The 57,671-nt window shown below is 45.1% G+C and carries 42 protein-coding genes and 8 tRNA genes (2 of these 50 only partly in view); 45 read left to right on the top strand and 5 right to left on the bottom strand.

Features of this window, described 5'->3' with window-relative positions:
• The 9 genes from G633_RS18035 to G633_RS0109925 all read left to right on the top strand — a co-directional run.
• Window positions 1–2,621: the 3' portion of a translation factor GTPase family protein gene (locus G633_RS18035; protein ID WP_035771038.1), read on the top strand. 82 nt of this gene lie to the left of the window's left edge; the window shows 2,621 of its 2,703 coding nt (coding positions 83–2,703); its start codon lies beyond the left edge, outside the window; its stop codon occupies window positions 2,619–2,621.
• Window positions 2,622–2,716: 95 nt separating this feature from the next.
• Window positions 2,717–4,483 (top strand): methyl-accepting chemotaxis protein, encoded by a 1,767-nt coding sequence (locus G633_RS0109960; protein WP_026519812.1) that lies wholly within the window; start codon window positions 2,717–2,719, stop codon window positions 4,481–4,483.
• A gap of 112 nt (window positions 4,484–4,595) precedes the next feature.
• Entirely contained in the window at window positions 4,596–6,119 is a 1,524-nt protein-coding gene (locus tag G633_RS0109955) for a response regulator transcription factor (protein ID WP_022769689.1), read from the top strand.
• Between the two features lie 107 nt (window positions 6,120–6,226).
• Window positions 6,227–7,126 carry a carbohydrate ABC transporter permease gene (locus G633_RS0109950; protein WP_022769688.1) on the top strand — a complete coding sequence of 300 codons (900 nt, stop codon included), beginning with the start codon at window positions 6,227–6,229 and terminating at the stop codon, window positions 7,124–7,126.
• Window positions 7,126–7,971, top strand: coding sequence for a carbohydrate ABC transporter permease (locus G633_RS0109945; RefSeq protein WP_026519811.1), 846 nt, complete (start codon window positions 7,126–7,128; stop codon window positions 7,969–7,971). Before G633_RS0109950 ends, G633_RS0109945 begins: the two co-directional genes overlap by 1 nt.
• An 84-nt stretch (window positions 7,972–8,055) precedes the next feature.
• Window positions 8,056–9,831, top strand: coding sequence for a cache domain-containing sensor histidine kinase (locus G633_RS0109940; protein WP_051200096.1), 1,776 nt, complete (start codon window positions 8,056–8,058; stop codon window positions 9,829–9,831).
• A 106-nt stretch (window positions 9,832–9,937) separates the two neighbouring features.
• Entirely contained in the window at window positions 9,938–11,233 is a 1,296-nt protein-coding gene (locus G633_RS0109935; protein ID WP_026519809.1) for an ABC transporter substrate-binding protein, read from the top strand.
• 124 nt (window positions 11,234–11,357) lie between these two features.
• On the top strand, window positions 11,358–13,304 hold the full coding sequence (locus G633_RS0109930) for a glycoside hydrolase family 127 protein (protein WP_026519808.1): 1,947 nt from the start codon (window positions 11,358–11,360) through the stop codon (window positions 13,302–13,304).
• A 6-nt stretch (window positions 13,305–13,310) separates the two neighbouring features.
• Window positions 13,311–15,296, top strand: a complete 1,986-nt coding sequence (locus G633_RS0109925; RefSeq protein WP_026519807.1) for a glycoside hydrolase family 31 protein — start codon at window positions 13,311–13,313, stop codon at window positions 15,294–15,296.
• Here G633_RS0109925 and G633_RS0109920 read toward each other — a convergent pair.
• A complete protein-coding gene (locus G633_RS0109920; protein ID WP_026519806.1) occupies window positions 15,286–16,431 on the bottom strand; it encodes a glycoside hydrolase family 88/105 protein in 1,146 nt (381 codons plus the stop codon). The two genes, G633_RS0109925 and G633_RS0109920, sit on opposite strands and share 11 nt — an antisense overlap.
• Window positions 16,432–16,548: 117 nt before the next feature.
• Between G633_RS0109920 and G633_RS0109915 the strand changes: the two genes are divergently transcribed.
• The 35 genes from G633_RS0109915 to G633_RS0109745 all read left to right on the top strand — a co-directional run bounded on the left by G633_RS0109915 (window position 16,549) and on the right by G633_RS0109745 (window position 52,010).
• Window positions 16,549–17,823 carry a M18 family aminopeptidase gene (locus G633_RS0109915; RefSeq protein WP_026519805.1) on the top strand — a complete coding sequence of 425 codons (1,275 nt, stop codon included), beginning with the start codon at window positions 16,549–16,551 and terminating at the stop codon, window positions 17,821–17,823.
• Window positions 17,824–17,839: 16 nt separating this feature from the next.
• Window positions 17,840–19,129, top strand: coding sequence for an SseB family protein (locus G633_RS0109910; RefSeq protein ID WP_026519804.1), 1,290 nt, complete (start codon window positions 17,840–17,842; stop codon window positions 19,127–19,129).
• Between the two features lie 94 nt (window positions 19,130–19,223).
• Complete coding sequence (locus G633_RS0109905; protein WP_026519803.1) at window positions 19,224–20,111, top strand: chemotaxis protein CheX; 888 nt, start codon at window positions 19,224–19,226, stop codon at window positions 20,109–20,111.
• Window positions 20,112–20,129: 18 nt separating this feature from the next.
• Complete coding sequence (locus G633_RS0109900) at window positions 20,130–20,489, top strand: response regulator (RefSeq protein ID WP_026519802.1); 360 nt, start codon at window positions 20,130–20,132, stop codon at window positions 20,487–20,489.
• A gap of 71 nt (window positions 20,490–20,560) precedes the next feature.
• Entirely contained in the window at window positions 20,561–21,283 is a 723-nt protein-coding gene (gene ymfI, locus G633_RS0109895) for an elongation factor P 5-aminopentanone reductase (RefSeq protein ID WP_026519801.1), read from the top strand.
• A gap of 103 nt (window positions 21,284–21,386) precedes the next feature.
• Entirely contained in the window at window positions 21,387–22,325 is a 939-nt protein-coding gene (gene trxB / locus G633_RS0109890) for a thioredoxin-disulfide reductase (protein WP_026519800.1), read from the top strand.
• Between the two features lie 80 nt (window positions 22,326–22,405).
• The gene (locus tag G633_RS0109885) at window positions 22,406–23,734 is read left to right on the top strand and encodes a C40 family peptidase (protein ID WP_026519799.1); all 1,329 of its coding nucleotides are present in this window, start codon (window positions 22,406–22,408) and stop codon (window positions 23,732–23,734) included.
• Between the two features lie 371 nt (window positions 23,735–24,105).
• A complete protein-coding gene (hpf, locus tag G633_RS0109880; RefSeq protein WP_022769661.1) occupies window positions 24,106–24,636 on the top strand; it encodes a ribosome hibernation-promoting factor, HPF/YfiA family in 531 nt (176 codons plus the stop codon).
• A gap of 218 nt (window positions 24,637–24,854) precedes the next feature.
• Entirely contained in the window at window positions 24,855–26,048 is a 1,194-nt protein-coding gene (locus G633_RS0109875) for an acetyl-CoA C-acetyltransferase (protein WP_022769658.1), read from the top strand.
• Between the two features lie 79 nt (window positions 26,049–26,127).
• Window positions 26,128–26,922 carry an enoyl-CoA hydratase-related protein gene (locus tag G633_RS0109870; protein WP_022769657.1) on the top strand — a complete coding sequence of 265 codons (795 nt, stop codon included), beginning with the start codon at window positions 26,128–26,130 and terminating at the stop codon, window positions 26,920–26,922.
• Window positions 26,923–26,963: 41 nt separating this feature from the next.
• Complete coding sequence (locus G633_RS0109865) at window positions 26,964–27,836, top strand: 3-hydroxyacyl-CoA dehydrogenase NAD-binding domain-containing protein (protein WP_022769656.1); 873 nt, start codon at window positions 26,964–26,966, stop codon at window positions 27,834–27,836.
• A 34-nt stretch (window positions 27,837–27,870) separates the two neighbouring features.
• Window positions 27,871–29,031 carry an acyl-CoA dehydrogenase gene (locus G633_RS0109860; RefSeq protein ID WP_026519798.1) on the top strand — a complete coding sequence of 387 codons (1,161 nt, stop codon included), beginning with the start codon at window positions 27,871–27,873 and terminating at the stop codon, window positions 29,029–29,031.
• 35 nt (window positions 29,032–29,066) lie between these two features.
• A complete protein-coding gene (locus tag G633_RS0109855; protein ID WP_022769653.1) occupies window positions 29,067–29,861 on the top strand; it encodes an electron transfer flavoprotein subunit beta/FixA family protein in 795 nt (264 codons plus the stop codon).
• A gap of 25 nt (window positions 29,862–29,886) precedes the next feature.
• Window positions 29,887–30,936 carry an electron transfer flavoprotein subunit alpha/FixB family protein gene (locus G633_RS0109850; RefSeq protein ID WP_026519797.1) on the top strand — a complete coding sequence of 350 codons (1,050 nt, stop codon included), beginning with the start codon at window positions 29,887–29,889 and terminating at the stop codon, window positions 30,934–30,936.
• A 470-nt stretch (window positions 30,937–31,406) separates the two neighbouring features.
• Entirely contained in the window at window positions 31,407–32,192 is a 786-nt protein-coding gene (locus G633_RS19310; RefSeq protein WP_155834938.1) for a hypothetical protein, read from the top strand.
• A 46-nt stretch (window positions 32,193–32,238) separates the two neighbouring features.
• On the top strand, window positions 32,239–33,351 hold the full coding sequence (gene mtnA, locus G633_RS0109840; protein WP_026519796.1) for an S-methyl-5-thioribose-1-phosphate isomerase: 1,113 nt from the start codon (window positions 32,239–32,241) through the stop codon (window positions 33,349–33,351).
• 18 nt (window positions 33,352–33,369) lie between these two features.
• On the top strand, window positions 33,370–33,699 hold the full coding sequence (locus tag G633_RS0109835) for a DUF7021 domain-containing protein (protein WP_026519795.1): 330 nt from the start codon (window positions 33,370–33,372) through the stop codon (window positions 33,697–33,699).
• Between the two features lie 102 nt (window positions 33,700–33,801).
• Window positions 33,802–34,818, top strand: coding sequence for an energy-coupling factor ABC transporter permease (locus G633_RS0109830; protein ID WP_026519794.1), 1,017 nt, complete (start codon window positions 33,802–33,804; stop codon window positions 34,816–34,818).
• A gap of 45 nt (window positions 34,819–34,863) precedes the next feature.
• The gene (gene cbiQ, locus G633_RS0109825; protein WP_242838856.1) at window positions 34,864–35,610 is read left to right on the top strand and encodes a cobalt ECF transporter T component CbiQ; all 747 of its coding nucleotides are present in this window, start codon (window positions 34,864–34,866) and stop codon (window positions 35,608–35,610) included.
• A 17-nt stretch (window positions 35,611–35,627) separates the two neighbouring features.
• Window positions 35,628–36,374 (top strand): energy-coupling factor ABC transporter ATP-binding protein, encoded by a 747-nt coding sequence (locus G633_RS0109820; protein ID WP_035771034.1) that lies wholly within the window; start codon window positions 35,628–35,630, stop codon window positions 36,372–36,374.
• A 161-nt stretch (window positions 36,375–36,535) separates the two neighbouring features.
• Window positions 36,536–37,717: an acetyl-CoA C-acetyltransferase gene (locus tag G633_RS0109815; RefSeq protein WP_022769641.1), complete on the top strand. Its 1,182-nt coding sequence runs from the start codon at window positions 36,536–36,538 to the stop codon at window positions 37,715–37,717.
• 10 nt (window positions 37,718–37,727) lie between these two features.
• Window positions 37,728–38,849: an HD domain-containing phosphohydrolase gene (locus tag G633_RS0109810; RefSeq protein ID WP_026519792.1), complete on the top strand. Its 1,122-nt coding sequence runs from the start codon at window positions 37,728–37,730 to the stop codon at window positions 38,847–38,849.
• Between the two features lie 60 nt (window positions 38,850–38,909).
• Window positions 38,910–38,983 (top strand) — tRNA-Arg (locus G633_RS0109805).
• 336 nt (window positions 38,984–39,319) lie between these two features.
• Entirely contained in the window at window positions 39,320–47,770 is an 8,451-nt protein-coding gene (locus G633_RS19305) for a pectinesterase family protein (protein ID WP_051200094.1), read from the top strand.
• A gap of 111 nt (window positions 47,771–47,881) precedes the next feature.
• Window positions 47,882–49,036 (top strand): THUMP domain-containing class I SAM-dependent RNA methyltransferase, encoded by a 1,155-nt coding sequence (locus G633_RS0109795; RefSeq protein ID WP_022769637.1) that lies wholly within the window; start codon window positions 47,882–47,884, stop codon window positions 49,034–49,036.
• Window positions 49,033–50,031 carry an N-acetylmuramoyl-L-alanine amidase gene (locus G633_RS0109790; protein ID WP_026519791.1) on the top strand — a complete coding sequence of 333 codons (999 nt, stop codon included), beginning with the start codon at window positions 49,033–49,035 and terminating at the stop codon, window positions 50,029–50,031. The genes G633_RS0109795 and G633_RS0109790 overlap by 4 nt, the downstream gene beginning before the upstream one ends.
• Window positions 50,028–50,651: an RdgB/HAM1 family non-canonical purine NTP pyrophosphatase gene (gene rdgB, locus G633_RS0109785; RefSeq protein ID WP_026519790.1), complete on the top strand. Its 624-nt coding sequence runs from the start codon at window positions 50,028–50,030 to the stop codon at window positions 50,649–50,651. The genes G633_RS0109790 and rdgB overlap by 4 nt, the downstream gene beginning before the upstream one ends.
• A 16-nt stretch (window positions 50,652–50,667) precedes the next feature.
• Window positions 50,668–51,150, top strand: a complete 483-nt coding sequence (locus G633_RS0109780) for a metallophosphoesterase (protein ID WP_026519789.1) — start codon at window positions 50,668–50,670, stop codon at window positions 51,148–51,150.
• 82 nt (window positions 51,151–51,232) lie between these two features.
• Window positions 51,233–51,307: transfer RNA gene (locus G633_RS0109775), tRNA-Pro, on the top strand.
• A 120-nt stretch (window positions 51,308–51,427) separates the two neighbouring features.
• Window positions 51,428–51,498, top strand: a tRNA-Gly gene (locus tag G633_RS0109770).
• A 23-nt stretch (window positions 51,499–51,521) separates the two neighbouring features.
• A tRNA-Arg gene (locus tag G633_RS0109765) sits at window positions 51,522–51,595 on the top strand.
• A 10-nt stretch (window positions 51,596–51,605) separates the two neighbouring features.
• Window positions 51,606–51,679 (top strand) — tRNA-His (locus G633_RS0109760).
• A 28-nt stretch (window positions 51,680–51,707) separates the two neighbouring features.
• Window positions 51,708–51,779 (top strand) — tRNA-Gln (locus G633_RS0109755).
• A gap of 36 nt (window positions 51,780–51,815) precedes the next feature.
• A tRNA-Lys gene (locus tag G633_RS0109750) sits at window positions 51,816–51,888 on the top strand.
• Between the two features lie 42 nt (window positions 51,889–51,930).
• Window positions 51,931–52,010: transfer RNA gene (locus tag G633_RS0109745), tRNA-Leu, on the top strand.
• A 57-nt stretch (window positions 52,011–52,067) separates the two neighbouring features.
• Here the strand turns inward: G633_RS0109745 and G633_RS0109740 are convergent.
• From G633_RS0109740 to G633_RS0109730, 3 genes are read right to left on the bottom strand one after another with little or no spacing between them, the layout of a single operon-like run.
• Window positions 52,068–52,895, bottom strand: a complete 828-nt coding sequence (locus tag G633_RS0109740; RefSeq protein WP_026519788.1) for an energy-coupling factor transporter transmembrane component T family protein — start codon at window positions 52,893–52,895, stop codon at window positions 52,068–52,070.
• Window positions 52,888–54,606 carry an ABC transporter ATP-binding protein gene (locus G633_RS0109735; protein ID WP_026519787.1) on the bottom strand — a complete coding sequence of 573 codons (1,719 nt, stop codon included), beginning with the start codon at window positions 54,604–54,606 and terminating at the stop codon, window positions 52,888–52,890. Before G633_RS0109735 ends, G633_RS0109740 begins: the two co-directional genes overlap by 8 nt.
• Window positions 54,603–55,154, bottom strand: a complete 552-nt coding sequence (locus G633_RS0109730; RefSeq protein ID WP_022769628.1) for an ECF-type riboflavin transporter substrate-binding protein — start codon at window positions 55,152–55,154, stop codon at window positions 54,603–54,605. Before G633_RS0109730 ends, G633_RS0109735 begins: the two co-directional genes overlap by 4 nt.
• A 112-nt stretch (window positions 55,155–55,266) precedes the next feature.
• Between G633_RS0109730 and G633_RS0109725 the strand changes: the two genes are divergently transcribed.
• The gene (locus G633_RS0109725; RefSeq protein WP_035771032.1) at window positions 55,267–56,625 is read left to right on the top strand and encodes an MATE family efflux transporter; all 1,359 of its coding nucleotides are present in this window, start codon (window positions 55,267–55,269) and stop codon (window positions 56,623–56,625) included.
• Between the two features lie 192 nt (window positions 56,626–56,817).
• On the opposite strand, the gene G633_RS18015 is transcribed toward G633_RS0109725, so the two are convergent.
• Window positions 56,818–57,671, bottom strand: partial view of a transglycosylase domain-containing protein gene (locus G633_RS18015; RefSeq protein WP_022769625.1) — the 3' end only. The gene runs 1,873 nt beyond the window's last position; 854 of the gene's 2,727 nt are visible here — the last part of the coding sequence; its start codon lies off the right edge, out of view — the gene reads right to left on this strand; the stop codon is at window positions 56,818–56,820.

Raw genomic sequence — 57,671 nt, 5'->3', positions numbered from 1 at the left:
GCGGAGCTATCAGAAACATGGGAAGAGTGGACCACAGGGACACCTTCCTTGATACCTACGAACTTGAAAGAAGCCGCGGGATTACTATATTTTCCAAGCAGGCTATCTTTGAATATGAAGGAATAAATTTCACACTTCTTGATACGCCGGGCCATGCGGATTTTTCTCCTGAGATGGAGAGAACTCTGCAGGTTCTTGACGTGGCGGTTCTTATCATCAGCGCCCCGGACAAGGTCACAAGTCAGGGCAAGGTGCTTTTTAAGCTTCTTTCTCACTATAACGTTCCAACGATCATATTTGTAAATAAGATGGACCAGGCAGATGCCCAGGGAATCAGCCGGCAGGACATAATGTCGGCGCTAAAGACTGACCTTGGCAGCCATGTCGTTGACTTCACAAATCCCATGACCGATGCAGAAACTCAGGAAGAGATCGCAGTATGTGATGACGAGCTTTTAGAAGGTTTCCTTGAAGGCAGAGCAGTAGATAAGAGCGACATCGCCCGTCTTATCAGAACCCGTAAGTGTTTCCCCTGCAGGTTTGGCTCAGCCCTTAAGATGGAAGGGGTAAAAGAGCTTTTGGACCTGGTGGCAGATTATCTTCAGGAATCAGGAGAAGGCTCTTTAAAAGACCTGTCAGATAAAGCCTTTGGTGCGCGTGTATTCAAGATAAGCCGCGATGAAAACAACAACAGACTCACTCATATGAAGATAATGAGCGGAAGTCTTAAGGTAAGAGATCAGATCGGCAATGACAAGATAGACCAGATAAGGCTTTATTCAGGTGATAAGTTTACTGCAGTAGCCGAGGCAGAAGCAGGAATGATCTGTGCCGTGACGGGCTTGTCGGAAACAAGAGCCGGTGAAGGTCTTGGAACTTTGGAAGGAGAGACGGTATCAGAGGTTCTTCAGCCCATTCTTTCATCAACCCTTATTCTTCCCGAGGAGGCTGATGCCATACAGGTTTACGGCAAACTAAAAGCCCTGGAAGAAGAGGAACCCATGCTTCTTCTTAATTATGTTGAAGCGACAAAGAGCATCGTGGTTCAGACCATGGGCGAAGTCCAGAAGGAAATTTTAAAGCATCTGATAAAGAGCCGCTTTGGCCTTGATGTTGGCTTTGGCCCCGGACACATAGTATATAAGGAAACAATCGCAGGACCTGTTGAAGGTGTAGGACACTACGAACCCCTAAGACATTATGCGGAGGTCCACCTTCTGCTTGAACCCGGAGAGCCCGGAAGCGGAATTGCAATTGACAGCGTATGCAGTACCGATGACCTTGCCCTTAACTGGCAGAGGCTCATTCAGACACATATCTTAGAGAAAAAACATCTCGGAGTCCTTACAGGGTCTGAGGTCACAGATATAAAGATAACCCTGCTTGCAGGAAGAGCCCATGAAAAGCACACCGAGGGCGGAGACTTCAGGCAAGCCACTTATCGTGCAATAAGACAGGGACTTATGCAGGCAAACAGCATCCTTCTTGAGCCGGTGTTTGACTATCGCATTGAACTTCCGCAGGAGTTTGTGGGAAGGGCACTCAGTGATATGCAGCGCATGAACGGTACGGTATCTTCCCCGGACATCGAGGGAGGGAAATCAGTCCTTACAGGAACTGTTCCGGCAGCATGCCTGGGGGATTACAGCACCACGCTTTCCTCCTACACAAGAGGCGAGGGCAGGATATTTACTACCTTAAGTGGTTATGCCCCTTGCCATAATACAGAAGAAGTCCTTGAGCAGCTAGGTTACGATCCGGAACTTGATATCGACAACTCCGCTGACTCAGTTTTCTGCATGCACGGAGCCGGAACTGTTATACCCTGGAGTGAAGTCAGAAATTACATGCATGTGGACTCGGGCTGGAGCCCTGACGGCAGTATTAAGAAGACCGATCTGTCTGACAGCATAGATATGGAAGCCCTTGAAAAGCTTCAGGCTCGTCTTAGAAAACAGGATAATGCCCCAAGGTCTTTTGACGAAATAGAAGAGCAGCTCCGCATGGAAGACAAGGAGTTAAAGGCAATATTCGAGCGGACCTACGGGTCTGTAAAGCCCAGATACGTAGAGACTAAGACCGAAGTCACTGCACTGACAGCCGAAGAAAAAGAAGCCAGAAGAGACCTTGAAGTCGAGAGACAAAAGCGTGAGAAATATGAAAATGTAAAGGGTGAAAACCTCGATGAATACAAGGAATATCTCCTGGTTGACGGATACAATATTATTTATGCATCGCCTGAAATGGCTTCTCTTGCCAGGGATGACCTGAAGGCTGCAAGAGATACCCTCATCGACACGTTGGTGAATTTCCAGGGCTTCAGGAGAGAGAAAGTGCTGCTTGTTTTCGACGCATACAAGGTTCCCGGCGGAAGGGAACATGTGGAAGAAAAGAGCGGACTGATGATTATTTATACAAAAGAAGCTGAGACTGCAGATCAATATATAGAAAAAGCTGCACATGAAATTGGGAAAAAATATAAGGTTACCGTCGCTACTTCCGATGCCATAGAACAGGTTATTGTCATGAGTGCAGGCGCCATAAGACTGTCTGCCAGGAACTTCCTTGAGGAGATAGAAAGGACCGAAAAGCTTATAAGAGAGAAACTCGATAACATATAAAATTATTATTAAATATCGAATATTTATAAGTATTTCCTTCCGGAAAGATATACAATGATTCTGTAGATTCGATTAATTATTCAGGAGGTAATCAGATGAAGCAGAAGAACGGTTCAGAATTTAAGGCGCCGCTGGGGCTCATGCTCATTGGCATTTCAGCAGTGCTTGTTCTTACAATGGTAATCAGCATATTTATTAACAGTTCGAAGATGACTTCGATTCAGGAAGATGATGAGAAGATTTACTATGACATGCTGTATACCATCAGTTCAACTCTGATCAATGCCGACAGAGATCTGTATCAGGCTATGCTTGCTGCAACTCAGAAACTGGCATACGATCAGTACATTGATGATGCTGCCAAGCAGGGATATATAGATGACTTTAACTCTAATGCCAAGCAGGCTCTTGATGGAGTAACTGAAGCAGCTTCTCTTGCAAGGAATGATGACTATCTCTTTAATCAGTTAAGGAATGACGACAACGATTCCTTTTCAGATATGAGTAATAATTTTACTGCTCAGTATAACAAGTGGCTTGCTTCTTATGATATATCAACCGGATCAGGTGATGTTGAGCAGTTTGTTAATGAGTTTAATGCAACAAGAGACTATATCAGCGATATGTCCGATATTGTTGAAGACTGGGCTAACCATGAGAAGGAAGAGAACAGGGAAGCAGTTCAGAGAGGCATCCTGATAAATGCCATTATCTTTATTATTATTGCTATAATTCTTCTCCTTGTAACCGTATTCATCATCATGGCTATTCTTAAGGCTCTTAAGAGAATGAGCAAGGACGTTGAGAGAATTTCAGGTGGTGACTTCGTAACAAAGATAAAAGCAGACAGTATGATCATCGAATTCCAGAACATCATGGATGGTCTGGAGTCCATGAGACATGAGCTCAGAAATGCTCTTGTTAAAGTCATTGACCATGCTGATACCGTTAATTCCAAGGCAGAACTAGCCAAGGACAGTATCACAAGTTCACAGAAGACAACTACAGACATCAGCTCTGCAGTTAACGATCTGGCTACAGGTGCAACAGCTATGGCAGAGGATGTTCAGAGCACATCTTCTATCACAGTTAACATGGGATCTTCCGTAGACAACGTTCTTGATTCCGCTAATTCCAACATGGAAAGAGGCCGTCAGGTTTACGAAGAATCCACCAAGGTTAAGGAGCAGCTCGAGCAGATCAAAGAGCAGGATCAGAAGAACGACGAGATGGCTACTCAGGTTGCAGACTCTGTAAACGAGACAGCAAACGTAGTTGCTCAGATCACACAGGCTGCTGAGTCCATTATCTCTATTGCAAGCCAGACAAACCTCCTTGCTCTCAATGCTTCAATTGAGGCTGCAAGAGCAGGCGAAGCAGGTAAGGGATTTGCGGTAGTTGCAGATAACATCAAGGATCTGGCAGGTGATACCAACAACCTTGCAGGTGAGATCACCAACATGCTTTCAACAATTACAGATTATTCTGCTAAGAATAAAGAGCTCACAGAGGCTATCAAGGGTGCCATCACCAATGAGACTGCAGCTCTTGAAGAGATGAGTGAATCCTTCAATCAGATGCTTGAACTCCTTCAGGAAACAGAGGAAGGCAACAAGCAGATCGTAGAGCTGGTTAACGCAATGAACTCCGACAAGGAGAACATCCTGAATTCCGTTGAGTCTCTTTCAAGTATTTCAGAGGAGAACGCAGCATCAACCCAGGAGACAAGCGCATCCCTTATGCAGCTTGATACCAACATGGAATCTGTTGTTGAGCAGGCACGTGACCTTCAGAAGATTGCAGAGGAGCTTACAGCTAACGTTAAGTACTTCAAGGTTGAGCTTCCTTCTGACGAGGCATAAAACTTTAAAACTGACGCAGGGGCAGACATTTAAATGTCTGCTCCTTTTTTATTGCAGTCATGTTAATATAAAAAAGATGGCTGCATTTTATGCAGCATGTGGGGGAGAAGCAATGAGGATAGTTATAGTAGAGGACGAAGTCCGCATCAGGGAGGGATTTTTTAAACTCCTTGGAAAACTTGGAGACGAATATGAAATAGTGGGAGAAGCTGAAAACGGAAGGGCAGGGCTTGAGATCTGTAGGGCCAAAAAGCCCGACCTTGTCATTACCGACGTGCAGATGCCGGAGATGGACGGCCTTCAAATGCTACAGGCCATCAGTGATGAGGGCCTTGACATTAAAGCCATCGTACTCAGCGCCTACTCGGAATTTGAATACGCAAGAACTGCAATGAAACTGGGGGTTACGGAGTATCTTTTAAAACCCCTTAATATATCTGACTTTTCAACAGCCCTCGAGAACATCAGACATCAGATGGAAGAGGATAAGAGAAAAAAGCCTGCTACGGTCGGAACGCTCGATCAGGTTATGCGCGATATAATCGGAGGGCGAATGTCCGCTGACGATGAGGCTTTTAACTATCTAAAGAAAAATTACGGAATAACCGCAGATCAGAAGTTCATAATCCTGTGTGACTACCTTGGGAATCAGTATGAAAACAGTGCAAAGAGAGAGCAAAAAGAGCTCTCGAATTCTCTTTCATTTTATGAGGGCATTAAGTACCTGATCCTTGACGTTGAATACAGGAAATCCCTGATTGTAATAGTCTATAAATATGAAAGCGCCGCTGATTTTGAGAGATGGATCCAGTACCAGCTGCTGCACAAGTTAGAGGGAAGCTCTGCCATGGGCTTTACCGAATGCACCTCCATTGGTGGCATCAGCCAGGGGATAAACGATCTATACCCATACATGGACTGGAATATCTCTTTTGAAAAAGACGTTCTGATATCCTACCCCAAGATAACCCAGGTGCAGACATCACTGTGCGTCTATCCGCAGGACCTTGAAGCAAGGATGAAGACAGCAATATGCGCATCGGATTTTCCTCAGCAGAAAAAGCTCATGGATGAATTCGAAGAAGGCTTCCATGACGGAAAGGTTTATGACCCGAGAGAGATCAAGGAGTGCTTTGTAAGATTTATCTGGTCTGTCATTGAGATTGCCAAGGACATCGGAAACAAAAAAGTAGCCGATCTTCAGCAGCAAAAGCTCCTGGACGGTATCATGAACGCCAAGCTCCGATCCGAACTTTCATCTGTATGCGCGGGTATTTTGAATATGCTGAAAGACAGTGAGGAGGCTTCCGATACGGAGACGCTTACTGTGCGTCGTGCTAAGAGCATGATCCATGAGTTCTACCACACAGGAATCACGCTTGATGAAATTGCTGACAGGCTCGGTATAACTCCGGAGTACTTAGGAACCCAGTTCCACAAGGAAACGGGCGAGACCTTCAGCACCTACATCAGAAACTATAGGATCAGCAAGGCAAAAGAGCTTTTGGTGGGCACTTCAATGAAGCTCAAGGAGATATCGGAAAGAGTCGGCTACTCCGATCCCAAGTACTTCAGCAAGGTCTTCAGAGACGTTACGGGCAAGCTCCCTGCCGAGTACAGAAAGTCCCTTAAGTGATAATAAAACCACATTAGAATATTCCACCTTTTTCAGATTTATCGTGTTTTGATATTTCTTTTGCCAAGGTATTATTTAGAAAAAGAGATATTGAAAAGGGGAAGAAGATGAAAAAAGTAAAGGAATTTTTCAGATATGAAAATGCAGGATTGTTGTTCATTCTTCCTGCATTTTTATATATGTTGATCTTTGTTGGGTATCCGATACTGAGTAACCTCGTTCTTAGTTTTCAGGACGTATCGGTAAAAAACCTTGTGCACGGCCAGAAGCATTTTGTGGGCTTTGCCAATTACCTTCAGATATTCGGGGATGAAGTATTCAGAAAGGCAATGGGGAACACCTTAAAGTTCACCATTTACTGCCTTATCTTCCAGTTCCTTATAGGATTCTTACTGGCTCTTTTGTTCAATAAGAACTTCACATTCGCAAAGACAGTCAGAGGACTCACCATGATACCCTGGATGATGCCAATGACGGTAACTGCGCTGATGTTCAAGTTCATGTTCTCCACAGACGTTGGAATCATCAACTATATCTTAAAATGCCTTCACCTGATACAGAACAATGTAGAGTGGCTGACAACTCCAAGGACAGCAATGATCGCGGTTGTTGCTGCAAATGTATGGATAGGTATTCCTTTTAACACAATCCTCCTTGCGACGGGTCTTACCACGATTCCTCAGGAGCTGTACGAGAGCGCCTCGGTTGACGGCGCAAACAGCTGGCAGCAGCTGATAAAGATAACTCTGCCGCTCCTTCGCCCAACCATTGAGTCGGTGCTGGTTCTTGGATTTATCTACACCTTCAAGGTATATGATCTTGTATACGTAATGACAGAAGGAGGACCGGTCAATTCGACACACCTTCTTTCCACCTATTCCTACAAGCTTTCCTTTGATCTGTTCCAGTACAGCAAAGGATCAACGGTTGCAAATGTATTGTTCCTGATACTGTTTCTTGTGGGACTCTTATATCTGAAGATCACTATGCAGGGGGAGGAAGACTGATGGACGAGAAGAAAATAACAGGAAAAAACAATGTGGTCTTATGTATCGTATCCGTTGTGATACTGGTGCTGCTTCTTTTCCCATTGTTCTGGACACTGATAACATCATTTAAGACAGAAAAAGAGATATTCATGATACCGCCAACATGGTATCCGCATGAGCTCAACACCAAGTCCTACGCAGCTCAGATTGAGAATGGCGACTTCAACATGTTCAAGTCATTCTTTAACAGTTTTGTTATTTCAACAGGCGCGATGTTGATAGCTGTAGTCCTTGCAGTTCCGGCATCCTATGCCATCGCAAGATATAAGTTTGTCGGAAGGAAAGCTATGCTCCTGGGCTTTTTGGTAACACAGATGCTGCCGGTATCAGTTCTTTTAACTCCTATGTTCATAATGTTTAGGAATATGAAGATCTACAATACCTGGTGGGCACCTGTCCTGGCAGATGCAACCATCGGAATCCCTTTCTCCGTCTTGATACTTAAAAACTATTTTGCATCGATACCAAAGGCCCTGGAGGAAGCTGCTTACATCGATGGCTGCACCAGGATGATGGCGTTTATGAAGATACTTGTTCCGGTTGCTAAGCCAGGTGTTATCGTGTGCGCGATATTCTCATTCCTTTACGCCTGGGGAGATCTGGCATACGGAATGACATTCATACTGGATCAGGAGAAAAGACCTATCACCGCCGGTATCTTTAATTTCATGGGCCAGTACGGAACCAAGTGGAGTTATCTGACTGCCTTTGCGATCGTGGCCATCATACCGGTCACGCTGATCTTTATCTTCATGCAGAACTATATAATAAGCGGAATGACAAACGGTGCCGTTAAGGGATAATTCTTGAAAGGTTAGCCCGCGGAATATATGATAATCAGAGGAGATATTATCCTCTGATTTTTCATTTTTGGGGTGGAGAAGAGTATGAAAAAAACGAGCCTGCGCAACAGACTGATCAGGGTCTTTATCTTGACGAGCATGCTCCCTATCATCATTCTGGGAGTCTTTTCCTATATAAGCATGTCGGTGACTCTTTCACGGAACACCGAGATGATGTCCAAGAGCAGCTTAAAGCAGCTGGATAACAATCTTAATATTTCCCTTGAAGCCTATGAGGATGTGCTCTACCAGCTCTACACCGATGACAACATGGTCAAGTGGGTGTTCGAGATTGACGAGGGTACCAATGAAGCTGTGGCGGTAAAACAGATGCGCCGTTTTATGAGTTCGCTCCTTTACACCAAGGACTACATCAGGGCGGTTTCGGTGATAACTCCCGGAGGAGAGCTGGTTACCTACGAGCAGATGACGCCTGCCACCTATAAAAGTTCCTGGCTTGATAATTTCAGCAAGACTCAGGAGGAACTCTATAAGGATATTGAACAGGACAACGGAGTTCACTTATATCCCACGGAGTTTGGAACCAACTTTGCCAAAAAAGATTACTACCTGTTTCACATGGCTCACAGGATCATTGATTACAAGTCCCTGACCAAGGACTGCGGAGTCGTTATCGTAAGTGTGGATGAGGATTTCCTTAAGGATATCTGCCTTAATTCCAGCGATGATACCAGGATATTTAACTTTATCGTTGATGATAAGGGACAGATTGTCACCTTCGGAGATGAGTCGGAAATTATTGGAAAGTCTGTGACGGACATGTCCGGGTCTGAGGAACAAAGAGTCTCCGACTACGATCTCTTTTTAAAGAAGAATTACCCTCAGCTGGCAAGAGAAGCGGCGGTGTTTGTGATGCATGATGAGAAGCTCTCCTGGGACGTTGTGAATGTAACAAGCCTCTCTGAGCTCACCCGTCTTCAGAGAAGGCAGCTGGTTTTGGTTGCTATCATCGGAGTTCTGGCGATGACTCTGGTTGTGCTTATGTCCACAGGTCTTTCTGCTAATCTTGTTAAGTCCGTCAACTACGTGACAGGAAGAATGAAGCAGGCAAGAAACGGAGATCTTTCGGTCCGTGCGGAAAAAGACAAAGCGATGCCGGCGGAGATTGAGACCATAGCAGATGCCTTTAACGACATGATGAAAAAACTGAACGTGGCTCTTACAAAACAGCAGGAAGCTCAAATTGCAGCGCTGGAAGCCCAGATAAATCCGCACTTTCTTTATAACACCCTGGATACCATTAACTGGATGGCTATCGATAAGGATGAGTATGACATAAGTAATGCTATAAGTGCGCTGGCCAATATTCTGCGATACGCCATTGTGAACAGCAACGGGGAAGTTACCATAAGAGATGAGATGGAATGGCTAAGGAAATACATTTATCTTCAGCAGTACAGGGTTAAGAACAGTTTTTCCTACAACGCTTTTGTGGAGCCTGATGCCCAGACGGCCATTGTGCACAAGCTCCTTTTGCAGCCCTTTATCGAGAATGCGATCAAGCATGGTTTTACTCCGGATCAGGAAGATGCAAGGCTTGGCGTCTATGTGGGCTGCAAAGATAATTTCCTTCAGATAACCATTGAGGATAACGGAAAAGGAATGGCTCCGGATATCATAGAGAAGATAAACAGCCGCGACTTTGAGACTCTGAAGGGCAATACAAACATCGGCATTAGTAACGTGGTTACAAGGCTTGAGATGTACTACGGCAATGAGGGGAAGATGAGAGCAGAGCCCGGCAGGGAAAAAGGAAGCCTTATTATTATCGAAATTCCCCTTAAGAAAAAAACAGATTAGAAAATTCATCCTTTTTAAGTTTTGTTGAGTTTTTTACTCCTTATTTATGGGAGATAATTCCATTGTAAGCAAAACTTATAATGTACCAAACAATAAGGAGGGACACATGAAAAAGAAGTTATTGGCTACAGTACTTAGCGCCGTAATGGTTATTTCCATGATGGCAGGCTGCGGAGCAGCACAGGCAGAGCAGTCGGGAGTTCAGGGAGCATCCAGAGAAACAGAGACCAAGACAGAAACAACAGCAAAAGAAGCAGATCCAATACCTGCATCCGATGAAGCTTCAGGTGATGTAACAATATGGTATTACTGGGAGACAGCAGGACATCAGGAAGCTCTTGATCACATCATTCAGGAGTTCAACAACCAGCAGTCAAACATCAAGGTTCAGGCTAAATACGTACCTTTTGCAGATTTCAAGAAACAGCTCTCCATCGGAGCTTCAGCAGGAGAACTTCCTGATATCGTAATCCTTGATAATCCGGATCACGCATCCTACGCTGCAATGGGAATCTTTGCAGATATCACAGACAGATTTGATGTAAGCAGCTACTATCCGGGACCTGTTAATTCCTGCACACTTGACGGAAAACTCTACGGTGTTCCATTCGGAAGTAACGACCTTGTTCTTTTCTACAACGAAGATATGCTTAAGGACGCAGGATGTGAAGTTCCAAAGACCTGGGATGAGCTCCTTGACGTAGCTAAGAAGACAACAAAGGGCAACGTTTACGGATTTGCACACTGCGCACTTCAGAACGAAGAGGGAACCTTCAACTTCCTTCCTTGGGTATGGTCAACAGGCCAGACATCTTATGAGATCAATTCCGAGGGCGGAATCAAGGCACTTGAGTTCGAAAAGAGTCTTGTTGAATCCGGAGCATTCCCTAAGGAAGCAATCAACTGGACACAGGGCGATACCATGAACCAGTTCATTTCAGGAAACCTTGCTATGATGATCAACGGAACATGGCAGATCCCTACAATGCGTCAGGAAGTGCCTGACCTTAACTGGAACGTTGCACCTATTCCTCAGGATAAGCAGCAGGCATCAGGACTTGGCGGTGAGAACTACGCAGTAATTGCAGGCGGCAACGAAGAAGCAGCTATCGCATTCCTTCAGTATGCAACCAGCGGAGATACATGTCTTTACATGATGGATCACATGGGATACATCTCATCAGATTCCAAGATCGCAGAGACACAGTTCAAGGGCGATGCAGTTTATCAGGTATTTGTAGATGAGATGAAGTATGCCAATGCAAGAGGACCTCTTCCTGAGTGGCCTGACATTTCAGATGCTATATCCCTTGCATTCAATAAGGTCATCACAGGTGAGAGTGCACCTGATGCTGCAGCAGCAGAAGCACAAGCAACCATTGATGGAATTCTGGGCAACTAAACCTATCCAAACCGTAATTTAAATGGATGAAAATGCTATATTTTATGCGGGCAGAGAGCTATCTCTGCCCGTACTTAATATAGTACAATTAAACAAAACGCTTCATACGAAGGGGGAAGAATGAATGAAGACCGTTGTAAACGATACATTCTGGAACAGGTATAAAGAGCTTGTAAGGACCGGAATGATACCGTATCAGTGGAAGGTATTAAACGACGATATTGATATCAAAATCGAGAAGGAAAGAAACGATGCATCGATCCCGAGTGAGAAGAGCCATGCCATCGAGAACTTTAAGATAGCTGCCGGAAGAACGAAGGGAGAGCACTATGGCTGGGTCTTCCAAGACAGCGACGTATATAAATGGCTCGAGGCAGCAGCCTACACACTTAAGAATCACTGGGATGATGATCTTAAAAAGATAACCGATGAAGTGGTGGACCTTATTGCAGATGCCCAGGAAAAGAGCGGATATCTGAACACCTACTTTACCATCATGGAGCCGGACCACAAGTACAAGCGTCTTGGAGAGAGCCATGAGCTCTACTGTGCAGGACATTTTATCGAGGCAGCAGTAGCTTACAATCAGGCAACGGGCAGTAAGAAGGCACTGGATATTGCAATTAAGCTCGCCGATCACATAGACGCATCCTTCGGACCTGAAGAAGGCAAGATCCATGGATGTGACGGACATGAGGAAGTTGAGATCGGACTCATGAGGCTATATCATCTCACCGGGGAAAAGAGATATTTGAAGCTCTCAGAGTACTTCCTGCTTCAAAGGGGACAGGACCCTGACTTTTTCAAAAGACAGTTCAGAGAAGATACAGGTAAGCCTGCAATCGGAGGTCTTTATAATGCACCTCTGACATACTTCCAGATTCACGCACCAATCCTTGAACAGGACAGCGCCGAGGGACATGCTGTAAGACTTGTCTATATGTGTACTGCTCTTGCAGATGTTGCTGCATCAACAGGCAATAAAGACCTTGAAGCAGTCTGCAGAAAGATCTGGAGAAATATAGTAGATAAAAGAATGTTTATCACGGGAGGAATCGGCTCTACGGTAAACGGGGAGTCTTTTACCCTGGACTATGACCTTCCCAACGATACCATGTACTGCGAAACCTGCGCATCAATAGGACTCATCTTCTTTGCAAGACAGATGCTGAGGCTCAGTGCAGACGGTGAGTTTGGTGATGTGATGGAAAGAGCTCTTTATAACACAGCTCTTGCAGGAATGGCATTGGATGGAAAACATTTCTTCTATGTTAATCCTCTGGAGGTTGTTCCGGAGAAGTCGGAAAAAGACCCGACAAAGAGCCATGTGAAAGTGGTGCGCCCCGACTGGCTTGGATGTGCATGCTGTCCGCCAAACCTTGCAAGACTCATCGCATCGGTTGAGGACTACATCTATTCAGACAAAGGAGACTCAGTCCTTATAAATCTGTTCATCAGATCAGAAATGGAGAAGGAATATGAAGGCGGGAAGCTGACAATTGATATTGATGCCGATTACCCGAGGGACGGAAAAATCTCTTTTGCCATAAATAATACAGGAAATAAGGCCATGAGAGTCGGCATAAGGATTCCGGGATGGTCTAAGGAAAACAGCGGCGAAGTTAACGGAGCAAAGGCTGATATAATTTCCGATAACGGCTACTGGTACATCGAGGCCGGAAGTGGAGAAACGCACGTAACACTTGAACTCGACATGACACCGAAGAGATGGTATGCAAACCCTCTTGTTTCCGAGGATGTTGATAAGGTAAGTATCGCAAGAGGACCTCAGGTGTTCTGTGCAGAAGGAGTAGATAACGGAGATAATCTGCACCTTCTCATGCTTCCTAAATCCGCTGCGCTTAAGTGCAGCTGGCAGGATGAACTTCTTGAGGGGGTAGAAGTTATAGAAGCTGACGGCCTTAGAACTGTAGCTGCAAGAGAAGGCGGACTTTATAGAACAACCAAGGCTGAAACGTCTGAGCCTGCAAAGATAAAGATGATACCGTATTACGCCTGGGCAAACAGGGGTCGCAACGAAATGCGTGTTTGGCTAAACGAGAAGGAGTAAGAGTATATGCTGAGGGTAGATGGCAACAGACTTATATATCACTATGATGCAGAGGAACTGTGGATCGAGAGCTGGGGGGAGAATGCTGTCAGAGTCCGTGCAACCAAGTATAAAGAGATGCCTGATAGCGACTGGGCTCTTTCGATACCACAAAAGGAATGCGGAGAAATAAAGCTGCTTGAGAACGGAGCGTCGCTTAAAAACGGAGCGCTTCATCTCACAATTTCAAACGGCGGCAAAATAGTCATCTGCAAGGAAGATGGCACCAGAGTCTTTGAGGAATACTGGAGAAACAGAAGAGATATAACGGATCCGAAGTGCAGCTCCATTGAGGTTGAGGGCAGAGAGTTTCAGCCTAATGTGGCGGGGGACTACCATGTGACAATGCGCTTTGAATCCCTTGACCCGGGGGAAAAGATCTACGGAATGGGGCAGTATCAGCAAAGAGAAATGGAGCTCAAGGGGTGTGACCTTGAGCTTGCTCACAGAAATTCTCAGGCAAGTGTTCCCTTTGCACTTTCATCATTGGGCTACGGAATATTGTGGAATAACCCTGCTGTGGGCAGGGCTGTCTTTGGCAAGAACATCATGAGCTTTGAGGCTTATGCTACCAAGTATATAGATTACTGGTTTGTAGTTGGAGATACCCCTGCCGAGATCGTAAATGCTTATGCGAAGGTTACGGGGACTGTGCCTGTTATGCCTGAGTACGGACTTGGTTTTTGGCAGTGCAAGTTAAGGTATCAGACTCAGGAAGAGCTTCTTGGTGTGGCGAGAAAGTATCACGAACTTGGAATTCCTCTTGATATGATCGTGTGTGATTTCTTCCATTGGCCAAAGCAGGGTGAGTGGAAGTTTGACAAGACCTACTGGCCGGAGCCTGAGGCCATGGTAAAAGAGCTAAAGGACATGGGCACAGAGCTCATGGTCTCCATATGGCCTACAGTGGACAGGGAGAGTGAGAACTTCGATGAAATGCTGGAGAAGGGATACCTGATCCGTACCGAGAGAGGCTTCAGGACAGGTCTCAATTTCATGGGTGCTACCATTCATTATGATGCAACCAATCCCGAGGCCAGGAAATATCTTTGGGATAAGGTAAAAAAGAACTATTACGACCTCGGAATAAAGACCTTCTGGCTTGATGAAGCCGAGCCTGAATACACGGTCTATGACTTCGATAACTACAGATACTTTTTGGGAACGGACCTGGAAGTAGGAAATATCTATCCTGTGGAATACGCAAGAACTTTCTACGAGGGAATGGAGAAAGAAGGCCAGGAGAATATCGTTAACCTGCTTCGCTGTGCCTGGGCAGGAAGCCAGAAATACGGTGCTTTAGTATGGTCAGGAGATATCGCTTCAAGCTTTGATACCATGAGAAACCAGCTCTCAGCAGGTCTTAACATGGGAATCGCAGGAATACCCTGGTGGACAACAGACATAGGAGGCTTCCATGGAGGAAATCCTGATGATCCTGAGTTCAGAGAGCTCTTTGCAAGATGGTTTGAGTGGGGAGCATTTCTTCCCGTTATGCGACTTCATGGTGACAGAGAACCCCGCCAGCCTCAGTATGGGCAGACGGGCGGAGCAGCATGCAGATCCGGGGCTCCCAACGAAATCTGGAGCTATGGTGAGGAAGTATTTGAGATCTGCAAAAAGTATATTGCGCTGCGTGAGTCCATGAGGGAATACATCAGAGGAATCATGCAGGAATCCCATGAAAAGGGTAGCCCGATCATGAGAACTCTCTTCTATGAATTCCCTGAGGATGAAACTGCCTGGAATGTAGAAGATGAGTACATGTTTGGAGATAAATATATGGTAGCACCCGTATTTGAATCCGGAGCAAGAAAAAGACAGGTATATCTTCCAAAGGGCTGCAGCTGGAAACGCATTGGCACTGACACGGCCATCGATGGCGGTCAGTTTATCACTGTAGATGCTCCTTTAGAAGACATGCCTGTCTATGAAAAAGTTCTTATTTGTTAATTCTTAAAATCTCTGTGTAAAGCAGAATAAGAGGTGCAACGCCCTTGGCTTCGTTCTCCACAACGGGCTCTGAGAAGTAGTACTCAAGAGATCCGTCTCTGTGCTGAGGACCGCCAAGGCCTGCCACCAGGCAGATGCCTCCAAGCTTTGGAGTTCCGTCCTCATTTCTTGAGAGGTAGGTGTTTGTAATGCCGTCAAATGCCTTCATGGCAATCTCTTCAAATCTCTTAGGAAGATATCCGAGTCTGACACCCTTTAAAAGTCCATAAGCTATAAGCGCTGTTCCTGAAGTCTCGAGGTAGTTTCGAGCGTCATCCTTTTTATCAACAACCTGATAGAACATTCCGCTCTCGTCCTGGAAAGGGATGAGGGAATCAGCAAGGTCTTTTAACATGGACTGAAGATAACGCTTCTCGTAGTACATGGACTCGTCCATTGCATCAGCGGTATCAACCAAAGCTACCGTGAACCATCCAAGGGCTCTTAGCCAGAAGTTGGGGCTAAGTCCTGTCTCCTTGTCGGCCCAGTACATTTCACGGCTTTCGTCGTATCCGTGGTAGTAAAGACCAGTCTTTGGATCCTTCATAAGAGCTTCTACATTCTTAAACTGCTTGAAGGAATCAAGACAGCCCTGCATCTTGTTGTAGCGCTTCTCGTATTCCATGTAGAAGGGTTGTGCCATGTACATGCCATCGAGCCACACCTGGTAAGGGTAGATGTTCTTGTGCCAGAAGTTACCTGCCTTGGTCCTTGGCATGGTATCCAGCTGACTTCTTGCGATATCCATGGCCTTTCTGTATTTCTCTTTTCCCGTAAGATCATAGAGTTTAAAGAGATTCTTGAAAGGATTGATATTGTCCAGATTGTATTCTTCGGTGGAGTAGGTCTTAACTGTGCCATCCTCCTGGACAAACCAGCCGATGAAGTTGTCTGCAAAATCGAGATACTTCTTGTCACCTGTCATCTCGTAGAGGGACAGTACAGCAGTGATCATGCAGCCGTCAATGTAGTTCCACTTGTTGGGCTTGCCACTGACGATTTTTTCAATGTTCCAAAAGGGATGCTCGGCGTCGGACTTCTCAAGGAGGTAGTCCACGTACTCATCCAGCATCTTAAAAGCTTCTTCCCTTGTCATAGTTTTCTCCCAATAAATTTGTCTTTTGCTATCAAAATGTAAGTGCTTACATTTTATCACATTAAGGAAAAATATGATATACTATTTTCTACGATTTTATTCGGTATAGAGGTGCTTATGAATAAGAAAAATGATCTGACAAAGAGAATGTTGGATTTTATCTACAGCGCGCCGACAGCTTATCATGTTGTGGATAATATCAGCAGAGATCTTTTAAAAAGAGGATTTACGGAGCTTTTTGAGGGCGATGCATGGAAACTCTCAGCAGGTGACTATTTTGTCCGCCGCGGAGATTCAGCAATAATCTCCTTCAGAATTCCGAAAAAGAGCTTTAAAGGCTTCCACATGATCGCAAGCCACTCTGACTCACCTTCATTCAAGATCAAGGAGAATCCAGAGATAAAGGCAGGAGCATACATTAAGCTCAACGTCGAAAAGTACGGCGGAATGCTGTGTGCTGAGTGGTTTGACAGACCACTTTCAGTTGCAGGAAGAGTGGTAGTTAATAACAAGGGCAAGGCAGAGACCAGGCTCGTCAACATAGACAGAGACCTTCTGATGCTTCCGGCGCTTGCTATCCACATGAACAGAGAAGCCAACGACGGAATGAAGTACAATGCCCAGAACGACATGCTGCCTATCTTCGGTGACGACAAGGCAGCCGAGAGCTTTTTTGCCCTGATCGCTATGGAAGCAGGGGTTAAGAAGAAAGAGGATATCCTGGGACACGACCTGTTTTTGTACAACAGAGTAAAGCCTACCTTCTGGGGAGCCAATGAGGAGTTCATCGGGGGCTCAAGGCTCGATGATCAGGAGTGCGTATTCTGCAGCTATGAAGGCTTTGTTAATTCCAAGGCAAAAGACTATGTGGCTATGCACTGCGTATTCGACAACGAAGAGGTTGGCAGCGGAACCAAGCAGGGAGCGGATTCAACCTTTCTTAAGGATACTCTTGAGAGGATCTGCGACGGACTTGGCAAGACAAGAGAGCAGTATCACATGGCTGTTGCAAACAGCTTCATGATATCAGCAGATAATGCCCACGCAGTTCATCCTAACTATATGGACAAGGCAGATCCTGTAAACAGGCCTGTCATGAACGAGGGAATTGTTATAAAGTACAACGCAAACCAGAAGTACACTACCGATGCGGTTTCTGCAGCAGAGTTCAAACTTTTGTGCAAAGAGGCTGATGTGCCTTACCAGACTTTCACAAACAGGTCTGATATGCCGGGAGGATCTACACTGGGCAACATTTCAACAGCGCAGGTTTCAGTAAATACCGTGGATATCGGTCTGGCACAGCTGGCTATGCATTCACCATATGAATCTGCAGGCAGCAGGGATCCTGAGTATCTTGCGGCAGTTTCAAAGGTCTTTTACAACAAGTAATTTAAGGGAGTTTTAAATGGGAATTTTTAGTATTTTCGGAAACAAGAAAAACGGGGAGGCTTCTGAGCAGGAAGCGGAGCAGGCACAGAGCCTAAAAAAGGCAAATGCCAAAGAGGAAGCCATCAAGGCTCATGAGGGTCTTGAGTGGCCTGTTATCGGTCGCATCAATCCTATAAATACCAAGGACAGTGAGGGTGAAAGGGCTGATGAGACCGTTTCATCTGAGAAAAAAGATGAGATCGGCGCCATGATCTATGAAGAGGAGATAGATCCCGAGTATGTTAAGGGATTATCCGGACAGGAGCTGTTATTTCTTTTGACTGCACTTGAAGTATTTAATAAGAAGGCTGCTCTTCCGGGATTTGAGAAGAATCACAGGCTTGTTTATAACGAAGTGCTCAGGAGAGTACGAGATGCTGAGTATCTCTTCGTTCTCTACGATCAGAGCACCGGCTATCCTTTCATTGAACAGGGATTTGCAAATGTTTATTTTGAGCAGGAACTTGCGGAAAAGGCAGCTGAGATCTTTAACAAACAGTTCAGAAAGGTTGCAGCAAGAAAGTGCCAGATAGAGGATCCCAATTACAAGGGCGGCGGTAAATTCGGCTTCTTTGATTATCTCTACTATATTGGAATAGAGAATCTGCTGGTGGATAACGGCGGTTATAGAGCAAGATTTAAGAGAAATGAGATCGTGGCTGCGCCCGGCGAGTGGAGCGGAGCAGAGAGAAGGCCTGAGCCTGTAAACTCAGCCCTCAACTTTGCCATGATCGATTTCCTTGAGGAAGTAAGATGGCCCGTTAAGTATGAAAAGAGAGACGACATCTTAAAGGCCAAGGAGATGAGGATGCTCTCTCTTATCAGAGGCGCTCAGCTCCTTGTTCCCACTCAGCATGAGGGACCTACGGAGGTTGATGAGAACGGCAGGATCAAGATCGGCAAGGACACCAAGCTCAAGTTCATGGTGGTCAAGACCAAGGATGATAAGCAGTTCCTTCCTGTATATACAGATCCTTTTGAGTTTGCAAAACAGGGTGTTACCAAGGACTGGAACGCCGGCGTGTTCAGATATCAGGATGTTATCCGCTTTATCCAGGATAGAGAGGGTCTTGTTATCAATCCTCTTGGCCAGAGCGTAGTTCTTACCAAGGACAGGATCATGGCCCTTGAGGTAGCAGGTAAACAGGCTGAAATGATGAGAGCCAAAAATCAGGCAGGACAGGTGGCAGCTGCATCAACAACTGATGCTGTATCAGCTGCAGTAAGCCAGGCGATGGCCGAAATGCGCAAGGAAGACAATCAATAATATGCTTGTTTGTGTGCGTATATTAGATTAAAATTGTAGTATAGTTCCGTCATCTGTTGATTTGAAATTTACATTTCAAGAAGGAGCGGCATAAATGCTAGATCGTTTAATCGGAGCAAGCCTTGTTGAACAGGGAATGATCACCAAGAGCCAGCTTGTGCAGGTTTACAAAAAACAGGAATCTGACAGAGCCAAGCTCGGTGTTATCGCGGTGTCTGAGAGGATGATGACCATAGCTCAGGCTGAGCAGGTCAACATGCTTCAGGCAACCATGGATAAGCGCTTTGGTGATATCGCTGTTGAGAAGGGATATCTTACGGAAACTCAGGTTCAGAGGCTTTTAGGACTCCAGGGCAATACATATCTGACCTTCCTTCAGTCTGTAGTGGATATGGGCATCCTGACAATGGAACAGCTTGAGAAGGTCGAGGCTGACTATCAGAGAGCCAACGGCTTTACTGAGACTGACATGGCAGTTCTAAAGAGCGGAGAGGTTGATAAAGCAGTTTCCATATTCCTTGACAATGCGGATCCTGTTTATAACGGAATGTTTGCTATGGGCCTTAAGAGCATGTACAGGTTGGTAGATAGCCATATATATGTAGGAAGAGCCTATACAGCCAGGGTAATAAACGATGAGGTTTTGGGCTACCAGAAGTTCCATGGCGACCAGCAGGCAGCAGTTGCAATTTCCGGTAAGTATGAAGATGTCAGGAAGATGGCTATCGCGTACACCAAGGAAGAATTTATCGAGACAAAGGAAGATGCCCTTGATGCAGTGTGCGAGCTTATTAACTGTATCAATGGTCTTTATGCGTCGGAGCAGAGCAGGAACGACTCCAAGATAGAGCTTGAACCACCTAATTTCTCTGTGAACTTTGCACAGGCCACCAGCGATGAGATGATCGTGATGCCTGTCTATATTGCGGGAGGAGAAATCAAATACATTATTGCAGTGTCTAAAGATATTTTGGTTGGATGAAATACAGGAGGCACGTAGATGAAGAACGTACTTATAGTAGATGATTCAAGAACTTCCAGAAGGATACTTAAAGACATTTTGGAGAGAGCCGGATATAATATTGTAGGTGAAGCTATAAACGGCAAGGAAGGTGTCGAATTCTATGCCAAGCTCCTGCCCGATATCGTAACTATGGATATCACAATGCCGGAGATGGACGGCATCGAGGCGCTTCGGCAGATAAAGAAGGATTTTCCCGATTCCAAGGTTGTCATGATAACAGCCGCAGGTCAGAAGGACAAGATGATGGAAGCTGTTAAGCTTGGCGCAACAGAGTTCGTTTCTAAGCCTTTTGTTGAGGAAACCGTAATAGAAGCTTTGGCGCACTGCGAGAAGTGATAAGGCAGAACATGAGAATATAAGCCGAGGGCTATGCTCTCGGCTAATTTTTTAATATGAAAGAAGGCAATATGAGCAGAAAGGTTTTGATAACCGGGGCATCCAGAGGAATCGGAAGGGAGATCGCAATCTCTTTTGCCAAAAACAAAGATAACCTGGTGCTGTGCTGTAAGAATAATATAGAAGATTTAAAGACCCTCGCTGTGGAGCTGACGGATACTTACGGGATCATGTGCAAGGCTGTGACCTGCGACGTGTCTGATTATAATGCGGTAAAAGAGCTCTATGACGAGGCAGGGGACGTTGATGTTATTGTTAACAACGCAGGAGTAGCGCATATAGGTCTTTTGACAGATATGGACATAGAGGACTGGAAAAGGGTTACAGGTACAAATCTGGACAGTCTCTTTTACACGACAAAGCTTTTTGCGCCGGGAATGGTGCGAGCCGGAAGCGGAAGGATAATAAATATCTCGTCGGTCTGGGGTGAGGCAGGAGCATCCTGTGAAGTCGCCTATTCAGCAAGTAAGGGCGGAGTCAATGCATTTACAAAGGCTCTGGCAAAAGAGCTTGCGCCCAGCGGAGTTTCGGTGAACGCAGTAGCCTGCGGAGTGATCGATACGGACATGAACAGAAATCACCTTACTGAGGAAGATCTTGATGCGTTATGCGAAGAAATTCCTGAGGGAAGAATGGGAGAAGCAAAAGAAGTTGCACAGCTTGTTCTCATGGTAAGCCAGGCTCCAAGCTACATGACGGGGCAGATTATTACAATTGACGGTGGATGGTTATAAAAAATACTTTACAAAATAAAATTATGTGATACAATTCAATTGTTCACAATCGAAATACAACTATTAACTATATAACAAGTATTCCCAAAGGAGGTAATACACTATGTATGATCTTATAATTATCGGTTCAGGCCCTGCAGGACTTTCAGCAGCTGTATATGCCAAGAGAGCAGGACTTAACATGCTTATCATTGAGAAGAACCCTGTCAGCGGCGGACAGATAATCGACACCTACGAGGTTGACAATTATCTTGGAATTCCAGGAGTAAACGGCTTTGATCTTGCCATGAAGTTCAGAGAGCATGCGGATAAGCTCGGCGCCGAGTTTGCAGATGCTTCTGTAACAGCTATTGAAACCGTAGATAAGGGATCAGATACAAAGGCACCTATATATAAGGTTGTAACAGATAACGGAGAGTTTGAGACACACACCATCATCCTTGCAACCGGAGCACACCACTCCAAGCTTGGAATTCCAGGCGAAGAGGAGTTCATAGGTAAGGGCGTTTCCTACTGCGCAACATGTGACGGTGCATTTTATAAGGATAAGATCACAGCAGTTAACGGCGGCGGTGATGTTGCTGTTGAGGATGCTATCTTCCTCTCAAGATTCTGCAAGAAGGTTTACCTTATTCATAGAAGAAATGAGCTCAGGGCAACCAAGATTCTTCAGGATGAGCTCTTTGCACTTCCTAACGTTGAGGTTATCTGGGACAGCGTTGTAAAAGAGATCAAGGGTCAGGATACAGTAACAGGACTTAATATAGAGAATGTTAAGGATCACTCACAGTCAGATATTACAATTGATGGAATATTTGTCGCAATAGGAATACATCCATCCACAGACCTTTTCTTAAACGTTGTAGAGTGCGACGAACAAGGATATGTAATTGCAGGTGAAGACGGTGCAACTTCCGCACCCGGCATATTTGTTGCAGGTGATTCAAGGAAGAAACGCTTAAGACAGATCGTTACTGCTGTAGCAGATGGAGCAAATGCCGTAACAAGCGTTCAGGACTTCATGGTAGGCAAGGAAAAGTGATAGTTTTCTTGACAAATCAGAAGATGTGGCGTATATTTTTAAAAGATGTAACAAATTCGTAACAATTTTGGAGGTTAGTTTTGAGAAAGCCATTTGTGCAGCTTACTGCTTTATCTATGGTAGCTGCAATGACATTTACAAACTTAAACATCACAGCATACGCTTCATCTAATAAAGTAACAAGTGTACTGCCACAGGCAGGTATTACATATGCTCTTGGAAGCAATCAGGTATCACTTTCAAATCTTCAGGAAACAGTAGAGACAGAGAAGGCAGAGGCAGAGGCTGCATCAAGTACCAGCAAGTCAGCTGCCACAACAGAAGCAATCAATTCCAGTGATACTGTAACCAATGTAACACCTCTTGCATCAACATTATCAGATAGGATTCTTTCAGATATCCAGAGCGCTACCGGCGCAGTTGTTAAGAGTGCCGGAACAGAAGAGGAGACCACGGATGAGAATTCCGAGGACGAGCTCTTTAAGACCCTTGTTATCGCCAAGGTTCACGATTATGTCAATGTTCGTGATCTTCCTTCAGAAGAGGACGGCGAGATTATCGGTAAGCTCTATGACAAGTCAGTTGGTACCTTCATCGAGGAGGACAACGGCTGGTACAAGATCAAGTCAGGATCAGTTGAAGGTTACGTTAAGGCAGAGTACTGTGTAACCGGTGATGATGCTGTAGATCTTGCCAAGGAAGTCGGAACCAGAATCGCTACTGTAACAACCACAACACTTAAGGTTAGAGGCGGAGCAAGCCTTGATGCCGAGGTGCTTGGTCTTGTTCCTATCGAGGATCAGCTCGTAGTTGAGGAAGAGCTCGACGGATGGGTTAAGGTTAGTATCGAGGAAGGTGACGGTTACGTATCAATGGATTACGTAACACTTTCCACAGAGTTCGTTAAGGCTGAGTCCAAGGCAGAAGAGGAAGCTCGTCTTGCCAAGGAGAGAGCAGCAAGAGAAGCAGCTACCAAGGCAGCTAAGGCGAACACAAAGAGTTCAAGCGAGTCAAGCGGATCAAAGAGTTACAATTCCGCAGGATCATATACAACAGCTACAAGTTCCATCGGTTCTGCAGTTGCTCAGTTTGCACAGCAGTTCGTAGGTAATCCTTATGTATACGGTGGAACATCACTTACAAACGGTGCTGACTGCTCAGGATTTGTAATGAGCGTATACCAGAACTTCGGTGTAAGTCTTCCTCATTCTTCCGGTGCCGACAGAAGCGTTGGTGCAGCGGTTGATGGACTTGCAAATGCACAGCCCGGTGATATCGTATGTTACTCAGGTCACGTTGCTATCTACATTGGTAACGGCCAGATCGTACATGCTTCTACAGCTAAGACAGGTATTAAGATCTCTAATGCAGATTACAGAACAATACTTGCTGTACGAAGGATCTTCTAAATAAGGATTAAAAGGCAGAAGCCAATGGCTTCTGTCTTTTTTATTTTCATTCCTCTCTTTTGTATTTCTCTCTTTTGCACAGAAATATAAATGTCAACATAGAAAGATAACTTTTTCTTTATAAAATTTTTAAAAGTTATCCACAATCTCGGGATAAAAAAGCGCGTTTTTTCGACTTATACACGAAGTTATCCACATTGTCCACAGAAAACGTTATCTAAAAGCTAATTTTGCACAATAGAAAGCAGTAGATATTTTTTGTGCATTTTGTACAAATGCGACTTCTTTAATTTGCTTATGTATGTGTATCAATGTTATAATGTTTTTAACACAAATATGTCCCGATTGGGCGAAGTAAAGGGGATGATTGCATGAAATTTACTATCGTTGGAAAGAACATTGATGTAACACCCGGATTAAAGGCAGCAGTTGAGGAAAAGATTGGAAAACTTGAGAAGTATTTCACTCCCGATACTAATGCGAATGTCACACTTAATGTGGACAAAGAGAGACATAAGATCGAAGTAACAATCCCTGTTAAGGGCAAGATCATCCGTGCAGAGCAGGTCAGCAATGACATGTATGTATCCATCGATCTTGTAGAGGAGGTAATCGAAAGACAACTTAAAAAGTATAAGAGCAAACTGGTTGACAAGCAGCAGGCTGAGGCCAGCAACTTCAAGAAAGAGTATATCGAGTCAGACTACATGGATGACGAGGATATCCGCATTGAGCGTATGAAGAAGTTCGATCCCAAGCCTATGTATGCTGAGGATGCCTGTGTACAGATGGAGCTTCTCGGACACAATTTCTTTGTATTTGTAAATGCCGAGACAGATCAGGTTAACGTAGTGTATAAGAGAAAAGGAAATACCTACGGACTTATAGAGCCTGAAGCTTGATATATTGCACATAGGATTCCGTTAATTAAATATCAATTCATAGATTTTTAATAAAATAGCTCCCACCCGGGAGCTATTTTTGTTGCATTTGACTAAGTGCTATGTTACAATGAATCTGTTCTGATAAAAATTTGTCAATCGATTTTAACGCAGGTTTTTGCAGAAGAAACTTAATAAAAACTGGGATCAGAGAGTCCCCAAAATGGAGGTAATACGTTATGGCACAGAAAGTAGTTATAGCTGGTGCAGTCAGAACTGCCATCGGCAAAATGGGTGGAGCCCTCAGCAATACTCCAGCAGCAGAACTTGGTTCAATCGTAATCAAGGAGGCACTTAATCGCGCAGGTGTTAAGCCTGAGATGGTTGATGAAGTACTTATGGGATGCGTTATCCAGGCAGGCCTTGGACAGAACGTAGCAAGACAGGCATCAATCAAGGCTGGTCTTCCTATTGAGACTCCTGCAGTAACACTTAACGTAGTATGCGGCTCTGGTCTTAACTGTGTAAATATGGCAGCTGACCTGATCAAGGCAGGCGAGGCTGATATCGTTGTAGCAGGTGGTATGGAGAACATGTCAATGGCTCCTTACGCACTTCCAAATGCACGTTTCGGATATCGTATGAACAACGGAACACTTGTTGATACCATGGTAAACGATGCTCTTACAGATGCTTTCAATCACTATCACATGATGATCACAGCAGAGAATATCTGCGACAGATGGAACCTTACAAGAGAAGAGCTCGATGAGTTCTCAGCTAATTCTCAGCAGAAGTGCGAGAAGGCTCAGGCTACAGGTGCATTCGATGATGAGATCGTTCCTGTTCCCGTTAAGGTTAAGAAGGAAATGGTTGAGTTCAAGGTAGACGAGGGACCTCGTGCCGGAACAACTGTTGAGACTCTTGCTAAGCTTAAATGCTGCTCAGGCAAGGAAGGCGGACTTGTAACAGCAGGTAACGCATCAGGTATCAACGATGGTGCAGCTGCAGTTGTTGTTATGAGCGAAGAGAAGGCTAAGGAACTTGGAATCAAGCCTATGGCTACATGGGTAGGCGGAGCTCTTGCAGGTGTTGAGCCTGAGATCATGGGTATCGGACCTGTTGCAGCTACAAGAAAGGCTCTTAAGAAGACAGAGCTTACACTTGATGACATCGATCTTATCGAGGCTAACGAGGCATTCGCAGCTCAGTCAGTTGCAGTTGCCAAGGACCTTGGATTTGATATGAGCAAGGTTAACGTAAACGGTGGAGCTATTGCTCTGGGACACCCTGTTGGAGCATCAGGCTGCCGTATCCTTGTAACACTTCTCTATGCAATGGCTAAGAGACCTGAGGCTAAGAAGGGTCTTGCTACACTTTGCATCGGTGGCGGAATGGGATGCGCTACTATCGTAGAGAAGTACGAAGGCTAATCATAAATAATTGTGAACATGGTCTGCGGGGCCCAAAAACCCTGCAGACTATTGTCACGTTTAAAAGGAGGCAAATAGAATGGGTTTTGTAAATTGCGAAGTAAAAGACAAAATTGCTGTAATTACAATCAACAGACCTGAGGCGCTCAACGCCCTGAACTCACAGGTTCTTGATGACCTCGAGGCAGCTTTTGACGGCCTTGATCTCGAGGTAGTAAGAGCTGTTGTTCTTACAGGTGCAGGCGAGAAGTCATTTGTTGCAGGTGCTGATATCGGAGAGATGAGCACTCTTTCAAAGGCAGAGGGAGAAGCTTTTGGCAAGAAGGGTAACGACATCTTCCGCAAGATCGAGCAGTTCCCTGTTCCTGTAATTGCTGCTATCAACGGTTTTGCACTTGGCGGTGGATGTGAGATCTCAATGAGCTGCGATATCCGTATCTGCTCAGAGAATGCTATGTTTGGTCAGCCTGAGGTTGGTCTTGGAATTACACCGGGATTTGGTGGAACACAGAGACTTGCTCGTCTTATCGGCGCAGGAATGGCTAAGCAGCTTATCTACACAGCTAAGAACATCAAGGCTGACGAGGCTTACAGAATTGGTCTTGTAAACGCTGTATATCCTCAGGAAGAGCTCCTTGCAGAGGCTGAGAAGATGGCAAGCAAGATTGCTGCTAACGCTCCTATCGCTGTAAGAGCATGCAAGAAAGCAATCAACGATGGTCTTCAGGTTAACATCGATGACGCTCTTGTAATCGAGGAGAAGCTCTTTGGTTCATGCTTCGAGTCATACGATCAGAGAGAGGGAATGGCTAACTTCCTTCGTAAGAAAGACGACCCGGCTAAGGTTAAGGTTGTAGATTTCCAGAATAAATAACTTCAATCAAAATAGAAAAATCAAATTAGGAGGAATTAGAAATGAAAGTTGCAGTAATTGGCGCAGGAACAATGGGCTCAGGTATTGCTCAGACATTTGCTCAGGCTCAGAGCGTAGAGAAGGTTTATCTTTGCGACATCAAGACTGAGTTTGCTGAGGGCGGATTTGCTAAGATCAAGAAGGGTCTTGATAAGCAGGTTGCTAAGGGAAAGAAGACTCAGGAAGAGGCAGATGCTATCACAGCTAAGATCCAGACAGGTCTTAACGACATCTGTGCAGATGCTGATCTCGTAGTTGAGGCAGCTCTTGAGGTTATGGATATTAAGAAGAATCTTTTTAAGGAGCTTCAGGACAACATCGTAAAGAACCCTGATTGCATCTTTGCTTCAAACACATCTTCACTTTCAATCACAGAGATTGGATCAGGCCTTGCAAAGCCTATCATCGGAATGCACTTCTTCAATCCTGCTCCTGTTATGAAGCTGGTTGAGGTTATCCAGGGTGCTAACACTCCTGATGACATGGTTGATAAGATCAAGAAGATTTCAGAGGATCTTGGAAAGACTCCTGTACAGGTTAACGAAGCAGCAGGCTTTGTTGTAAACAGAATCCTTGTTCCTATGATCAACGAGGGTATCTTTGTTTATTCAGAAGGCGTTTCAGATATCGCAGGTATCGACACAGCTATGAAGCTTGGATGCAACCATCCTATGGGACCCCTTGAGCTGGGCGATTACATCGGTCTTGATATCGTTCTTGCTATCATGGATGTTCTCTACTCAGAGACAGGTGATTCCAAGTATCGTGCTTGCCCTCTTCTTCGTAAGATGGTTCGTGGTAAGAAGCTCGGCGTTAAGACAGGAATCGGCTTCTACAACTATGCAGATGGAAACAAGGTTCCAACAGATAAGTAATAACTCATAAATAATAAATTTGGAGGTTTAAATCATGGATTTTCAGCTTGATCAGCAACATGAAATGGCGAGAGCTCTTTTTAAAGAGTTTGCAGAAAAAGAAGTAAAGCCAAACGCAATAGAGGTTGATGAGACAGAAGTATTCCCTATGGAGACCGTTAAGAAGATGCAGAAATACGGATTCATGGGCATCCCGATTCCTAAGCAGTACGGCGGACAGGGATGTGATCCTCTCACATACATCATGTGCGTAGAGGAGCTTGCAAAGGTTTGCGGAACTACAGCAGTTATCGTATCTGCTCACACATCACTTTGCTGCGATCCTATCATGACATACGGAACAGAGGAGCAGAAGCAGAAATACCTCGTTCCTCTTGCAAAGGGTGAGAAGCTCGGCGCATTCGGTCTTACAGAGCCTATGGCAGGAACAGACGCTCAGGGCGTTCAGACTAAGGCTGTTCTCACAGAAGACGGAAAAGAGTGGGTTCTTAACGGATCTAAGTGCTTCATCACAAACGGTGAGGTTGCAGATATCTACATCATCATCGCTTACACAGATATCGTTGAGGATAAGAGAGGCAGAAAGCAGAAGAAGTTCTCAGCATTCATCGTTGAGAAGGAAACACCCGGATTCACCTTTGGTACAAAGGAGAACAAGATGGGTATCCGCGGATCTTCTACTTACGAGCTTATTTTCCAGGATTGCCACATTCCTGCAGAGAACCTTCTTGGTGCTCGCGGAAAGGGCTTCCCTATCGCAATGCACACTCTTGATGGCGGACGTATCGGTATCGCTGCTCAGGCTCTTGGTATTGCAGAGGGCGCACTCGACAGAACAGTTGAGTATGTAAAAGAGAGAAAGCAGTTTGGTCGTGCTATTGGCCAGTTCCAGAACACACAGTTCCAGCTTGCTAACATGGCTACACAGTGTGAAGCAGCAAGACTCCTTGTTTATCAGGCTGCTGATGCAAAGAAGAATAAGGATGTTTACTCAGTAGAAGCTGCTAAGGCTAAGCTTTTCGCAGCAGAGGTAGCAATGGATGTAACCACAAAGGCTGTACAGCTTCACGGTGGATACGGCTACATCAGAGAGTACGAAGTAGAGAGAATGATGCGTGATGCTAAGATCACAGAGATCTACGAGGGTACATCTGAGGTTCAGAGAATGGTAATCTCTGGTGCATTACTTAAGTAAATCACATCTGATGAATAATAGAAGGAGACGATAAAATGAAAGTTGTAGTTTGCATTAAGCAGGTCCCTGATACAAAGGGCGGCGTTAAGTTCAAACCCGATGGAACATTGGATAGAGGTGCAATGCTTGCAATCATGAATCCTGATGACAAAGCAGGACTTGAGGCAGCACTTAGATTAAAAGATCAGTATGGCGCAGAGGTTACAGTTCTTACAATGGGACTTCCAAAGGCTGACGCTGTACTTAGAGAAGCTCTTGCTATGGGCGCAGATAAGGCAGTTCTTGTAACTGACAGAGTACTCGGCGGCGCTGATACATGGGCAACATCTTCAACTATCGCAGGCGCACTCAGAAACCTTGAGTATGATCTCATCATCACAGGCCGTCAGGCTATCGATGGAGATACAGCTCAGGTTGGACCTCAGATTTCTGAGCATCTTGGAATTCCTGTAATTTCTTATGCTGAGGAGATCAAGGTTGATGAGGCTGCTAAGACTGTTGAAGTTAAGAGACAGTTCGAAGACAGATACCACATCGTTAAGGCTAACATGCCTTGTCTTGTAACAGCTCTTTCAGAGCTCAACGAGCCAAGATACATGACACCGGGTGGAATATTCGATGCATTTGATCAGGAAGTTACCGTATGGGGCAGAGCTGATCTTAAGGATGTAGACGATTCTAACCTTGGACTTAAGGGTTCACCTACACAGATTGCAAAGGCTTCCGATAAGGTTAAGAAGGGTCAGGGCGAGAAGGTTGCTCCTGATTCAGCTGAGGAAGCAGTTGACTACATCGTAGGCAAGCTTAAGGAGAAACACGTAATCTTATAATTTTTGATTGAAAAGGAGAAGAGTCATGTCTTTAGAAGAATATAAAGGTGTATTTATCTTTGCTCAGCAGGTAGACGGCGAGCTTTCAGGCATCGCACTTGAGCTTCTGGGCAAAGCAAAGAGTCTTGCAGAAGACCTTGATGAGAAAAAAGTTACAGCAGTACTTCTTGGAAGCGATGTTAAGGGACTTACTGACAAGCTTGCAGAGTACGGTGCTGACAGAGTTATCGTAGTAGACGATCCTGAACTTAAGGATTACAGAACAGAGCCTTACACACACGCTCTTGCATCTGTTATCAAGGAGTTCAAGCCTGAGATCCTCCTTGTTGGTGCTACAGCCATCGGTCGTGACCTTGGCCCAAGAGTATCTTCAAGAGTACACACAGGACTTACAGCTGACTGTACACAGCTTGATATCGGAGACTTCCCTCTTGAGCCTGTAGAAGGCAGAGAGCAGAAGCACAAACAGCTCCTTATGACACGTCCTGCATTCGGTGGAAACACAATCGCTACCATCGCTTGCCCTGACTTCAGACCTCAGATGGCTACTGTACGTCCCGGCGTTATGCAGAAGATCGATCCTATCAAGGGTGCTAAGGCAGAGATCGTTGATTACAATCCCGGATTTGAGAAGAACGACTGCTACACAGAGATCGTTAAGATCGTTAAAGAGACATCAGCAGTTGCTGATATCCAGGCAGCTAAGATCCTTGTATCAGGTGGCCGTGGTGTTGGATCACCTGAGAACTTCAAGATTCTTGAAGAGCTCGCAGAGGTTGTTCACGGAACAGTTTCCTGCTCTCGTGCAGTTGTAGATTCAGGCTGGAAGCCCAAGGATCTTCAGGTTGGACAGACAGGTAAGACAGTTCGTCCTCAGCTTTACTTCGCAATCGGTATCTCCGGAGCCATCCAGCACGTAGCAGGTATGGAAGAGTCAGATATCATCATTGCTATCAACAAAGATGAGAACGCACCTATCTTTGACGTTGCTGACTACGGTATCGTAGGCGACCTCAACAAGGTAGTTCCTGCTCTTACAAAGAGACTTAAAGAAGAGCTCGCAGCAAAGGGCTGATAGTTGACATGAGATTTAAGGAGAGGCATCGGAGTAATCCGATGTCTCTTTTTTGCATAGGTGATAATTCTACGTTGTTTACAAGTTCTAGTGATTCTGTTATTATTTTTATTGTTCTTATGGGAATCAACCTGGTTCCTGTCAAAAGAGATATCGGTTCTGGTATCGCTATTTCACTGAAATGAAGTGTGTAAATAGGTTCTTGCCAAGTGTTTAAAGATCATTGGGAGGAAAAGTCACACATTTGGTAAATGATGCGGAATATATGCGAAGAAAATTGGTGTATTTCGCTTGTATTTAATACAACTTTAATAACACGTGCAAAAAGACATATAAACTATCGCTTGAAAGTAAGCAGACGCCATATATGTGTGAAAACATGAGCAAAAGCTCGTGTGATATAGGAGTCATCAGAAAAACAAGCGAAAAAGGAAGGAGTAGAATTGCTGAACAGCGACATATTAAATGAATTGAAAAGAGAAGAAAGACAAATAACATATCTTAAGGGTAAACTGACAGAAAATCTTGAGAATGCGCCGGAGGGAAGTCTTAGAGTAAATGGTACAACAGGCAGGAAAACTCAGTTTTATCAGTATATTTCAGAGAATCGTGAAAAGAATGCGGGTGGAATATATTTGGGGAAAGATAAATACGATGTGGCAAAAAAGCTTGCACAAAAGGGATATGACTCGAAAATGCTGGCGTGGGCGCAAAAAGCGGAATATAGGATTCAAAACCTGATCGATTGTTACGAACACAATACGCCTGAAATAATATATAATAATCTGAGTGACATCAAACGCGATTTGGTTGAACCATACTATGTTCCGGATGATGTTTTTCTAGATAACTGGCTCAATAAGTGGCATTGCGGAGGAAATACTTACGACAAAAAGGAGATTATTCTCACCGAGCGAGGTGAGCAGGTAAGATCCAAGTCTGAAAAAATAATTGCAGATAAGCTATATGCTGAGGGGATTCCTTATGTTTATGAGCCCGAGGTGATATTGACTGATGGTGAAAGGGTTTATCCGGACTTTGCGACTCTCAATGTCAGAACAAGAAAAGAATTCTTTTTGGAGCATTTTGGCAAGATGGATGAGCTTAGATATTGCAGAAGGAATATCCGGAAGATTGAAGAATACGCTCTGAGTGGATATACCTTAGGAGATGGGCTCCTTGCTACATTTGAAACTAACGGAAGTATTTTTGATGCCAGATATCTTGATCTATTGGTAAATCGATACCTGAAATAAATGTGAAAACATGCAATAAAAACACAGACGTGAAAGGAATTGTTAGATGAAGAGTATTTTAGATTACGAAACAGTATCACTTATCGATGAGGATGACGTTCTGGAGATCATTGACCAGACGCTGCTTCCCGGCAAGATTGAGATCATAAGACTTCATACGGCAAAAGAGATCTGGGATGCAATCTACCTGTTGCAGGTAAGAGGCGCACCGGCTATCGGAGTAAGTGCCGGTATGGGACTTTATCTTTTGATGAAGCATTCCAAGGCTCAAAGCTATGATGAGTTCATGAAGGAGCTTGATGAAAAGAGCGATTACCTGAATTCATCCCGTCCCACAGCAGTCAATCTGTCCTGGGCGCTTAAGCGCATGAAAGCTCACGTTGAAAAAGTCTACGCCAAAATGAGCCCTAGGGACGGAGTCAGTGGCTCATTTTCAGATGCTGTTCGTCCTAAGCTGATAGTCGAGATGCGTGATGAGTGCCAGCGTATCAAGCAGGAGGATATTGATGTTTGCCGCAGGATCGGTGAGTACGGCGTAACTCTTGTAAAGGACGGAGACGGTATTCTCACACACTGCAACGCAGGTCAGCTTTGCGCCTGCAAGTATGGAACAGCTACAGCGCCTATGTATCTTGCGCATGAAAAGGGCTACAACATCAAGGTGTACTGTGATGAGACAAGGCCTCTTTTACAGGGAGCAAGGCTTACTGCATTTGAGCTCCATTCTGCTGGAATTGATACGACTCTTTTGTGCGACAACATGTCTGCATCACTTATGAAGAGCGGTGCTGTAAACGTGATATTCACAGGTTGTGACAGGGTTGCTGCGAACGGCGATGCAGCCAACAAGATCGGAACCAGCATGGTTGCTCTTGCTGCAAAGAGATACGGTGTTCCTTTCTATATCTGCGCGCCTACATCTACAATCGATATCAACACTCCCACCGGAGCTGATATCAACATCGAGCAGAGAAAGCCTGAAGAAGTCACCGAGATGTGGTACAAAGAACGCATGGCGCCTGAAGGTATTAACGTTTACAATCCTGCATTTGATGTAACAGACAACGAGCTTATCGCAGGTATCGTAACTGAGTACGGTATACTTCATGCTCCATACGATGAGGCTATACGAAAGCTCTTTTCCGAAATCAAAAAATAATTACAGGTGGGTTAGAACATGGGACTTATAGGTGTTCCTATTTTGGGATATATCGATCTGACTACAGGTAAGCGCAGCGATACCAGAGCTTCTCTTAGCTATGTTGTAGCTGAAAAAGAATATGACAGAAAGACAGTATTTGGCCTCTTTGAAAAAGATAAAGCCTACAGGATAAAGGGGCTTGCAGCAAAGAAGCTCGATGAAGGACCTGAATATGTCAATAATCCACACAGGCTCGGTGGAATCTATATTCTTGAGCTTTTGGAAAAAGACATTAAGGATGAATATCTGGATAAGTTGCTGGCAGAATTTGACGAGCCTGTTATTATTACAGATATCCCGGATTAATAAATAAAATTTCATCCCCCCGGGGGGCTTGTACGCCTATGCACAGCCCAATATACTGTACTAGTGATATGAATAATTATTAGTACCGAGGGGGACAATCATATGCATATGGCAGACGCCTTAGTGGCACCGGCAGTTGCGGGAACAATGTATGTTTTATCAGCATCTGCAGCGACAGTATCAGTTAAAAAAGTAAGAGAAGAAAACGATCCAAAGAAGATTCCTGTAATGGGAGTTATGGGTGCATTTGTATTCGCAACCCAGATGCTCAACTTCACAATTCCGGGAACCGGCTCATCGGGACATCTGTGCGGTGGTATGATGCTTTCTGCACTTTTGGGACCTTACGCAGGTTTCCTTACCATGATAGGAGTACTTCTGGTTCAGTGCCTGTTATTTGCTGACGGAGGACTGCTTGCCCTGGGCTGTAATATATGGAATATGGCCTTTTACGGGTGCTTTATAGGGGCTCTCCTGATATGGAAGCCAATAATGAAGAAAGGAGCAAGCAGAGCTAAGATTGCGCTCGCATCTATCCTTGGATGCGTTCTTACCTTGCAGCTTGGTGCATTCTCTGTTACGCTGGAGACTCTTGCTTCGGGAGTTACAGAGCTTCCATTCTCTGTATTTCTTGCAACAATGCAGCCTATACATCTTGCGATCGGATTTGTTGAAGGCCTTATAACAGCAGCTGTACTTATATTTGTACATGAAGCAAGACCTGAGCTTTTATGGGGTGTTGGTGAGAGCACAGAAGTTAAAGAAGGAAAGCTCAGCTTTAAAAATACAATCATCGTAATAGCAATTTTGGCAGCTCTTGCAGGCGGAATCGTATCTTTATTCGCATCTGCATTCCCTGACGGCCTTGAGTGGTCAATGGAGCAGGTTGCAGGAACAACAGAGCTTGAGGCAGACGGCGGTGTTTATGACACAGCAGCAGGAATTCAGGATGCCACATCTCTTTTACCAGATTATGCATTTAAGGACAGCGAATCAGCAGCCGGTACAAGCTTCTCGGGTATTGTGGGATCATTGGTTGTAGTTGGCGTTATGGTTGGTGCAAGCTACGCATTCAGATTCTTTAAGAAGAAAGAGGAGCCTGATTCTGCCAGTGCTTGATATGGCAGAGGTTTTATGGAGTCTATTGAAAAACAGCTACATGAAATGAATAAACTTCAGAATCTGCAGCAGCGTTCTCATTGGATGAACAGGATTCATCCATTGGGAAAGCTGCTTGTTTGCGTTACATACATTTTGTTTGTAGCATCCTTTAACAAGTATGACTTATCAGGAATGATAATGATGGCAGTGTTCCCTGCCTTTGGATTTATTGCCGGAGAGTTGTCCCTTAAGGATGGACTCTACAGGATGAGGCTGATCCTTCCGCTGGTGTTGTTTGTGGGAATATTTAACCCCTTCTTCGACAGACAGGTGGTGGCGCAGATACCTCTTTTCCCCGGATTTAAAGTTACCGGCGGTATGATTTCCATGGTGACGCTGATGCTAAAGGGATTCTACAGCATACTCTCCGCATATATTTTAATTGCGACAACGTCGATTGAGCAGATCTGCTATGCGCTGCGCCTTTTGCATATTCCGAAGATAATAGTCATCGTTATTCTGCTTATCTACAGATACTTCGGCCTTATGGGCAATGAAGCGGACAGGATAACAACGGCATATATGCTCAGGGCTCCGAGGCAGAAGGGTATTAACTACAAAGCCTGGGGAACGCTGGTGGGACAGTGGCTTCTTCGCAGCATGGACAGGGCAGGAAATGTCTATGAGAGCATGGTGCTCAGAGGCTTCAAGGGTGATTTTAATGTGCAAAAGAGATCTCCAAAAGCCTTTGATCACATCTACCCCCTGGTTTGGATAGCTGCGTTTATTGTTATAAGATTTATTGTTTGATCTGGAAGGAAAAAGAGATGCATACCGGAATTAGCGGAGAACTGCTGAAAATAAAAGATTTGAGTTTTACCTATGAGGATGGGAATAAGGTTTTGGATGGTCTTAATCTCACAGCTCACGATGGCGAGAGCATAGGAATCGTCGGGGCTAACGGAATTGGGAAATCCACTCTGATGAAGCTGCTTGTGGGGCTGTACCTTAATTATGAGGGCGAGCTGGAAGTGGCAGGACATCCCGTAAACAAAAAGAATCTGAGCCATATCAGAGAACATGTCGGATATGTTTTCCAGGACTCTGACAGTCAGCTGTTTCTCTCAACTGTGGGAGAGGATGTTGCCTTCGGACCTCAGAACTACGGGCTTTCTGACGAAGAGGTGAAAAGACGTGTCGATGAGGCACTTGATAAGGTCCACATTTCTCACCTTAGGAATAAGCACAATTACAAGCTCTCGGGCGGTGAGAAAAAGCTTGCTGCCATAGCTACAATCCTTTCCATGGAGCCGGATATCATCATAATGGATGAACCGTCGATTGCATTGGACCCCAGGAACAGGCGAAATCTTATAGGGATATTAAATGAGATCAAGGCACTTAAGATAATCACATCCCATGACCTTGATTTCATAATGGATACCTGTTCGAGAGCTCTTTTACTAGATGAAGGACGCATTATTGCAGACGGCAGCGTAAAAGAGATTCTTACGGATAAAAAGCTGCTTGAAGAACATGGTTTGGAACTTCCGCTGAGTTTGACAAACAGATAGAGATATTGGGCGCAGGCACGTAAGCCGGCGCCTTTTTCTTTTCTGAAAATTATCTAAAATACGTTGAGGGGCATACTTTCAGGTGTTAAAATGTATATGTATGAGTGGCGCTAGCAGCACCAATTAAAACAAATGTACAAATATCATGGAGGAAAATTATAATGGCAAGAAAGGTAGTTTTAGCGGGAGCATGCAGAACAGCGATCGGAACCATGGGTGGAGCACTTTCAACAACACCTGCTCCGGCACTTGGAACAATTGTAATCAAGGAAGCACTTAAAAGAGCCGGTGTAAAGCCGGAACAGGTTGATGAAGTATATATGGGCTGCGTTATTCAGGCAGGACTCGGACAGAACCCGGCCAGACAGGCAGCTGTAAATGCAGGAATTCCCGTTGAAGTTCCTGCAACAACAATAAACGTTCTCTGCGGATCAGGTCTGCACTGCGTAAATCTCGCAGCCAAGCTCATCGGAATGGGTGATGCGGACATTATCGTGGCAGGTGGTATGGAGAACATGTCAATGGCTCCCTACCTTATGCAGCAGGGACGTTACGGATACCGTATGGGTTCCGGAGAACTTCAGGATGCGATGATCAAGGATGCGCTTACAGATGCTTTTGGCGGATATCACATGGGTATCACAGCTGAGAACATCGCAGAGCAGTGGCATCTTACAAGGGAGCAGCTCGATGAGTTTGCAGCATGGTCACAGAACAAGGCAGAGAAGGCCATTGCAGAGGGCAAATTCAAGGAAGAGATCGTTCCTGTAGAGATCAAGAAAAAGAAAGAGACCATCATCTTTGATACAGATGAGGGACCAAGAAAGGGCGTTACAGTAGAGGGCATTTCCCATCTTAAACCTGCTTTCAAGAAGGACGGCGGAGTTGTTACAGCAGCCAATTCGTCAGGCATCAACGACGCTGCTTCAGCAATCATCGTTATGAGTGAGGAGAAGGCAAAAGAGCTTGGAGTTAAGCCTCTTGGTACCTGGATCGCCGGAGAGCTTGCAGGCGTTGAGCCCAGAATCATGGGTATCGGACCTGTGGCAGCAACACAGAAAGTTATGAAGAAAGCCGGATATTCAATCGGTGATTTCGATCTTATAGAAGCAAACGAAGCTTTTGCAGCTCAGTCAGTAGCTGTACAGCATGACCTTGGATTCTCAAAAGACGTCCTTAACGTAAACGGAGGAGCTATTGCTCTTGGTCATCCCGTTGGATGCTCAGGAAACAGAATCCTGGTAACACTTCTTTACGAGATGCAAAGACGCGATGTTCACAAGGGACTTGCTACTCTTTGTGTCGGCGGTGGAATGGGATGCGCAGCTATAGTAGAACGTTGATGGAGGCCCTATGGCAGATCGTTCAATTCTTGTAGTTGATGATAACGAGATCAACAGAGGAATTCTCGGAGAGATCTTTAAAGACAAATATAATATCCTTGAGGCCGGCGACGGCCTCGAGGCTCTTAAGATAATGGAGGAGAATGAAGGAAAGCTCGCAGCAGTTCTCCTTGATATTGTCATGCCTGAGATGGACGGTTATCAGGTCCTTGAGGAGATGGGCAAAAGGGATAACTTAAATGATGTTATTCCTGTTCTGATGATCACAGCCGACACCTCTACAGAGGCAGAACGTGCAAGCTACCAGAAGGGTGCAGCGGATGTTATTCACAAACCCTTTGATCCTATCATCGTTGACAGGCGTGTCTCAAGAAATATTGAGCTCTATGACCACAAGAATAACTTAGAGAGCCAGATTGATGATCAGACCAGAGTCTTAAAGAAGCAGTTCATCTACCTGAAAAAGCAGGAAGAGAAGCTTAAAAACAGCAACGAAAAAGTCATAGACACCATTGCGACCATAGTAGAATTCAGAAGCATGGAGTCAAGTTATCATTTAAAGAGGATAAAGGGATTTGTCAGAATCCTTGCCCTCACAGCAATGAATAACTATCCGGAATTGGGACTGACACCTCACCTTGTAGATGTTATTACTCAAGCTTCGGCTATGCATGATATCGGTAAGATATCCGTTCCGGACTCAATCCTTCTTAAGCCCGGCAAGCTCACCAATGAGGAATTTGATCTGATGAAATCTCATACCACCCGTGGAAGTGAGATCATTGAGCTCTTAAAAGACGTTCAGGACAAAGAGTACTATGAAATGAGTCTGGATATCTGCAGACACCACCATGAGAGATATGATGGAAGAGGTTATCCTGACGGACTTAAAGGTGAAGAAAATTCTATTGGAGCTCAGCTTACAGCACTGTCGGATGTATATGATGCGCTGGTCAGCGATCGTGTTTACAAGGCAGCCTTCCCTATGGATAAGGCCTATGAGATGATCAAGGACGGAGAGTGCGGAGTGTTCAATGAAAAGCTCCTGGCCTGCTTTGAATTTGCAAGGCCGGATATGGAGAAACTGGTCCTTGAGACCAAGGCTGCAGAGGCAGCAGATAAGAATATGTAAATTTTCTTGACAAAGCCTGTCGGCATGAATATAATATTATTTGTTGCCGATATGGCTCATGTGCGTGTAGCTCAGCTGGATAGAGCGTCTGGCTACGGACCAGAAGGTCGTGGGTTCGAATCCTGTCACGCACACTCATAAAGCGATTACATCATTTGATGTGATCGCTTTTTTGTTGTCCGTTTTTATTCCCCGAAAAAGCCATGGAAACTGGAATTTATTAAAATAATCTAAAATGCTTTTAACTTTTTGATACCCTCATGAAAACGCTAACACTAAAAAATGCACAATTATTATCTTGAAATTTTGTTTATTAATTAGTCAATATGGTGAAAAAATCTTTCGTTTTCCCCTTGTTTTAGTCAAAGTGACTATGATAAGATAAGGTCACGTTCTGAAAATAATGTAAGCGTTTACATTATTAAAAAACTATAAACAGAGTTTTATGGGGAACAAACGGGAGGAACAATATGTCAAAAAAGAGAAGAAAGGGCGGAATCGGAGCGAAGTTTTTTGCTGCAGTTCTTACTGCTGCACTGACGTTTTCCAATGTTTCGATGGCTCTGCCCGGAGGAATGACACTGGCGGAGGAGGAGACTCTTTTGCAGGCGCAGACTTTCAGTGAGATTAAAGAGGAAGTTGACACTGAATCTGTGACAAAAGATGCTGAAGTCCAGGCAGCTTCTTCAGATTCTGCGACTACTGAGACTTCGGAAGTCGAAGTAAAGAAGGCAGACGCTGAAGCTTCTGAGAACGAAGCCCAGACAGATTCTGCTAATGAGGGATCTGTAGCAGTTGATGGAACTGAGGACCTTGTGGAAGTTAAATTTGAGCTTCAGGGAATCGCTGATGATGACCTTGAGAGCTTTAAGAAGGATGCTGTGATAAGCTGCATACCTGAGGATGGTTCTGAGACAAAGACAGTTTCATTCAATGATGACGGAAGCTATTCTGTTAAGGTGAAGAAATTTGTGACATATGCACTTGAACTTACAGGAGTGGATAATTACAAGCTTCTTACTCTTAACTTTGAACAGATGAATGTTGCAGATGATCAGGATCCTGTTGTTCTTAGTTTTGAAGCTGTTGCTACTGAGAATACAGGTAACGAAGTGTCTGAAGATACAACTGAAAATGACAGGAACTTTGATGCTGACAAGGCTGATGTATGGGATTTCGGCGCAGAAGATCTTGGCGATGATTATAACAACAGACTTGATGTTGACACTATAAATGGATTTTATGGTGATGTGGCTGCAGGTTCAACTGGAGTAAATATTGCTTCATTTTCTGTTGATGACGGCGATTTTGAGTTTAATGATGGTGGTTATCCTACAACCCACAGACTCAGGACAACTAATACCGAGCTGACCAGATATGATGCTAAGAGCCTCAAGGATGAGGATGGTAATGTATATGGCGGTTACATTTATTCAAATAAGGGCAGCACAGATGGCGTGTATGTTGCTCTTGAATGCGAAGCTGATGATACAATCACAGCTTTTGTTGCAAGTAACGGAACAGATTCCGAAGTACATTTCAGAAATGTTAATGATGCTTCTGATGACGCTTCTTATGTTCACACTCTTGGAAGCGGCACTGCTTCAAAGATGGTATTTTATCCATCAAGTGACGGTAAGTACAAGCTCTTTTCCGCAACAGAAAAGCTCGTACTTGCAAGGGTTATCCGCGAGCATGCACAGTACAGCACACTTACAGGTACTGTAAACGGATATAACGGAAAAGACACTTTAGAAGTTGTATTTACAAACAAGGCTAACGGAAATGTTGTTAAGGCAGACGTTTCTAATGGAGCATTTGTCGCAACACTTGCGGAAGGCTTTGAATATGAACTCTCTCTTGAGGGAGCAGATGATTATGCGATCGTTTCTCCCAAGACTGTATCAATCAGTGGTGATGAGAGCATTGATCTTGATCTTGTTGGCGTAGAGCTTGTAAATGTTTCGGGTAAACTTACAGGTATTGCAGCTGATGATGCTGAGAATTTCGTTGCAGCAGCAGAGTTTACTTTTAAGCCACAGGATGAGGATTCTGTATATGTACCTAAGATCAGCCTTCAGTCTGAGGGTTCAGATATCTACTATGACCTTAAGCTTCAGAGTGGCGTAACATACGATGTGGCTGTTGCTGATAGGGAAGATACCACTACAGAGAGTTTTGCAGCTGTAGAAGATTATGACCTCGTAACAAAAGAGCTTACTGTTTCAAAGGATAACAGCAACCTGAATATCGAGTTTGAAGCAAAGCCTGTTTACAAGGTTACAATTTCTCCTAAGGGAGCTACACTTGCTGATCTTGCGGATGCAACTTTTACATTCACAAGACTTGATGCAGAAAACGGATTTGAGCCTGACGGCTATGTATATGAGTTTACAGGAACTAACAATATTGCACTCAGAGACGGACAGTACGTTGTTGAAGTAACAGGCGCAGGAGCTTTTGTCCAGAAGCGTACAAGTGACCTTGTAGTTAACGGCTCTGATGTGGTAAAAGAGATTTCTTTTGCCTCAGACATTACTGAATGGAACTTCAGTGATGCAGCCTTTGCAGCCAAGTTTGCAAACGCTACATCAGGCACATACAACGGCCTTTCCTGGACAAACGGAAAATCACACAATGCGACTTACCTCTATTCAGGCGCGGGAACAATTTCTGTTCCTGTAAAGGGAGATTGCAAGATCCAGGTAACCGGCAATTATCAGTATTCTTATTATTTTGAAAATGAGAATGAGAGTTCTGTAAATGTTAAAACCGGATCCACAAGTCAAAATGATACATTTGAGTATGACTATAAGGGTGGCGAAGGCTCTTTTGACATAACAGTTCTTGGAACTTCTTATATAACCAAGATTGCTACTGTATATCAGACAGAGTACAAGTCAGAGCTAAAGGTTGGTGCATCAGATGATGCTGACTTTGCAACCATCGGCGAAGCTCTTGAAGCTGTAAGGCTCATGGACAGAGATGGCAAGAGAGTTACCATCAGCATTGAACCCGGCAACTATGAAGAGATGCTGGTTGTCGATGTTCCTAATGTGACTCTTAAGAATGCAAGCTCTGCACCCAGCATTGCTCTTACAGATCAGGGTGTTGGCATTGATCCTAACGCAGTTCGTATTACCTGGTACTACGGACATGGATACACATATTACAGTATGGGTAGTGACTGCAAGTACGATGAGGAACTGCTGGCAGTTAACAAGGCTAACGGATATGCTTCATTCGAAAATCCCGGATCAGGCACAACAGCAGGAAGCTACTGGAACGCTTCAGTTATAGTAAGTGCTGAAGGATTTGAGGCAGAAGGCATTATCTTCGAGAACTCTTTCAACCAGTATATGTCTGAGAAGGCAGCAGAGGACGTTATCGTTCCTCAGAGCGGTGCAAAAGAGGGATCTGTTGCCCGTTCATCTATGGCAGCAGGTGACGTGACCGTTCAGGACAAGAAGTACGTTGAGAGAGCTGCAGCTCTTGCTATGACAAGTTCTGCAAAAGAAGCTTTCTTTGATAACTGTGCATTCATCGGACGACAGGATACACTTTACGGCGCGGTAGGCACAACAGCAGGTTTCTATGACTGCGATGTATACGGCGGAACAGATTTTATCTTTGGTGGTATGACAGCAGTATTTGCTAAGTGCGACCTTGTTATGAACACCAGTGAAGACAAGAATGATGTTTCTTACATAACAGCAGCACAGCAGGGATCAGCATCAGCGCGTGGATACCTGATGTACAACTGTACTGTTAAGAGCACAGAGCCCGGTGTTAACACAGCATCCAAGTATGCTTCAAAGCCCGGATTCTTCGGAAGGCCTTGGGCAGCAAACACATCAGAAGTAGTATTCTTTGATACTGTTGTTGAGGCTACAAACTGGAAACTTGGTTCAGATGGCAAGACATATACATATGATGCAGACTCTACAGTTTCACTGATCCAGCCGGCAGGATGGAATGCATCTCTTACCGGAGAGTCAGCAAGAAATGTTGAGTACGGCACCTATGAAGTATCAGGCGAGAACAACGCGGTAGAGCGTGTTACATGGGCGCAGCAGCCTAAAGAAGCTGTTTGCGCAGATGGCACTGTGATCAGCACAGAAGCTTTCCTTGGAGATTTCAATCCATTTGAAGGAAAAGACATGACGATCACCTTCCCTGATGGATCAACAGGAGAGGTTCCTGTAGCAGAGGATGAGCCGGTTGCTTCCACAACTTCAAAGTTTGTGTTTGAGTCATCTGCTCTTACTGCTTTTGCAGCAGGTGCTAAGGCAGACGGAGAGACTGAGACAGCCGGAACCGAGGGTTATTTCACTCTTATCTACAGTGCAAAGAGTAAGGTTGATTCAAGTTCCAAGACATGGGAAGACGATTATACATCCGCTCAGAGGGTTAACTTTGGCGGAGTAGCATCTACCGAGAAGAATGCGGTTAAGTTTACAACATCCAATTCCGCAACTGTTAAGGTTTGGTGGGCATGCGGAGATGCCGGTCGCCAGATGACAATACTTAACGGATCCGGAGAGGCGGTTGCGACTACTGAAGAAGCAGCAGTTAAGAATGCACCATACATTTCAACACTTAAGGTTGATGCAGCCGGAACATACTTCCTTGGTGGTGTTGTCGGAAACAACTACATATTCAAGATTGAAGTAGAAGAAGATACGGTAGCAGAGCCTGTAGAATATGTAATTGAAGCATCTTCATTTGATACTTTTGCAGCAGGTGCAAAGGCTGATGGCGAGGAAGTAAAGGGTGGAACAGACGATTACTTCTCAGTTATCTTCAGCGCAAAGTCAAAGGTTGATACAAGCTCAAAGACCTGGGAAGATGGCTATGCTTCAGGTGTGAGATTTAATCTTGGTGGCAAGGCTACCACAGATATGAACTCTATAAAGTTCACCACTTCTTCAGAAGCTACAGTAGAAGTTTGGTGGGTAGAAGGCGGAGATGACAACCGCCAGATGGCAATCCTTAATTCAGCAGGAGAAACAGTTGCCATAACAGAGGGTACATATACCAAGAATTCTCCTTACTATTCGTCATTTAAGCTCTCTGACGCCGGAACTTATTACCTTGGCGGCGCTACAAACAACAACTACATTTTCAAGGTTAAGGTTACGGACGGAGCTCCTACAGAGGTAGTAAAGGCTGACTGGAGCAGCGTTGCAGCTCCTGTTATTGAGAGTGTTGCTCTTGATACAGAAGATGAGGGTAAGATAGTTATTACCGTTAAGGCGGTTATTGGCACAGACGGAGGAGATAAGCTTGAACTCGACTGCCTTGATTCAGATGATCAGATAGTTACAACACTTAGATCTTCAGCTGAAAAGGATGAGTTTGAATTTACGTTTGCTCCTACAAAATCAGGAGACTACCATTTTGTTGCAGCTCTTTTAAGAGATGATGAGGAGACAATAAAGACAAGCAATGATGAAAAGATCAGTTTTGTTTATCCTCTGACAGCTCCGGCATTTAAGAGTGTTGTCAATAAAGGAGAAGGCACGCTGCAGGTTAAGTTCTACTCTGTAGCAGAGGCAACAAGTTATACAATCGTTGCAACAAATAAGACAAACGCAGATAGTAAATCTTCAAGAGATACATACAAGCCAAGCGAGGTTGTGGATAACGTTAAGACTGAGTATTCATATACTTTTGTTGGACTTGATGTTGGTGATACCTATGAGATTTCACTTACTGCAACAAGAGACAGAGAAGAAGACGGAAAGGCAGTAACAGATACATCCAAGACAACAACCGTAGAGAAAGTTGTTACGGCAGAGTCTGAGCGTGAGTGGGTATTCTCAGCCTTTGGACAGGGCGTTTCTACAGGAAGCAACTGTGGATACACAGAAAATGAAGACGGAACAATAACTGTTTGGAATACAGGAAGTAAGGGCAAGCTGGTTCCTGCAAGTACAGACGGACTTTGCTACTACTATACATCAGTTCCTTCTGATATGAACTTTACCTTTACTGCAACAGCAACCATTGATTCCTGGACATTTACAAACGGACAGGAAGGCTTCGGTATCATGGCTGCAGACAGAGTCGGTGTAAACGGAGATAGCAGCGTATTCTGGAATAACTCCTACATGGCATCCGGAACAAAGGTTGAGTATTTCTATGACACTGAAAAGGGCGAAGCTACTGAAGATGACACAAAAGCTAAGATCACAATGAAAGATGGACTTGGCGCTCAGCAGAAAGTAGGTGTTACAAAAGAAAACCTCGCTCGCTTAGAGGCGAACGATACAGCAACTGTTACCGGAGAGTTCTCATCCAAGATGTATCCTCTCGAGAGCTCATGCGGTGCAAACGGAGCCGGAACATATAACCTCTTTGGAAATGCTACTGCAGCAGTTCCCGGAACAGTTGAGAATCCTCTTACAACAGTAAGGCTTCGTATTCAGAAGAACAATACAGGATACTTTGTAAGCTACCTTGATGGCAATGACAATGTTATTGCTACAAAGAAGTTCTATGATACAGAGGCTCTTTCAAATCTTGATGAGAACAATGTATATATCGGAGTATTTGCATCAAGAGCAGCGAAGGCAACCTTCAGTGATATTGAACTTGTGCTTACAGATCCTGCAGACGATGCTCCTGCAGAGGAGAGAGAAATTGAATATGTAGTACCGAGCTACAAGATAATCTCAGCTACATATTCAAATACAGCTAAATATGAGCTTCAGTACACAGGAAACGCTGACGGTGTACTTACAATTACCGATGCATCAGGAAAAGAGCTTGTAAGTGCCAAGGAAGTTAAGGAGAGCGAAGTTGTAAGCGTTACAACAAAGCTTGTTAAGGGCGATAACAAATTTACAATAAAGTTCATCCCTGACGAGTTCTTTAACCCTGAAAACGATGAGTACAAGAAACTTTCATCTTATGAGATGGCTGAGTTCACACACACTGTAAGATATGCAACCATCAATAGCGATGAAAAGGTTTATGTATCACAAAACGGTAAGTCAGATGCAAGAGGAACACAGGCTGACCCTGTAGATATCTATACAGCTGTTAAGTATGTACAGCCCGGTCAGACAATTTTCCTTGCAAGCGGAACTTATAATCTGACAAAGACAGTTACAATTGACAGAGGAATTGACGGAACACCTGATAAGCCAATCAATATGGTTACTGATGGCGGAAGAGCAATCTTCGACTTTGGAACAAAATGTGCAGGATTCATTCTTGCAGGTAATTACTGGTACATTAGTGGAATTGATTGCACCAAGTCAGCCAATGGACAAAAAGGTATTCAGGTATCCGGAAGTCATATTACTCTTAACAATATCCGTACATACGAGAACGGAAACACAGGTATCCAGGTAAGCAGATATCTCTCATCAGATAGCAGAGACCTCTGGCCTTCATACGACCTAATCCTCAACTGCACATCTTACAGCAATGCAGATGCAGGCTATGAGGATGCAGACGGATTTGCTGCCAAGCTTACATGTGGCGAAGGTATCGTATTTGATGGATGTATTGCCTACAACAACGCTGATGATGGTTGGGATCTCTTTGCAAAGGTAGAGACAGGCTCAATCGGTCAGGTTACAATCCAGAACTGCGTGGCATTTGATAACGGATATGGCGTTGACGGAACAAATGAAGGAAACGGTAACGGATTCAAGATGGGTGGTTCAAGCATTGCCGGCAACCACAAGCTCATTAACTCTGTTGCATGGTGCAACAAGGCTAAGGGTATTGATTCCAACTCAGGCCCTGATATTCAGGTTTACAACTCAACATCCTTCAACAACGGATCAAACAACGTGGCTCTTTATACAAACGACACAGCTAATACCAACTACTATGTGGACGGAGTAATGTCCTACAGGACAGAGAACACCGGAACAAGCGAGAACATCAAGCCTAAGGGAACACAGGATACAAACAACATCTATGGAACACTTAACTTCTTCTGGCAGGATGGAAAGTCCTCAAATAAGGACGGTCTTACTGTAACAGATGACTGGTTCGTATCACTTTCAGCACCTAAGGCTGATGCACAGAATCCTATTGCGGTTGCTGAGAGACTTAGGAATGCAGACGGTTCAATTGATCTTGGCGACTTCATGAAACTCTCCGAGACAGGTATTGCAGCCCTTGCAAGTGCAGGTCTTGATGCAAAAGACATTGTGGCTGACCTCGGCGGTGACTACGAAGCAATTCAGTATGAGAGAGACATTAACGGCTCATCTGAGGCTGCTGAGAAGGATAAAGAGAATCAGGAAGATGAAGAGCCGGGAAGCTCAAGCTCAGGTTCAGGAAGTTCTTCAGGATCAGGCAGCGGATCAAGCTCAGGAAGCGGATCTTCAAGTAGCTCAGGAAGCTCTTCAAGTGAGTCAGGCAGCAGTGATTCCGGCAGCAGTGATTCAGGAAGCTCAAGCAGCACCAGTGGATCAGGCAGCACCGGAAGCGCTTCAGGAAGTGGCTCAACATCCGGATCAACAACAGGTTCCACAACCGGTGGCTCAACAGGAACCGGCACAGGAACAACAACCGGTGGATCAACAGGAACAACAACTGGAGGATCAACAGGTACAGGAACAACAACCGGTGATTCATCAGAAAACGGTACAGGAACATCTACAGAGACAACAACCGGCGACAACACCGGAAATGCCGGAAATACAGACAATACCGGAAATACCGGTAGCGGAGACAACCAGACTGTAGATAACACCACAGGCGGTACTGATGGTCAGCAGACAATTACTGATGAACAGACTCCTACAACAGATACACCTGATTCACAGAATAAACCTGTATCACCTGTACTTCCAATCGCAGGGGCAGCAGTTCTTGTAATTGCAGCAGTTGCTATTGCCATCAAGACAGGATTTTTAGCAAAGCTCCTTGCAATCCTTCATATCATTAAGTAATGCGGTTTTGCATTTACTGCACACCTTTCATAATACTTTCAGAAACAGCCTCGGAATAACCCGTCCGGGGCTGTTTCGCTATACACAAAAGGTATGCTATAATCAGTTATTATGATGAAATTTGAACTGATAGCCCCATGCCATTTTGGCCTGGAGGCAGTACTTAAAAAAGAAATAATTGATCTGGGATACGATATCACAGAGGTTGCAGACGGCCGAGTTACCTTTGCAGGAGATCCGGACGCTGTTTGTCGTGCCAATATCGGTCTTAGGACAGCAGAGAGGATCCTTATCAAGGTTGGAAGTTTTCATGCTGAGAGCTTTGAGGAGCTGTTCCAGGGCACCAAGGCACTTCCATGGGAAGAGTTTATTCCAAAGAACGGAAGATTCTGGGTTAAGAAGGCAAGTAGTGTGAAGAGCAAGCTCTTTTCCCCATCAGATATACAGTCCATCATGAAGAAAGCTATGGTGGAGAGGATGAAGGGGAGCTATCACACAGACTGGTTTGATGAAAACGGAGACGACTTCCCGGTAAGGGTATTCCTTATGAAGGATGAGGTTACCGTGGCGCTTGATACCACCGGAGATTCTCTTCATAAGCGCGGCTACAGAAAGCTTGAATCCAAGGCGCCTATCGCTGAGAATCTGGCTGCGGCGCTTATTATGCTTACGCCTTGGAGAGGAGACAGGATACTGGTGGATCCTTTTTGCGGAAGTGGAACCATTCCGATCGAGGCTGCCATGATGGCTGCCAATATCGCTCCGGGCATGAACAGGAATTTCACAGCAGAGAGCTGGACACACATCATAGACAAGCAGAATTGGATTGATGTCAGAGACGAAGCAAGGGATGAAATCCTGACAGATGTAGAGACGGACATTCAGGGCTACGATATCGATCCTGAGATGATCGAGATTGCCAGAATAAATGCAAAAAAGGCCGGCGTGGAGAATATGATCCACTTCCAGGCCAGGGACATAGCAGATCTTAGCCACAGGAAGAAATACGGCTTTATCATCACTAATCCGCCCTACGGTGAGAGAATCGGTGACAACAAGCTGCTTCCTGAGCTGTACAAGACCATAGGAGAGAGATACAGAGCTCTTGATTCCTGGTCCATGTACCTGATCACAGGGTTTGAAACTGCTGAGAAGTACATCGGCAGAAAAGCGGATAAGAACAGAAAGATATACAACGGAATGCTAAAGACCTATTTTTATCAGTATATGGGTCCCAAACCTCCCAGGAGAAATACAGAGGCATGACTAACAAGGAAATGAAAAAAGTTGCCATCAAGGCATCGGTTTTTGCAATTGTCTCCATTTCTCTGATGCTCTACAGATCGGCGACCAAGCACATCATGATCACAGATGCCGCCGGAGTACAGCTTGAGAGGGGCAGTTCTGAAAATGCATATACACTTTTGGTTGATAAAAATGTTCCGCAGGGCAAAAGCGATGTCCTGATAATTCCTCTTCCAAAGAGCGTCAGCTCCGACAACATCGTGCTGGAAGACAGATATTTGGACCATCAGCTGAGGATCTATATCGACAGCAGAGAAGAGGGCTTTTATAAGGATAATGCCATCGTGACAGACCTTGATATCATTGAGGATGCTGTATGCGTTGCGCAGAACGACACGGGCAGCGTGTGTCTGGATTTTGACCTTGATAATCTGTATGCCAATGAAAGTACTTTGACGGAATCGAGTACCATTGAGGTTAAGTTTTTGAGGCCTTCTGAGAAGTATGACAGGATAGTCGCGGTAGATACAGACGAGGGCTTGTTGGAGACAGCTCTTTTGCTGAAAAACATTGCGTCCCGGGATCAGAACAATGATATTAAGTTCTACTACACAAGTCAGGCTGAGGAAGATGTAAGCATTGAACAGAGGATGGCGCTGGTCAAGGACTGCCAGGCGGACCTTTTGGTTGGGCTCTCCTTAGATGATTCGGGAAATGATGAAGGACTTACCTGTTATTATAATGACAGGTTTTTCTTAAGAAGACTTAACAATGCACAATTCGCTGATATAGTTGAGCGAAACTGCGCAGTGGAATTCGGCGCGCAAGCGTTTGGAGTTGTACCGGCCGGGGAAGATGAACTACTTTTGTCTTCAAGCATACCGTCGGCAAGGCTTAAGATCGGCATTGCTGCCACCGGCGATGAGGCGGAAGATCCTGCCGGTAAGACTGATATGAATAAGGTGGCTGAGGGCGTTTATAACGCCGTTTTAGAGGCTTTTGAGGTGATGGAATGAGAATTGTATTTGCAACAGGAAATAAGGACAAAATGAGGGAGATTCGCCAGATTTTAGGGGGTATAGATGCAGAGGTACTCTCCATGAAGGAGGCGGGAGTTTTCGAGGATGTTGTGGAAGATGGCAAGACCTTTTCCGAGAACGCCAGGATCAAGGCAGACGCCATTTATAAGCTCCTTCAGGAAAAAGAGCCTGAGCAGGCGGCGCAGACTGTGGTCCTCGCTGATGATTCGGGACTTGAGATAGACTATTTAAACGGTGAACCCGGAATTTACTCTGCAAGATATCTGGGGAAAGATACTCCGTACAGCGAGAAGAACAGGATAATCCTTGAGAGGCTCGATGGAGTAAAGGATGAGGACAGGAGCGCAAGATTCGTGTGCGCAATAGCAGCAACGCTTCCGGAGGGCAAAAAGCTCGATGCCCTTGGCAAGATGGAAGGAAGAATTGCTTACAGCATCGCCGGAGAGAACGGCTTTGGCTATGATCCTATTTTCTTTTTGCCGGAATATGGCAAGACAAGCGCAGAGATATCAGGTGAGGAAAAGAACGCCATAAGCCACAGGGGCAAGGCGCTCAGGGAGATAGAGGCTCTTCTTAGAAAAGAGCTTGAGAAATAAGTTGCGGTGGTAATTAATGCAGAAGATTTTGGTGGTGAGTGATACTCACGGACATGACAACAATTTTTATGATGTGCTGGATATAGAAGAGCCGGTGGATGGCATTATTCATTGTGGTGATTTTGAGGGCTCGGAGGGAAAATTTGCTCTTGCAGCAAACTGTCCTGTATACTTCGTCGCCGGAAACAATGACTTTTTTGCCAGTCTCAACAGGGAGATTGAGTTCGACCTAGGCGGGCATCACTGCTTTGCTACTCACGGCCATCATTATCTGGTTTCCATGGATCTGGAGAACATTAAATCCGAGGGGATTTCCAGGGGGGCTGACATGATATTTTTTGGCCACACTCACAAACCCGTTGCAAAATATGTGGACGGAGTTTACCTCTTTAATCCCGGAAGTTTATCCTATCCAAGGCAGGAAGGAAGGCGTCCAAGCTACCTTGTGATCACGCTAAAAGACAGTGGGGACGTGGCTTTCGAAATAAAATATCTTTAATTTAAAAATTGTGTTGACAACTAATTCCGTACCGTTATATAATAGCTATTGCGTTACGGCTTAAGATGTTAAGCTTGCAGAACGGGGTGTGGCTCAGCTTGGCTAGAGCACCTGCTTTGGGAGCAGGGGGTCGCAGGTTCGAATCCTGTCACCCCGAGTTGAGCAGAGCACTTGATGAGGTATTTTCGAATCTAGTGCGAGCCATGGGTGGACACTTGGCGAGGTTTTTTCGAGCCTAGTGTAGCATCCCAAGATAAGCCGTCAACTGAATACACACGCGGGTGTAGTTCAATGGTAGAACACCAGCCTTCCAAGCTGGATACGTGGGTTCGATTCCCATCACCCGCTCTCACCGAAAGGTGACAGCACATGTGTCCGTAGCTCAGCTGGATAGAGCAACGGCCTTCTAAGCCGTGGGTCGGGGGTTCGAATCCCTTCGGGCACATTTTTATATGGTGGCTATAGCGTAGTTGGTTAACGCGCCAGATTGTGGTTCTGGAGACCGAGGGTTCGAGTCCCTCTAGCCACCCTCAGTTCACAGTAGTTACTGCTGATAATGGGCCATCGCCAAGCGGTAAGGCACAGCACTTTGACTGCTGCATACGACGGTTCGAATCCGGCTGGCCCAGTTTCCTAGCTTTTTTGAGCCGCATTTTTGTTTATATGGGATACTAGCTCAGGTGGTAGAGCACTTGACTTTTAATCAAGTTGTCGGGGGTTCGAATCCCCCGTGTCTCATTCGATCCCTATTCTTTAGAGAGTAGGGATTTTGTTGTTTATGCGGATATGGCGGAATTGGCAGACGCGCTGGATTTAGGTTCCAGTGGGCGACCGTGCAGGTTCAAGTCCTGTTATCCGCACGAAAAAGGCGTTTCATGAATTATCATGAAGCGCCTTTTTTATTTTATTATTCAGATTCAAATAAAGGGATTATAGAACCTGCTTCCGTTTATGGCCGTAAGAGCGATAGAAGCCGCAAATAGGAGCGCACACACAATGATGCAGAAATAATCCAGCGGCTTAAATTTCTGGGCCATATACCAGGTTCTTTTCTTATTTTTACCAAAGCATCTCAGCTCCATGGCATTCGATATGATCTCGATCCTGTCCATACTGCTCAGAATAAGAGGAATAAGGATGGCGGAAGCTGATTTAAGGCGCTTTACCAGAGAAGCCTTTTTGCTGAGCTCAACGCCCCTTGCCTGTGAAGCCTGACTGATCTCGTGATACTGCTTCTGAATGTCAGGTATGTAGCGAAGAGCCAGTGCCACTGAGTAGGACACGGAGTAGCTGACTCCGATCTTATTCAGGGAAGCAGCGAATTCGCTGGGATTGGTGGTGCAGACAAACAAAAGCACAAAGGGGATTGTAGCAAAGTATTTAAGTATATAGTTGAGCTGGAAAAAGAGCTGCTCGGCTGTGGGTGCAAAGTGTCCCGAAAGTCCGAATAAATAAGTACAGGTGCCGTAAACAGTTGTGCCATGCTGAGGTGAGAACACATATACCAAAACGGTGTTCAGAACCAGAAATACAAGAGTAAACCACAGCATGAAGGATACGTCTTTTATCCCGATCTTACCGACAGGGAAAAGAGCTATTCCAAGAACTGCCAGCACCACAAGCAGCCTGGTGTCATAAGTTGTCATGGCAGCAAGGCTCCAGAGCAGCAGACACACAAGCTTCGTTGCGCCTGTAAGACCATGTATCGGAGATTCTTTTTCAATATAGTTAAAGAGATTATTCATGCTTTCTTACGTTCTTTCTCTCGTAATAAATAAAACTCTGGACAAAGCCGGTTCCGTCACTGATATCACAGCTTCCTGCAAGATGATAAAGGCTTGTCTCTTTAAGGCTTGCTCTGTCTACAATATCTTTGTCTGTCAGGACCTCGGCGCAGCTCATATCGGCAATTATACGTCCATCTGAAAAGACAATGCTCCTGTCCGCATATTCCAGCATAAGGTGCATGTCGTGAGTGATCATGACAATGGTGATGCCCCTGTCGTTGAGTCCCTTTAAGAACTCCATGATCTTGGTGTAATTTCTGTAATCCTGTCCGGCTGTGGGCTCGTCCAGGATCATCATGTCAGGCTCAAGGACAAGAATGGAGCAGATGGTAACTCTCTTTTTCTGACCATAGCTAAGGGCTGAAATCGGCCAGTTGCGCATCTTATAAAGTCCGCAGATGTCGAGAGCTTTTTCTACTCTTGTCTTAACTTCGTCCTCCGGAACGCCTCTGAGCCTAAGGCCCATGGCAACTTCATCGAAGATCATGACGTTGGAGATCATCTGATTGGGATTTTGCATTACGTAGCCCACGTGCTCGGCGCGCTCCTTTATGGAAAGAGTGGCAAAATCCAGACCGTCAAACATTATGGTGCCGTGGTCCTGGGTCTCCATACCGCAGATGACCTTGGAGAAGGTGGATTTTCCGGCTCCGTTTGTGCCTACGATGGCCACCATTTCTCCCTTGTTTATGCTGACGGATATATCGTCTAAGGTCCGCTTATTTGTCTTTTCATAGGTAAAAGACAAGTCGGATACCTCCAGCAGTTTATCGGAGGTGGAAGACTTCTCTTTTGCCTGATTCTGATTGAAAAAATCTCTCACCTTTTCCTTGTGATCGTCTGACAGAGTGAGTCCTGTCAGAGAAGAAGGGTGAATATCAGGGGATATCTCAATCCCAGCGTATTTGAGAGCGGTGAGATACAGAGGCTCCCTGACTCCGCAGTCTGCAAGGAGTTTGGAGGACAGAAGTTCATCCGGAGAAGTGTCGGAGACAATGCGCCCCTCATTCATCAGAACGACTCTGTCGATGGGCCTGTGGAGGACATCTTCTATACGGTGCTCGATGATGATGACGGCTGCTCCGGTTCTCTTTTGGAGATCGTCGATGAGCTCAATGGCCTGTTTGCCTGTCTTGGGGTCAAGGTTGGCAAGGGGCTCATCAAAGAGGAAAAGATCCACGTCACTGACCATTACACCGCCTACGGATACACGCTGTTTTTGTCCGCCGGAGAGCTCGAAGGGAGCATGCCTTAGGACTGCCTTAAGGTTTAGGATATCCGCAATCTCTTTTACCCTGTCCTTCATGGCGCCCTGTTCGATACAGTCGTTCTCAAGGGCAAAAGCCAGATCCTCGGCAACGGTCATGCCTACAAACTGTGCGTCGCTGTCCTGAAGTACCGTGCCCACGATGTGGGAGATATCAAACAGTGACATATCCCTTGACTCTTTGCCGTCGATAAGAAGAGATCCTGTGATCTCGCCTTTGTAGGAGAAGGGAATAAGGCCGTTTATCAGGTTTGCCATGGTGGACTTTCCGCAACCGGAAGGACCTGCGATGAGAACCTTTTCGCCTTTTTCAATCTTCAGATTAATATTATAGAGCGTAGGGTTTGCCTGCGCTCTATACTGAAATCCAAGTTCTTTAAATTCAATGATAGTCTTACTCAATTTTCTTCCTTTAAGCTACCCTTCTTCGGAATGGTCTTGGAATAAGCGATGCAAAGAAGTGTGCCTACGATAGCTGTTGTGATTATGTTGATGATAGCACCTGTAACACCCTGAAGGAATACCTTGTTTACAGGCTCCTGGAACATGAGAATATCAAGACATGGAGCAATGCCGATCCATGCAAGCGCATGAGAAATAGCCTGCGCTACGTTGAAGGTGATGATTCCCTTTACACCGAACTCGCCTTCGTCAACTTTGAGCTTGCTACTGAAGATTCCCATGAGGCAGCCAAATGCTGCGGAAGCGATAACCCAGCTCCACCATACGCCCCAGCCAAAGCTGAAGTCGATAAAGAAGTGTCCGATAAGTCCTGCAAGAGCACCTGCAAGAGGTCCGAATACAGCGGCGATGAATGCCAGAAGTCCGTACTGGATTGAAATGTTAGTGTTCGGCACCGGGCTTGGAATTGCAACAAATCTTCCGAGAACAAAGAAGAGAGCTGCGCCAATGGCAATTGCAACAATTGTTTTAACAGTGAATTTCCTCATACAATTTCCTCCTTGGTATCACAATATAAAATTATTATACAACAAAATGTTATTTACTTTTATAGGTATTTTCGTATAATAGGTTAGCGAGGAGTTAGAAATAGAAAAAAACATGAAGAATAACAACATTATCGAAGGACCCATTTGGAAGAACATGCTCTCGTATTTCTTTGCACTTCTTCTGGGGGCCTTTTTTCAACAGTTTTACAATACAATAGATGCGGTAATTGTCTCAAGGGCAGTAAGCAGCGATGCTCTGGGAGCTGTGGGCGGATCGGCGGCCATGATAGTCAATCTGTTCGTCGGCTTTTTTATGGGACTTTCCTCCGGCGCGGCGGTAGTAATTTCACAGTACTACGGCGCTGCCAGAAAAGAAGAGGTAGAGAAGGCGGTTCATACTTCAATCGCGCTGGCTATGGCAGGAGGGCTTGTGATCACCCTGATTGGCGTTTTGGCATCGCCCTGGATAATCAGGACCATGAACACACCAATCGAGCAGGAAGCGGCTTCTATCATCTATCTGCGGATATATTTCCTTGGTATGATGCCAAACCTTGTTTACAACATGGGCGCCGGAATACTGAGGGCGGTGGGAGACTCCAAGAGACCGCTTATAATCCTTATTATCAGTAGTTTCTTTAATATCATTCTGGATCTTTTGTTCGTCATAGGACTTGGATTTGGTAAAAGAGGTGACGTATACGGCGTTACGGGTGTGGCTGTTGCTACGATCTTAAGCCAGCTCATCAGTGCTGTTCTGGTCATGACAATGCTTGCAAGGAGCGAGGATTCCTACAGGCTTACCCTTACAAAGATCAGGTTTGACGGTCAGCTCCTTGGCAAGATAGTGCGGATTGGAATTCCTGCAGGGCTTCAGTCAACCATGTATACCCTTTCAAACATCCTTATCCAGGCGGCCATAAATGGCTTTGGAAAAGATGCAACCAGCGCCTGGGCAGCATATGGCAAGATCGACGTACTCTTCTGGATGACCATGAATTCTCTGGGAACTGCCGTGACAACCTTTGCCGGACAAAACTACGGTGTGGGACGCTATGACAGAGTCAGAAGATCTGCAAGAGAAGGGGCGCTTATAGCACTGATATTGACGATTCCGCTGAGCACTTTCCTGTGTGTATTCGGGGAGTTTATATTAAGGATATTTGTTAAGAATGAAGAGGTTATCAGGATCGGATTCCAGATGATAAAATTCCTGGCTCCGTTTTATGTGATTTATATCGGTGTTGAGATTTTCTCGGGAGTTCTAAGAGGGATGGGAGATGCTCTTTTCCCGATGATCATTACCATGAGTGGTGTATGCGTCCTCAGGGTTTTGTGGATACTGTTTGCGTTCCCAATGAACAGGACACTGGAGATGGTAGAGATGAGCTATCCCATCACGTGGGCTGTGACATCGCTGCTGTATCTGGTGTATTATAATATTTTTATTCGGAAACATAAGATTATCTAAGAAAAGTAAGTCAGGGGGACGGTTCGGTTTGGCGTGAGTCAGCGGGGACGTTTCAGTTTGACTCATTTTGATTCGCAAAATGAGTCAAACTGAAACGTCCCCGCTGACTCACGCCAAACTGAACCATCCCCAGTGACTCACTTCTCTGATTTCATAAAAAGACCAAGGGAATTGTTTCCCTTGGTCTTTATTTTAATTGCCTGCTGCTACGTTCTCCGGAACCTGGTCAACCACGGTCTCCTGAGCCGGCTGTTCCGCCGGAGCACCTTCGCCTGCTGCAGCAGCTGCTGCGGCAGCTGCGTCCTGGAGAAGTTGCCTCTCGCCCTGGATGATGCCTTCGATGCCCTCCTGCTGCATGTATTCGGGAGTGTGACGACACTGGTTTAGCACCATAACGGTTTCTCCGTTTTCATTGGTAGTAGTTGTATATGCCGAATTACCCGGCGTGTAGTTTACAAAGCCTGACTGAAGTGCCGGTGGAACTTCAGGTGTAAGTTCAAATACGCCCTGTGCCTTGAAAGGACACTGCTCTGTAGCAGGAAGTCCGTCGAGAGCACATATTGTTCCGCCGTAGTGTACATCGCAGCTCTCTGTTGGAACTGTACCTTCCTCAAAGTACTCGGAGATGAGAGTTCCGTCGCAAAGGCCTGCTATAGGCTGTTTTCCAGATCTTGCACAAACTGTGGCGGATACGATTCCGCTTGGAGTGGTGAATGAGGAATAAGGAAGGTCCTTGTGAACCTGCTCCATAACCTTTCTCCACATGGTCTTTGCAAGGTTCTTCTCTGCTGAAACAGTCATCTTGGCGTTGTTGTCATAACCTGCCCAGGTTGTTGCTGTGTAGTAGTTAGTGTAACCAGCAAACCAAACGTCGTTGTAGTCTGAGGTTGTACCTGTCTTACCTGCAATGGCTGTGGTTCCGAAGTTTACAGAACCACCGGTACCACTGGTGACAACGTCCTGCATTGCACTTGTCAGAAGGAAAGCGGTTGTCTCTTTTAAAACACGCTTTGATTCAGGCAAGGTATTATCTAAAATAACATTTC

The organism is Butyrivibrio sp. FCS006 (genome assembly GCF_000424525.1).
GTDB lineage: Bacteria > Bacillota > Clostridia > Lachnospirales > Lachnospiraceae > Butyrivibrio.
The sequence above is the reverse complement of the archived record's forward strand: the minus strand, read 5'-3'. Positions and strand labels throughout refer to the sequence as shown.

What these genes read in the sequence shown, in the direction of transcription:
- G633_RS0109960 (WP_026519812.1), top strand. Translation starts at nt 2,717, where the DNA reads ATGAAGCAGAAGAACGGTTCAGAATTTAAGGCGCCGCTGGGGCTCATG.
- G633_RS0109955 (WP_022769689.1), top strand. Translation starts at nt 4,596, where the DNA reads ATGAGGATAGTTATAGTAGAGGACGAAGTCCGCATCAGGGAGGGATTT.
- G633_RS0109950 (WP_022769688.1), top strand. Translation starts at nt 6,227, where the DNA reads ATGAAAAAAGTAAAGGAATTTTTCAGATATGAAAATGCAGGATTGTTG.
- G633_RS0109945 (WP_026519811.1), top strand. Translation starts at nt 7,126, where the DNA reads ATGGACGAGAAGAAAATAACAGGAAAAAACAATGTGGTCTTATGTATC.
- G633_RS0109940 (WP_051200096.1), top strand. Translation starts at nt 8,056, where the DNA reads ATGAAAAAAACGAGCCTGCGCAACAGACTGATCAGGGTCTTTATCTTG.
- G633_RS0109935 (WP_026519809.1), top strand. Translation starts at nt 9,938, where the DNA reads ATGAAAAAGAAGTTATTGGCTACAGTACTTAGCGCCGTAATGGTTATT.
- G633_RS0109930 (WP_026519808.1), top strand. Translation starts at nt 11,358, where the DNA reads ATGAAGACCGTTGTAAACGATACATTCTGGAACAGGTATAAAGAGCTT.
- G633_RS0109925 (WP_026519807.1), top strand. Translation starts at nt 13,311, where the DNA reads ATGCTGAGGGTAGATGGCAACAGACTTATATATCACTATGATGCAGAG.
- G633_RS0109920 (WP_026519806.1), bottom strand. Translation starts at nt 16,431, where the DNA reads ATGACAAGGGAAGAAGCTTTTAAGATGCTGGATGAGTACGTGGACTAC.
- G633_RS0109915 (WP_026519805.1), top strand. Translation starts at nt 16,549, where the DNA reads ATGAATAAGAAAAATGATCTGACAAAGAGAATGTTGGATTTTATCTAC.
- G633_RS0109910 (WP_026519804.1), top strand. Translation starts at nt 17,840, where the DNA reads ATGGGAATTTTTAGTATTTTCGGAAACAAGAAAAACGGGGAGGCTTCT.
- G633_RS0109905 (WP_026519803.1), top strand. Translation starts at nt 19,224, where the DNA reads ATGCTAGATCGTTTAATCGGAGCAAGCCTTGTTGAACAGGGAATGATC.
- G633_RS0109900 (WP_026519802.1), top strand. Translation starts at nt 20,130, where the DNA reads ATGAAGAACGTACTTATAGTAGATGATTCAAGAACTTCCAGAAGGATA.
- ymfI (WP_026519801.1), top strand. Translation starts at nt 20,561, where the DNA reads ATGAGCAGAAAGGTTTTGATAACCGGGGCATCCAGAGGAATCGGAAGG.
- trxB (WP_026519800.1), top strand. Translation starts at nt 21,387, where the DNA reads ATGTATGATCTTATAATTATCGGTTCAGGCCCTGCAGGACTTTCAGCA.
- hpf (WP_022769661.1), top strand. Translation starts at nt 24,106, where the DNA reads ATGAAATTTACTATCGTTGGAAAGAACATTGATGTAACACCCGGATTA.
- G633_RS0109875 (WP_022769658.1), top strand. Translation starts at nt 24,855, where the DNA reads ATGGCACAGAAAGTAGTTATAGCTGGTGCAGTCAGAACTGCCATCGGC.
- G633_RS0109870 (WP_022769657.1), top strand. Translation starts at nt 26,128, where the DNA reads ATGGGTTTTGTAAATTGCGAAGTAAAAGACAAAATTGCTGTAATTACA.
- G633_RS0109865 (WP_022769656.1), top strand. Translation starts at nt 26,964, where the DNA reads ATGAAAGTTGCAGTAATTGGCGCAGGAACAATGGGCTCAGGTATTGCT.
- G633_RS0109860 (WP_026519798.1), top strand. Translation starts at nt 27,871, where the DNA reads ATGGATTTTCAGCTTGATCAGCAACATGAAATGGCGAGAGCTCTTTTT.
- G633_RS0109855 (WP_022769653.1), top strand. Translation starts at nt 29,067, where the DNA reads ATGAAAGTTGTAGTTTGCATTAAGCAGGTCCCTGATACAAAGGGCGGC.
- G633_RS0109850 (WP_026519797.1), top strand. Translation starts at nt 29,887, where the DNA reads ATGTCTTTAGAAGAATATAAAGGTGTATTTATCTTTGCTCAGCAGGTA.
- mtnA (WP_026519796.1), top strand. Translation starts at nt 32,239, where the DNA reads ATGAAGAGTATTTTAGATTACGAAACAGTATCACTTATCGATGAGGAT.
- G633_RS0109835 (WP_026519795.1), top strand. Translation starts at nt 33,370, where the DNA reads ATGGGACTTATAGGTGTTCCTATTTTGGGATATATCGATCTGACTACA.
- G633_RS0109830 (WP_026519794.1), top strand. Translation starts at nt 33,802, where the DNA reads ATGCATATGGCAGACGCCTTAGTGGCACCGGCAGTTGCGGGAACAATG.
- cbiQ (WP_242838856.1), top strand. Translation starts at nt 34,864, where the DNA reads ATGAATAAACTTCAGAATCTGCAGCAGCGTTCTCATTGGATGAACAGG.
- G633_RS0109820 (WP_035771034.1), top strand. Translation starts at nt 35,628, where the DNA reads ATGCATACCGGAATTAGCGGAGAACTGCTGAAAATAAAAGATTTGAGT.
- G633_RS0109815 (WP_022769641.1), top strand. Translation starts at nt 36,536, where the DNA reads ATGGCAAGAAAGGTAGTTTTAGCGGGAGCATGCAGAACAGCGATCGGA.
- G633_RS0109810 (WP_026519792.1), top strand. Translation starts at nt 37,728, where the DNA reads ATGGCAGATCGTTCAATTCTTGTAGTTGATGATAACGAGATCAACAGA.
- G633_RS19305 (WP_051200094.1), top strand. Translation starts at nt 39,320, where the DNA reads ATGTCAAAAAAGAGAAGAAAGGGCGGAATCGGAGCGAAGTTTTTTGCT.
- G633_RS0109795 (WP_022769637.1), top strand. Translation starts at nt 47,882, where the DNA reads ATGATGAAATTTGAACTGATAGCCCCATGCCATTTTGGCCTGGAGGCA.
- G633_RS0109790 (WP_026519791.1), top strand. Translation starts at nt 49,033, where the DNA reads ATGACTAACAAGGAAATGAAAAAAGTTGCCATCAAGGCATCGGTTTTT.
- rdgB (WP_026519790.1), top strand. Translation starts at nt 50,028, where the DNA reads ATGAGAATTGTATTTGCAACAGGAAATAAGGACAAAATGAGGGAGATT.
- G633_RS0109780 (WP_026519789.1), top strand. Translation starts at nt 50,668, where the DNA reads ATGCAGAAGATTTTGGTGGTGAGTGATACTCACGGACATGACAACAAT.
- G633_RS0109740 (WP_026519788.1), bottom strand. Translation starts at nt 52,895, where the DNA reads ATGAATAATCTCTTTAACTATATTGAAAAAGAATCTCCGATACATGGT.
- G633_RS0109730 (WP_022769628.1), bottom strand. Translation starts at nt 55,154, where the DNA reads ATGAGGAAATTCACTGTTAAAACAATTGTTGCAATTGCCATTGGCGCA.
- G633_RS0109725 (WP_035771032.1), top strand. Translation starts at nt 55,267, where the DNA reads ATGAAGAATAACAACATTATCGAAGGACCCATTTGGAAGAACATGCTC.